Consider the following 42,261-nt stretch of genomic DNA (forward strand, 5'->3'; position numbering starts at 1 on the left):
AAAGACATAATTAATTAAAATTATAATTTGCTATTAGTATCTTTTTAAAAATATTTACAATTATTTTAATAGGTTATGCAAGAAGTCTAATATAAGATTTAATGTTTATCGTGATTCTCCATCACAACTTATTCATCGTTATTTTCTAAAGTTTGGTATTAAATTTCCTGTTTGTGTTAAAACATTGTATAAATGAATTCGTTTGGGTTTTTATGGTTTTTTAAAACAGAATTTACGTCATCGTGGTAAAAAATATAAAACAAAAGGAAAATTTGATAATCGTGGTAAATTAATTAATTTTAAATCAATATGAGATATTGAGAATAAAGAGAGTGATGTTGGTTGATTTGAAATGGATACCGTAGTTGGAAAAGAGCATCAATCTAGTAATTTGGTTTTAGTTGAACAAAATAGTAAAAGTTATTTTGTTATGAAATTAAAAAATCATACTGCTAATGAAGTTGTGGAAAAGTTTAAAGATATTGTTATAAATAATAATTTATTTGGGAAAATTAAAGGAATAATAACTGATAGAGGAAAAGAATTTAGTAAATGAAGAGAATTAGAAATATTTGCTGAAACACAAGTTTATTTTTGTGANCCCGGTAAACCACAACAAAAACCATTAATTGAATATATGAATTCTGAACTTAGAGAATGATATCCTAAGGGAACTGATTTTAATAATGTTAGTCAACAAAAAATAAATTGAGTAGTTAATGTTATAAATGAAAAATTAAGGCCTGTTTTTAATTGAAGAACAGCAAAAGAGGTATTTTTAGAGAATTTTAGATAAGTTTATTTGAAGTAATTTAATAAATTATTTTTTAGTGTGCTTAATTTTCCTTAAAATAAAATAAAAACTATAAATATTTTGATTTTTAAAAATTTATAATTGATTTTTTATGATTTTTATTGTATTATTTGACTAATAAGATTTGTTGCACTTCATTTTACATAATTCCTTTCTAATAATTTTTCTTTTGATAAAACTATAGGTAAATTTCAAATTGATTTATTATAATCATAAATTTTTTCAACAAAACTTGTTGATTACTTAACGTTTTCATAATTTATATTATATTCTCTATTATTTTTCTTTTCTATTATTTCTAAATGTTCAAAACTATTAACTGCTATAACTGTTATCATAGAACTACCTGTAATTGTTACAATAGGCAATAAACTTAATAGTTTTTTCATAACTTAATAACTCCTCTCTTTAAAATATTTTTTTATTTTATTTAGAATAATAAGAGTTAATAGTCAATATATTTTTTAATTAGGATAATTATACCATATTTTTATTTATTATTAGCAATTTTTTCGATAATACTTACATTAATTGTAAAACTTTATCACTTTCCACAATAAAAAACAATTTACACCATAAAATGTTAATAATGTGGAAAACAATAAAAATAATCAATAAAAACAATGCTTTTAAAGATAATATAAAAAATATTTAATGTGGAAAAATATTAATTTTTATTAATTTTGCTCATTTTTTAATACTTTTCCACATCTTTTATTTATAATTAATAACGATAAAAACTATTGGAGATGAAATTAATGAACACAAAAGAATTATGGATTGAAGTTAAAGAAATATTATCTCGTGATGAATCAGTTTCCCCAGAAATTTACAACTACTATATTAGTGACACAAACTTATATACTGTATCTGATAATAACTGCTTAATTACAACAAAATCAGAAATTGCAATTGGTGTTTTTGAAGCAGGATTAAATGAAAAAATTAAAAATATCTTAAAAAAACTGACTGGAATCCAATATAATATTTCTTTTGAATTAGAAAAAAATATTAATAAACAAGCATCTGTAATTAGTAAAATTGATACATTAACAGAAAACAATAACATTGCTTATTATGAAAATTATACTTTTGAAAATTTTGTTCGTGGAGATTCTAATCATGAAGCAATGCAAGCAGCTTTAGCAGTTGCTCTAGATCTTGGAAAAAAATGAAATCCATTATTCATATATGGAGACTCTGGACTAGGAAAAACACATTTATTACACGCAATTGAAAATAAGGTAAATGAAATTTATAAAACAAATAACCGAGTAAAATATTTAAAAGCTGATGAGTTTGGAAAAATTGCTATGGATATTTTAAATCAAGGACATGAAATTATTGAAGCTTTTAAAACATCTTATGATATTTACGATTGTTTATTAATTGATGACATACAATTATTAGCAAAACGCAATAAAACAAATGAATTATTTTTTCATATTTTTAACTCATATATTGAAAAAAATAAACAAATTGTAATTACTTCTGATAAATATCCTGATGATCTAGGTGGTTTTGAATCTAGAATTATTTCTCGTTTTTCATATGGTTTAAGTATTGGTTTAGATTCACCAGATTTTGAAACAGCTCTTAAAATATTAGAACAAAAACTAAAACATCAAAATAACTTAGGATTATTTTCAGAAGAATCACTAGAATTTATTGCTTTAAATTTTAACAGTGATGTTAGAAAGTTAGAAGGAGCAATTAAGCGATTATTATTTTTAGCTGTTATGAACAAAAAACCAAATGAAATTATTACATTAGCTGATGTTGAAAAAGCATTTAAAAATGCTCCTCTGCAAAACAATGAAAAAATTACCCCTAAAAAAATTAAACAAATTGTTGCTGATAATTATAATATTACTATCAAAGCAATGATGAGTAAATCACGAGTTAGTAATATAATGCAAGCACGACAATTAGCAATGTATTTTTGTCGAACATTATTAGATGAACCATTTACAAGAATTGGAACTGAGTTTGGTGGTAAAGACCACACAACTGTTATGAATAGTGTTAAAAAAGTTGAAGCACATATTAGCACAAACAAAGAATTTAAACATTTAGTAAATGCAATTCGTAGAAAAATTGAAGGAAAATAACACAATGTTTTCCACGCTTGTTTTTTAATAAAAAATAATATTATTTAAAACTTTATCAAGTTTTCCACATTTTCTACATTATAATACTAATAAATAAAAAACAATATTTTAACAATAGTATATAATTATTTATATATTACAGAATATACTAAAGTAAGGAGTAACAAAATGATTGTAAACATTAAAAGAGATAAAATATTAGATGAATTATTGAAAGTAGGTCGAATAATTTCTCAAAAGACTTTAATTCCTTCACTACTAGGAATTTTAATTGAAGTTAAAAAAGACAAAATTACTTTTACTACTTCTGATGGTGATACATCAATTAAATCAGAAATTATGGGCACTGATTTAAGTATTACTCGAATTGGAAGTGTCTTAATTAAAAATAAATTTATTGTTGAAGTTATTCGTAAAATTGAAGATGATTTTATTACCTTGGAAGTAGTTGAGGGTAATTTAATTAAAATCAAAGCAAGTACTTTTGATTCAGTTTTAAATACATTAAACTCAGCAGATTATCCACATTTATCATTTGAAACAGAGGGTAAAGAAATAAATTTTACAAGTATAGTATTAAAAGAAATTATTTCACAAACAAGTTTTGCAATTGGAGAAAAAGAAAAAAGAATAGTTTTTAATGGTTTAAATATTAAAACAGATCAAAATAATAAAGAATTAATAATTACTGCCACTGATTCATTTCGATTATCATGTAAAAAGATTGCTTATAGTAATAATTATAATTTTGATGTTATTATTCCTGGAAAATTTATTAATGAAATTGGCCGTTTAATTTCAGAAAATGACCAAGAAATTAAAATGAAAATTACTGATAAGTCAGTTAGTGTTATTATTAATAATACAATTGTTCAAACAAAAATTATTGAAGGAAAATATCCTGATACAAGTAAAGTTATTCCAACTTCCTTTAATACTTCATTAACAATCAATAATCGTGAACTAATTAAAATTATTGAGCGAGCTAGTGTTTTATCAAATGAGGCGATGACAACAATTGTTACATTAAAAATAAAAGAACAAAAAGTTTTAGTTACTTCATTTACGCAAGAAATTGGTAACACAGAAGAAGAAATTAAAGATTTTAAAGTTGAAGGAGCAGACCAAACAATTGTTTTTAATTCAAAGTATATTTTGGATGCTTTAAAAGCCTTTAAAACAAAAGAAATTACAATTAAAATGATTGATGAAACAAAACCATTAATTATTACTGCTAATGATGATTCAACATTACAACAATTAGTTTTACCAATTCGATCATATTAAAAACTCATTATTGAGTTTTTTATTTTATAACTTTTTTATAGGGTTAAATTAGACACTAAAAATATAAAAATATTTTTTAGAATATTTAAAAATATATTTGATAATTTAGCCCTAAAATTAGTTAATAATGGTAAAATAAAAGAAAGCAGAAATGGAGAGAATTATTTATGGGTGATAATTATAATTCAGAATCAATTCAAATTTTAGAAGGTTTAGAAGCAGTTCGAAAACGACCAGGGATGTATATTGGGGCGACAAATGCTAGAGGCTTACATCATTTAGTTTGAGAAATTGTTGATAACTCAATTGATGAAGTTTTAGCTAATTTTGCTAATAAAATTAAAATTATCATTAATAAAGATGAATCAATTACAGTTGTTGACAATGGCCGTGGAATTCCAATTGAAATTCACCCAAAAACAAAAGTTTCAACATTAGAAACTGTTTTTACTATTTTACATGCAGGAGGAAAATTTGATTCAAATACATATAAAATTTCTGGTGGCTTACATGGAGTAGGAGCTAGTGTTGTTAATGCTTTAAGTAAATATTTAAAAGTTGAAGTTAGAAAAAATAATAAAAAATATGTAATGGAGTTTCATAATGGTGGTCAAATTTTAACACCAATTAAAGAAGTTGGTTCAACTTCAGAAACTGGAACAACAGTAACTTTTTTACCAGATGAAAAGATTTTTAAAGAAACAACAATTTTTAGTTTTTCAACAATTCAAAATCGAATTAAACAATTAGCTTTTTTAAATAAAGGATTAGAAATATCATTAGTTGATTTACGAGAAGATGATGAAGAAAAAATGGTTGTTTATCAATTTAATAATGGAATTAAAGATTATGTTTTAGAATTAAATAAAACAATTGGTACACCACTAAACGATGTTTTTTATGTTGAAGGAATAGAAGATAATATTGTTGTTGAATTTGGGTTACAATATAATGACAATTATTCAGAAAATATTTTTTCTTTTTGTAATAACATTAATACCCATGAGGGTGGAACCCACGAAGAAGGTATTAAATTAGCCATTGTTCGTGAAATAAATAATTATTTTAAAAATATTAATAAAAATAATAAAGGTAACGAAGATAAATTTACTTGAGATGACATTAAAGAAGGAATGACAACAATAATTTCTATTCGTCATCCGGATCCGCAATATGAAGGTCAAACTAAAACAAAGTTAGGAAATAGTGAAGTTAAAAAAATTGTTTCTAATATTGTTGGAAAAGGATTAAGTAGTTATTTGTTAGAAAATCCAGAAGATGCAAAAAAAAATATTGAAAAAATAAGTTTATCATTAAAAGCAAGAATTGCTGCACAACGTGCAAAAGAAACAACACGTCGTAAGACCGTAATGGATAGTTTTTCATTACCAGGTAAATTAGCAGATTGTGAAACAAAAGATGCTAAAATAGCTGAACTTTATATTGTTGAAGGGGATTCTGCTGGTGGAAGTGCTAAATCTGGTCGAAATCGAAAATTTCAAGCAATTTTACCATTACGAGGAAAAATTTTAAATGTTGAAAAAGCAAAACAAATTAAAATATTTGAAAATAATGAAATTAATTCAATTATTACCGCATTAGGAGCAGGTATTAAAGATAATTTTAATGATAAAAAATTACGTTATCAAAAGGTAATTATTATGACTGATGCTGATGTTGATGGTGCACATATTCGAATTTTATTATTGACATTTTTTTATCGTTATATGAAAGATTTGATTGAAAATGGCAATATTTATATTGCTCAACCACCACTATACAAAATTCAAAATGGTAATCAGATTCAATATGCTTATAGTGATAATGAATTAGAACTTTATAAAGAAGAATTATTAAAACAAAATAAAAATTATATAATTCAACGTTATAAAGGATTAGGAGAAATGAATCCAGAACAATTATGAGAAACAACAATGGATCCAGAACGGCGTTTATTATTGAAAGTTTCTGTTAATAATGCATTTGAAGCAAATTTAATTTGTAATGAATTAATGGGTGAAAATGTTGAACCACGAAAAAAATTTATTCGTGAAAATGCAAAATATGTTAAAAATTTAGATGTCTAGAAGGGAGATATAATGATGAAATCAGAAAATGATGGATATGATTATGATGGTAAAATTCGTGATATTGATATTGCTGATGAAATGAAAAATGGCTTTTTAGATTATGCAATGTCAGTTATTGTTTCACGTGCAATTCCTGATGTTCGTGATGGATTAAAACCAGTTCATCGCCGTATTATTTATGCAATGTGAGATTTAAAAATGACTTACGATAAACAACATAAGAAATCAGCTCGAATTGTTGGTGAAGTAATTGGGAAATATCATCCGCATGGTGATACTGCTGTTTATGAAGCAATGGTTCGGATGGCACAAGATTTTTCTTATCGTTATCCTTTAATTGATGGGCATGGAAATTTTGGTTCAATGGATGGTGATGCTCCAGCGGCAATGCGATATACGGAAGCAAAAATGAGTAAAATTGCTGGTGAACTAATCAAAGATATTGAAAAAGAAACAACAATTTTTATTGACAATTATGATGGCAGTGAAGAAGAACCGACTTTTTTACCTGGATATTTTCCAAATTTATTAGTTAATGGTGCTAGTGGAATTGCTGTTGGAATGGCAACTAATATTCCACCTCATAATTTGAATGAAGTAATTAATGGTGTTATTGCGGTAACAAAAAATCCTGAAATAACAACTGTTGAATTAATGAAAATTATTAAAGGACCTGATTTTCCAACGGGAGCATTAATTACGGCTGGAAACGGCTTAATTAAAGCTTATGAAACAGGAAATGGAGCAATTACAATTCGTTCAAAAATTGATATTGAAGAAAATAATAATAAAAGACGAATTATTGTGTCAGAGATTCCATATCAAATTAATAAAGCAAAATTGTTGGAACGAATTGCAGAATTAATTCGCGACAAAATTATTAATGGAATTAGTGATCTTCGTGATGAATCAAACATGGAGGGGGTTCGTATTGTTTTAGAATTAAAACGTGATGCTCAAGAAAATGTTATTTTAAATAAGTTATATAAATTAACACCACTTCAAACTAATTTTTCGTTAAATATTTTAGCATTATACAAAAACCAACCAAGAGTAATGGGTTTAAAACAAATTTTAAAATATTTTATTGAACATCAAATTGATATTATTATTAAACGTAGTCAGTTTGAATTAAAGAAAAATCGTAATCGTTTAATCATTTTAGAAGGATTAAAAATTGCGCTTGATAATATTGATGAAGTAATTACAATTATTAAACAATCACAAACAACACAGATTGCATCAAATGCTTTAATTAATAAATTTAATTTGGTAGTTGAACAAGCACGAGCAATTTTAGAAATGCGCTTACAAAGATTAACTGGATTAGAAATTGAAAAAATTATTAATGAAATTAAAGATATTAAAGTAGCAATAACTGAATTAGAAGAGATTATTAATAATAGTGAAAAACAAATTGACATTATGATTAGGGAATTAACAGAAATCAAGAAAAAATATGGTGATGAGCGGCGTAGTCACATTATTAAGGAAGAGTTAACAGAAATTGATCCAGAAGAATTAATTCGCCGGGAAGACATTTTAATTATGTTAACACAAGATGGTTATGTTAAACGAGTAGCTGATGATACTTTTAAATTACAAAATCGTGGTGGAAAAGGGATTATTGGTTTAGCAAATATTGAAGATAGTTTAAAGAAAATTATTAGTGCTAATAGTATTGACTCATTATTAATTTTTTCAAATTTTGGAAAAGTGTATAAATTACGAGCTTATCAAATTGAAACATATTCACGACATGCACGGGGGTTACCAATTATTAATTTAATAGCAATTGATAAAACAGAAAGCATTCAAACAATTATTGCTATAGATGAGTCAATTTCAACAGAGGATAATTTATTTTTTGTGACAAAAAAAGGTCTTATTAAAAAAACAAAGATAAGTGAATTTAATCAAATTCGTCAAACAGGAAAAGTAGCAATTGAGTTAAAAGATAATGATGAATTAGTAAGCGTGATTATTACAAAAGGACATGATGATGTTATTATTGGAAATAATATTGGAAAAGTAATTCGATTTAATGAAGAAGAAATTAGGCCAATGACACGACAATCAGTAGGGGTTAAAGGAATTGCTAACGATGTTGTTGGAGAAACCATTGGGGTGAGTTCAGGACGGTCTGTGAAATATGTTTTATCAGTAACTGAAAATGGTTATGCGAAAAAAACAGCAATTGAAGATTATCGTTTGACAGGACGAAATACTAAAGGTGTTAAGTCAATGAACTTAACAGATAAAACAGGATATTTAAAATTTGTTCAAGCTGTAAATGGTGATGAAGATATTTTAGTAGGAACAAAAAAAGGAAATATTATTCGTGTTTCGCTAGAACAAATTCCATTATTTGGCCGAACAACATCGGGTGTTAAAATTATGCGATTAGAACAAGATGATAAATTAGAAGTTATTGAAATTTTAAAAAAGAAAATTAGCATTGAAGGAGAAAGATAAAATGTTAGATCAGAAAAAAATTGTTGAAAATTTTAACGAAATAATGAAGAAATTAAACCGCCGGCATGATGATTTTTCATATTTACAAGATATTAAAAAATTATCAGTTCAACGTCGTGAATTAATTGTTAAATCAGAAAAATTAAAAGAAAAACGAAATCTTGAATCAAAAAAAGTTGGAATTTTAATAGCAGAAAAAAAAGACCAAGAAGTACAAACAATTAAAGAATTAATTAGTACTATTAAACAAGAAATGGAAGTAATTGATGAACAACTAAATAAAGTTGAAGAAAAAATTAAAGCAATTTTAGAAGTTACGCCTAACGTTCCAGATGATTCAGTTCCTAGTGGGAAAAATGAAAACGATAATGTGGAAATTCGTAAATGAGGTAAAATTCCAAATCATAAGAAAGTAAAAGAACATTGAGAAGTAGCGACAGCACTAGACTTAATTGATTTTGATCGGGGAACTAAAATATCAGGTTCACGTTTTGTAGTATATAAAGGAATGGGAGCTAAATTAGAACGTGCTTTAATGAACTTTATGTTAGATGAACATGCAAAACGATATTATATTGAAATTGAACCACCAATTTTAGTACAACCACAAATTATGTATGGAACAGGAAACCTGCCAAAATTTAAAGAGGATTTATATTATATTGAAAAAGATAATTTATATTTAATTCCAACTGCAGAAGTACCAGTAACTAATTTATACCGTGAAGAAATTTTGGAGAAAGATCAGTTACCAATTTATCATACTGCTTATACACCATGTTTTCGTCAGGAAGCTGGTTCTGCTGGACGTGATACAAAAGGAATTATTCGTTTACACCAGTTTAAAAAGGTTGAAATGGTTAAGTTTACTACCGAAGAAGCTTCATTTGAAGAATTAGAAAAAATGGTATTAGATGCAGAAAATATTCTTCAATTATTAGAAATTCCATACCGTGTAATCTTGTTGTGTTCAGGTGATATGGGATTTTCTTCAACAAAAACATATGATGTAGAAGTATGAATGCATGGTCAGAATAAATATCGGGAAATTTCGTCTTGTTCAAATTGTCTTGATTTTCAAGCACGTCGGATGAAATTACGTTATCGTGATGATAATAATGAAATAAAATATGTTCATACTTTAAATGGATCAGGTTTAGCAATTGATCGTTTAATTGCTGCCATTTTAGAAAATTATCAAAATGAAGATGGAACTATTACAATTCCAAAAAAATTGCAGCCTTATTTTCAAGATCATACTGTTATTGTTTAAAATGTTTCACGTGAAACATTTTAAACAGGCAAGGAAAAGAAAAACCAAAAAACTGCAATGTTTCACGTGAAACATTGCAGTTTTTAATAAAAAGGATATGCAAAATAAAATTCTATGCTATAATTACTTATGTCATTACAATAGTTACATTTGAAATTGGTCAGGACCGGAAGGTAGCAGCCATAAGACTAAGGACTATGTGTAATGACATTTTTTATGATAAGGGTGAATTTATGACAGATACTACATTAATTTTCAATAAATTATATAAGTTATCACAATGAGCATATAAGAAAAAACATGTTCCAATTTCTGCATTAGTTGTTGACCAAAATGGTAAAATTATTGCCATTGGATATAATAAAACAACAAAAAATTCAGTAACAACACACGCTGAGATTTATGCTTTAAATCAAGCATGTCGAAAAAAACGAACAAATAAAATTAGTGATTGTTCAATATGAGTTACTGTTGAACCATGTATGATGTGCCTAGGAGCAATAATTAATTCAGGAATTAAAGTTATTAATTATTATTTATCAAATGAAAAATATGGTTTTTTAAAGTCTAATCATACTTTTGATATTTCAAAATTAAAAGTTCAACATGTTAGAAAACATGAGGAAAATATGATTTTAAAAGATTTAATGAAGAAATTTTTTGAACAATTAAGATAGAATATTTGTAATTAAAGGAGTAAAATAAAGTTATTATAACAATAATATTGGACGGGAGCATAAAAAATGGATTATATTTCTTTATATCGTAAATATCGACCAAATAATTTTGATAAAATTGTTGGACAAATTGAAATTAGAAAAGCTTTAAAAAATGCAATTATAAATAATACATTTTCGCATGCATATTTATTTTCAGGACCACATGGGACAGGGAAAACTTCGATTGCAAAAATATTTGCAAAAGCAATTAATTGTATTAATTTAGATAAAGGAAATCCGTGTAATGAATGTGCTAGTTGTCAGGAAATAAACCGCGCCGGAGCAGTTGATGTATTTGAAATTGATGCTGCTTCAAATAATGGTGTTGATGAAATTCGAGAAATTAGAAATAACGTTCAGTTACTTCCTACGATGACAAAATATAAAGTTTATATTATTGATGAAATTCATATGTTAACTAATTCAGCTTTTAATGCATTATTAAAAACATTAGAAGAGCCACCACAACATGTTGTTTTTATTTTAGCAACAACTGAAAGTCATAAGATTCCTGCAACAATTATTTCACGTTGTCAACAATATAATTTTCGTAAGATCTCAAAAGTTGAATTAGAAAATAATATTATTAATATTTTACAAAAAGAGGAAATTAAATATGATTTGGCTGCGATTAAAGAAATTGCTCTTTTGGCTGATGGTAGTGCTCGCGATTCATTAAGTATTTTAGAACAAGTAATTATGTTTTCTGATCGAAATGTTACCTTAGAAAATGTAAATATTATTTTTGCAACAGTTTCAAAAACCATTAAATTAAAATTATTAAAAGATATTTTAGAATATAAAACAACAGAAGTTTTAATGGCTAGTAAAAAAATTTATCAAGCAGGTTCTGATTTTGAAATTTTAACATTAAATTTATTAGATATTTTAAAAGAAATCTTTGAGTTTAAACAAACGAATAATTCAATTTTTTTAAATTTATTATCAGAAGAACAAGCAAAAGAATTTGCTGAACAATTAAGTTCAAAAGAATTAATTATGTTACTTGATTTGTTTACTGAAGCAGCAAGCAAAATGCGAAATAGTAAAACACAAGAAATGTATTTTGAATTAATTTTATTAAAAGCTTTAGCAATTTTTGAAAATAATACTAAGAATTTACAGAATTTAAAATTAAGTGATTTAGTGATTTTAGAGCATACAGAGGAAAGAGAAATTAATCATGATAAAATAGAACAAATTTCTAAAAATATAGAAATAATAGAAAATAATTATGAAAAAGATCAAGTGATACCATTAAAAAACAATGATGAAATAATTCATTTAAAAGAACCAAAATTACCTAATAACCAACCATTATTTCATAATTTTTCATTATTTAATGATGAAGAACATAATGATAGTTCTTTTAGTAACATAGAACCACAACAAGATAAAATAATATTAGATAAAAATGATCTTCAAACTAATTTTGAACAAACAAAGGAAAAAGAAAGTTTTCAGTCAGTTGGATCAGAGCAAATTTCTTATGGAAAAGAATTAGAAGGCATAACTGACTTACAAAAATATCATGACGATATGAAAAATAAAGTTAATATCTATGAATTTTCTAATATTAATTATTCTAATAATCAAATTTTTAATATTTTAATTAAAGCTAGTAAAGAAAAGCGAGAAAAATTTAAAAATAAATTTATGGAATTAATTAACGAAAAAGGTAAAGTAGTTCAATTAGATAAATTAATTAGTTTCTATGATGTTAAATATGCGGCTGCATCAGAACAAGGACTGATTATTGTAACTAATACAAAACCAGAAGCAAATTGAATTAGTTTTGAAATGTGTAATTGAGAATTTCGCAATAAGATTTTCCAAGTATTTGATTTTGATTTTATTATTATTGCCTTAAGTGAAACTGAGTGAACTAGTGTTCGCAATGATTATGTTAAAATTAGACAAGCAAATAAATTACCAAAACCAACATTAATTGATGTTGAAGAGTTTTACCAAAATTTATTAGTTAAACAAATTGATAACTATGAAGAACATAAAGATGTTCTTGAAACTGGTAAACAAATTTTTGATAACATTAAGATAGTAGAATAATTGATTGGAGATTTGAAATGAACTATGAAAAATTAATTATGGAATTAAAAACTATTTTAGGTGTTGGTAAAAAGACTGCGGAAAGGATTTTTAATAAATTAATTATTAAACCATCATTATTGGAATCATTAGAGCATGTTTTTAATGAAATCAAAAATAATTATCATCAATGTTCAATTTGTTCAACATTAATGCAAAATAATGTTTGTTTGTTTTGCCATAATAATTTACGTGAACAAACAAAGTTTTGTGTTGTTAGCAATTTTTTTGATATTATAAAAATTGAAGCAACAAAAGTTTTTAATGGAGTTTATCATGTTTTAAATGGTGAAATTAATGTAAAAAATGGCATTACACCAGATAAATTAACTTTTTCTGCGTTAGAATCCCGAATGAATGATAAAATTATAAAAGAAGTGATTATTGCTGTTGGTGCTACTTTTGAAGGAGAAGTAACAGCTCAATACTTAAAAACATTTTTGCAACCTTTTAATATAAAAATATCACGTTTAGCCCAAGGGATACCAATTGGTGGTTCCTTAGATTATATTGATGAGGTAACATTAAGACAAGCTTTAGAGGGACGTAAAGATGTTTAAGAACAGGGAGTGTAATGATGCTATTTATAACATTAGAAGGAATTGATGGTTCTGGGAAAACAACGATTTCAAAATTATTAAAAGAAAAATTACGGTCAGAAGGATATCAAGTTGTTTTAACACGAGAACCAGGGGGCAATGAAATTGCTGAGCAAATTAGAAATGTTATTTTAAGTAAACATAATTTAGGAATGGACCCATGAACAGAAGTTTTATTATATATTGCTGCTCGTAGGCAACATGTTGTTGAAGATATTTTGCCGGCGTTAAAACGAGGAGAAATTGTAATTTGTGATCGTTTTATGGATTCTACTTCAGCATATCAAGGATATGCTCGTGGATTAGGAATTCGAACATTAGATGAAGTACAATCCATTGTTTTGGGCACAACAAAGCCAGATTTAACTCTTTTTTTTGATATTGAACCAACAATGGCAAGTGAAAGAATGAAAGTTAGAAATGAGGTTGAAATGAACCGTCTTGATTTAGAAAAAAATTCGTTTCACAAGAAGGTATATGAAGGGTATCAAGTTTTAATTAGTGAAAATGCAGATCGCATTAAAGTTATTGATGCTAGTAAACCAGTGAATGAAGTATTAGAACAAGTATATTATTATGTTGATGAAATTATTCAAAAAATAAAGGACAAAGAAAATGGATAATTTATTTACAAAAAATGATGTTGAGAAAATGACACTATTTAAAAATTTAATTTTAAAAAATAATTTATCAAATCAACTTTTGATTTCTTGCAATAATAAAGTTAAATTAGAAAAATTTACAACAGAAGTTATTAGATTTTTATTGTGTTTAAAAAAACAGGGAGCAGATTGTGAATGTGATATTTGTCACCGCATTAATAATAAAACTTATTATGATTTAAAAATTAAAGGTGATTTTGAAACAACAATCAAAAAAGAAGCAATTCAAGAAATTATTCAAACCTTTAATTATTCTGCGTTAGAACAAACAGGAATAAAAGTATATGTTATTAATGGTATTGATTTATTAACATTAGAAGCGGCTAATTCATTATTAAAATTTTTAGAAGAGCCTAGTAAAAATACATACGCTTTTTTGTTAACAACTAATAAAACAAATGTTATTGATACTATTAAATCACGTTGTTTAAATATTATTTTAGAAAATACAACTGATTTATTAGAAGTTGATGATTTTAAAAATGAATTTATTTCTACCTTTTTTAACAATTTTGCAAGTAACTCGACAAATAACTTTATTCCTATTCGTCAGTTAAATAATTATGATAGTGTTGAATGCCGCCAATTTTTTTTAGCAATTGCTAATGTTTTAAAAAAGAAAGAATGAAAAAAATATCAAATTACAAATCAAGATTTAATTCAAAAACTAAATCATAAAAATAGCAAGTTAATTGAAGTTTGTTATACTATTGCCAATTTATTATTGGAAAATTTAAATAAAGAATTAATTTTAGAAAAGGGATTGATTGATTGATATAACGAGGTATAAAGTGAAAGTTTTAAATGATTTATTAGATTATGAGGGAATTAAAATTAACCAACGAACTGATATGTTTAATTTTTCATTGGATACAGTCCTACTGGCTCGTTTTGCAACATTAAATACAAAAATAAAAAATATTTTAGATATTGGTACTAATAATACGGCAATTCCGTTAATTTTATCAACTTTAACTTCAGCACCAATTACTGGCATTGAATTGCAAAAAGAAGCTGTACAATTAGCGGAGGAAAATGTTGCATTAAATCATAAAATTGAACAGATTAAAATTATTCATAATGATATTAATTAATATGTTAAAACTAATGCTAATGTTAAATATGATTTAATTGTCTGCAATCCGCCGTTTTTTAAAATTGATGGAGCAAAATTAAATGAAAAAAATAAATTATTAATTCCAGCACGCCATGAAACAGATGTCACATTAGAAGAGATTATTTTTGCTGCTAAGAAATTAGTTGCAAATCGAGGGTATTTTACGATTATTCATCGTACAACAAGATTATTAGAAATTATTGCATTATTAATTAAGTATGGTTTTAATATTAAGCGAATACAATTTATTCATCCTTTTGTAGAAAGTGAAGCAAATAATGTTTTAATTGAAGCTTGTTTTCAAAGTGGGGCAGGCCTTATTGTTGAAAAACCAATCATTGTTCATAATAAGAATTATCATTATACAGAACAAGTTTTAAAATTATTTCGAAAATAGGTGATAGAAATGGAAACTAAACTTTTAAAACAGAATGAAAAATATGTTATCGGGGTGTCTGGTGGTCCGGATAGTATGTTTTTACTTGACAATATTTATAATAATTCAGAGTTAGATATTAATAATTTCATTGTATGTTTGGTAAATTACCAGAAGCGAAAAGATAGTGACTATGACGAACAAATTGTTGTTGAATATTGCCAAAAACGAAATATTAAGGTCTATGTAAAAAAAGTGACAGCGAAAGACTATGAACAGTATCAGACTAATTCTCATAATTTTCAAGCAGTTGCTCGTAGCATACGATATGATTTTTTTTTACAAATTAGTGAAAAATATTGTTGCCAGGGTGTTTTAATTGCCCATAATTTGACTGATCATATTGAAACATATATTTTGCAAAAACAACGAAATGGGATTGTTGAATATTATGGTCTAAATAAAACTAGTTATTATTATTCTCAATTGTTTAACAAAAAACTAAAAATATTGCGGATTATGTTAGAAATATCAAGAGAAGAAATTATTGAATATTTATTTCATCAGCAAATTAATTATGCAATTGATTCAACTAATATCTTAGCGATTTATAATCGAAATATTATTCGTAATGAAATTCAGGATATTAATTTACAAGATATGTTATTAGAAATTGAGGAAAAAAATAAGGAAAATGAACAATTAAAGTTAGTTGCAAAAAATTATTTGATTGAAAATTTTGGGCAAATTAATGTTACTAGTTTTAATGCTCTTAATAATATTCAGTTGCAAAAAATTATTATTTTTAATTATTTTAAAATTAATAAGGTTGTTTATTTAATTAGGAATAAAAAAAGAAAGTTTTTAGATGAAATAATTAAGGAATTAAAAAGTTTAAAACCAAATATTATTCTTAAAATTAATTCAAGATATTCTTTAATTAAATCATATGATAATGTTGAAATTGTTAATAATGAACTTTTAGAATTAACAACAATTCAAATAACATCAACAACTGGATTACCAATAAAATGAAAAGAAAATATTATTAATTGGGGAACTAAAAATAAGTATGATTTTATGATAGCAGCAGCACAATGACCAATCACAATTACCAACGATTTATCTTTGCTAAGAAATGCAATGATTAATAAGATGCGTTTAAATCGTTGATTTATCAAAAATAAAGTACCGCTTTTAGCACGAAAAAGTTATTTTGTATTAGATAAGGATAATAACCTTATTTATGCGAATAATTTAGTTGATTTAAAAATTAATAAATTTATTAATAATACTTTAGCGGAAAAATACAATTTATTTTTTTTTATGATAGAATAGTCTAGAATTGGTTCATTGTTTCAAGTGACCGAAAAAGATTAATTTTAAAAGTCTTAATAGAAAGGAAACAGTTATGAATAAAAAAAGAATGTGATTTGCAATTATAAGTTCGTTAATTTTTATTGGTTTGATTATTTTAACAATTGTATTATGAATAAAATCAGATATTACAAAAATTAGCGAAGGAGATATGCAAAAAATTGGTAATACTCAAAATTATAACAATCAAAATATTGATGAAATTACTATTAAGGCTAATGTTGGTAAAAATACTGTAGTTATAGAAGGAGTAATTCGATATTCTGAGGGTGGTGTTATCAAAACTGTTCGCTATAGTTCGGAATGAAACCGTGAAGGTTTTAGAGCTTATACTTACAAGGACAAAATACCAACAAATACATGAGATGAAAATTTTAAAAATAAATTAAAAGGTGGTCTTGTTTCAGTTGACCGTGAGTTTGTTCCAGTGTGACAAGCGATGTTAATACAATTAGTACCATGATTATTAATAATGGGAATCGCCGTCTTTATGATTGCTCGTTTATCAAAAATGTCTGGTGGGATGTCAGGTGCTAATCCCTTTTCAATGGGGAAAAATAAAGCACGTCAAATTCAATCCACTGTTAAATTTTCTGATGTTGCAGGAATTAATGAAGAAAAAACAGAGTTAGTTGAGGTAGTTGATTATTTAAAAAATCCACAGAAATATTCAAGTATGGGTGCTCGTGCTCCAAAAGGAGTTCTAATGGAAGGACCACCAGGTACAGGAAAAACTTTATTAGCAAAAGCTGTTGCTGGAGAAGCCGGTGTTCCATTCTTTTCAATTTCAGGTTCTGAATTTGAAGAAATGTTTGTTGGAGTTGGTGCTTCAAGAATTCGTGAAATGTTTATTGCAGCTAAAAAAGCTGCACCATGTATCATTTTTATTGATGAAATTGATGCTGTTGGTCGAAAAAGAACTGTTTCAATTGGGAGTGGTGCTAATGAACAAACATTGAACCAATTATTAGTTGAAATGGATGGTTTTGGAACTAATACGGGAGTTATTGTTATGGCAGCAACAAACCGAGTTGATGTATTAGACTCTGCCTTATTAAGACCGGGGCGTTTTGACCGCCAGATTCAAATTTCATTACCAGATATTAATGAACGAGAAGCAATTTTAAAATTACATGCTCGAAATAAAGCAGTTTCAACAGAGGTTGATTTTAGACGAATCGCGGAAAGAACACCAGGATTTTCTGGAGCTCAATTAGAGAATGTTTTAAATGAAGCAGCAATTTTATGTGTTCGTAAGAATTTAAAAATTATTACTGTTAATATTATTGATGAAGCGATTGATCGTGTTGTTGGGGGACCAGCAAAAGAATCACGTAAATATTCAGTAATGGATAAAGATATTGTTTCTTATCATGAAGCTGGTCATGCTCTAATTGGTTTACGTTTAGAAGCAGCTAGCAAAGTTCAAAAAGTTACTATTATTCCACGTGGACAAGCAGGTGGTTATACAATTATGACACCAAAAGAAGAAACAATGTTTCATAGTAAAGAGAACTTATATGCGACAATTACTGGTTATTTAGGTGGGCGTGCATCAGAAGAGATTATTTTTGGAAAAACAAAAATAACAACAGGAGCACATGATGATTTAGAAAAAGCAACTAATATTGCACGTCATATGGTTACTGAATATGGAATGAGTTCTTTAGGATTAGTTCAATTTGAATCACCAAAAGATGAATATACTGCAACAAGAAAACGTTATTCAGAAGATATTGCGGCTAAAATTGATACTGAAGTTCGTAAAATTTTAGATGATTGTTATGTAACAGCAAAAGCATTAATTTCTGAAAATCGTAGTTTATTAAATTTAATTGCTGAAAGTTTAAAAATATTAGAAACAATTACGGCAGAACAAATTGAATATATTGATAAATATCATAAATTACCTGATGAAGTAATTCATGAAAAAGAACGTGCAGCAAAGCATAAAGAAAAAGAAGCAAAAGGTGAAATTTTAGAAGTTAAACCAAAAGAACGAAAAAAAGATCACCCAGAAGATGATAAAAATAATGATCCAAATAAGAAGTAGGCTAATTAAGCCTACTTTTTGTTTTACTTTTAACGATGATTATACTATAATTGCAAAGAAAAGAAATTTATAAAGGAGTTTAAAGGAATGGACAAAGTAACGAAAGCAATTAGTAATGTTCATAATGTTAAAATGACAGTTGTTGATGCAACTAAATCATTAAACGATATTATTAAATTACATGCAACTAATCCGCTTGCAACAATTGTGTTGTCAAGAGTTGTTCTAGCCACTATTTTAATTGGTAGTGATATGAAAAATGCAACTGATAAAATGACAAGTATTATTAATGGAAATGGTCCAATTGGAACGATTATGGCAGAATATACTGGTCATAAAGTACGAGGATTTTGTGCTAATCCACAATTTGATGTTGATGAAATTGATCGTGAACATAATGTTATTTCCCAAGTAGTTGGTACAAATGGTTATTTACGCGTAATGAAAGATTTAGGAATGAAAAAAAGTTTCTCAGGTCAAATTCAATTAATTTCTGGTGAAATTAATTTAGATTTTACTTATTATTTAGCACAAAGTGAACAAATTAAATCAGTTATTGCATGTTCAATTAAAATGAATGAAGATAATACAATTGCAAAAGCAGTTGGTTTTTTCGCACAGTTGTTACCAGAACATAAAGAAGAAGATATTGACTATTTAGAAGAAAAAATTGAAAATTTAGAAAACATTAGTCATAAATTAATTGCTGAAGATAATTTAATTAATATTTTTAAACTCATTGATCAAAATACCAAAGTGTTAGAAGTTGATGAAATTAAATTTGAATGTAGTTGCTCATACGAAAAAGCTTTAGAATCAGCAAAGTTATTAGGTGATGAACAACTTAATGAAATTTTAATAAATAATGGTGAAATTGAAATTGCATGTGATTTTTGCCGCAAAAAATATCATATTAGAGCAAGTGATTTAAAAAGTTTACTTAAAGAATAAGGGCAAGATATCTTAAATAAATTGATAAAATTATAATAATTTTGTTATGATATTATTATGATAAAAAATAATTGTAAAATGTATTTTAGTATAAAGGGGAGGCACAACACAAGATGGCTGAAATTAAAGATGTACCTAGTACAGACCAAACAAAATCACATGGAAAAGAAGCTAAAGCAAAAAAACCAAATGACAAGGAACCAAAAGAAAAAGTTGATTATACTGCCGTTAAAGAATTTAAACAAAAGTTAAAAGAGCAAAAGAAACAAACAAAGTTATATTCAAAACGAATTCTAAAAGGGGAAATTATTTCAACAACAAATAGTAAACCAGATACAAGTAAATATGTAATTGAACTAGTTAATGTGAAAAAATCATATATTACTGGGGAAGTTGAAACACCGGTTTTAAAAGGAATTAATTTAAAATTAGAAAAAGGAGACTTTATTGTTATTCTAGGTCCTTCTGGATCAGGAAAAACAACATTACTAAACATTATTTCAGGTTTAGATAAAGTTTCAAGTGGTGATGTTTTTGTTATTGGCTATAACTTATCGTTATTAAAAGATGTTGATTTAACAAAATTTAGACGAGATAATGTTGGTTTTATTTTCCAACAATATAATTTATTAACTAATTTAACTGCCAAAGAAAATGCTGAAGTTGGGGAAAATTTAAGTAAAAACAAAAATAAGAATATGACAATTAAAGATATTTTTGAGACAATTGGAATGGAAGAACAAATGAACAAATATCCTCACCAAATGTCAGGGGGACAACAACAACGGGTTTCAATTGCTAGAGCATTAGCAAAAAATCCAGATATCTTATTTGGCGATGAACCAACAGGAGCTTTAGATGAAGAAATGGGTCGAAAAGTACTTGAAATTTTAGTTGATGTTAATAAAAAATATAAAACAACGGTTATTATTGTTACTCATAACCCAAATATTGCTGATATTGCTAATACAATTATTCATGTTCGTAATGGATTAATTGACCAAATTAAGAAAAATACACATCTAAAGAAACCAAGTGAAATTGATTGATCTTAATTTGTAAAACGCTATTATGTGTTTTACATTTTTTTATTAATATTATTAGAAATATTTTTTAAAATAATAAAATAATTTTAGAATATCTTTACTGAATTATTGAAATTTGTTACAATTAGAAAGAAAATATCGTTTAACTATTTACAAGTAGGTCGCATGGAAAAAAGAAGGGTTTTAAAAAATACATAGAAATTGAATAAGAATAATAAATTAAACCATTTACTAAAATGGTTTTTTTATTTGTAAAACCAAAATTATTAATTGATTCAGAGAAAGGACAGCATCTTAAGTTCTTAAAATAGAAACTTTTTATCACAACTTTTTGATACCTTCTTTAAGTTATGTTACACATTTATTAAATATCTTAGAAATCTTTACAAAATGTCTTCTGTTTTTTCTCCTAATTTAAGGTGTTGTCCTTCCTCTGTTTCAGTTAACTAATTTGCTAATAAATAAAAAAACTTAATATCAAGGAAAGGAGTAGGTAATGAAAATTAATAAACAAAAACAAATTTGCGATATTGATAACTGCTATAAAACAATATCATTCATTACTGAAGAATTTTTATCAAATAAAGTTTTATGAACTTGTGAAAAACATAAAAATTTATTAAATCATACAAAAGATAAAAACCAAAAGTGGTTTTATAAACGCTTAGAAAATTCAAAAATTATCTTTGATTATAAAACTGGTTTTTTAAAACTTTGATTTTATAAAACAACTTAATGCAGAGTGGGACGGTTATTTTAATAACTAAGTGTTTTTATTCCACAGGAGGAGGTCTAGCCCATCGGTAATCAGTCCGGAAATAATAGACGCTTTAACAAGCGATAGTCGTGATAAGTGCGAGGTCAACATCAAACGACAATAAATATTGAGATGGCCACTTTATAAATAAATTTGCGATAGATATTACTTCTTAGAAGTGACGGCGGTTTAAAAACCACAAAGTCAGCATTAGGCTCTTCAAGGTGCGAGTGAATTTATTTTAAAAACTGAACGTTTTGACCTGAAATGGTGCGGATGAAGAGAGAGAATTCTCTGGTATTATCTTATAAAAACAACTGTCGATTATTAAATAATATACCGTCACTGCTCACCCCGGTGAAGCAAGTGTCGTAGTAAATAAATATATAAATACTTATATAACTAACTCTCGCTTTGACACTTTCACTTGGGAGTGAGTGCCAGCGAGTTAAAAATAGGAGGAATTAAATTATGAATAAAAAATATTTATTAGTAATAAAAAGTAAATACGGTGATTTAAAAACAGAATTCTTTTATACATTAGAAGAAGCAAAAATTACTGCTAATGTTGAAAATAAAAATGGTTTATTAACAACTATTATTGATTTAGAAGATAACAATATTACATGACAAGGAGATAAATAATTATGTGAAAAGATGAAAATGGTTATGTTTATACTGAAGAAGACTTATTCAATATTGCATTAGAGGAATGTCATTCAGAAGATAGTGCTTATGAATATATTGATAATTTAATTGAAGAAATGGAATTAGAGGAAATTTAATTATGGCAGATTTAAAGTTAAATAATGAAGTTAAAAATATTACTTATCCGTTTTATTTAAAAGGAAATGATTTTAAAGAATTAAGTTTAAAAGCATTAACAATTAAAAAATGAATTGATGAAAATGGACAAGAATTAGCAGAATTTATCTATCGACAACAAGCTTGATTAATAAATGGAGAATATAAATCACAATCACTAAAAGATTTAAAATTAGTAGTTTCAAAAATTGATTATGTTTTTAGAGAACCGTTAGAATTAATAAAAAATTTTAAAGATGAATTAAATTTTATTAGAAAAGATATTTTAAATTTAGAAAATAATATTAGGAATAATCATGATTCTTTAAAAAATAGTGTCATTAATATTCAATTTCAAAAACAAAATGAAATTGTTGAAACTCATAAAAAAGAGCAATTTTTAGAAATTAAAAGTATAGCAAAACAAGAACAAGAATTAAAAATTATTACTAGTAATTTTCGGAAAGAAAAATTATTAATTAAAGATATTGAGGTTATTGGTATTAATGATGATTTTTTACAAAAAGCTGATAAATTAGAACTTATTAATCTTATTAAAAACTATTTAATTGTTGATGAACAAATTATTAAAAATGAAATTAAAGAACAATGAGATAGTAATAAAGATATTAATTTAATTGGAGTTAAAGGTATTAATTTTAAAATAAATAAAGGAGTGAAATAATTATGAGTAATTTAGGAATAAAAGAATTAATAGCAACAGCAGTTGAAACATATGAATTAAATGTTAATGCTAAATATTTACAAGAAAATTTAATTGCTTTGCAAGAACTAAAATTAAAAAATAATCAAAATTATATTAATTTAGTTGGTAATGCTGATAATGGAAAAATTACAGCTTTAGGAATTATTAATTTAAGTAATAAAGGTTTAATTTTTGGAAAAGATTTTAATATTATTCCATTTAAAAATAAATTAACAACTATTATTGATAGTAGTGTTTTTCAAAAAAGAATGGAAAAAGAACAGTGAATGTTAAAACGCGGAATTATTTATAAAAGTGAAAAATTTGTATGAGATACTGATTTACAAAAGCCAAAACTACACGAAATAGATTTTATGACAAATACAAGTCAATATGAAAATATTATTGGTGCTTATGCTTTTGGTATTAATCGTTTAACTGGTGAAACAAAAGGAATTTTATTAAGAAAATCCGATATTGACCGTTTAAAAAATAGTAGTTCAAGTGGAAATAGTGAATATTCACCTTGAAATAAATGACCAAAAGAAATGGTTGAAGCAAAATTATATCGTAAATTAGCCCAAGAATTAGGAATAGATATTACTGATATTGATTTAGATGAAAAAGAAATAAAAGAAGATGGTAATTTTGATTATATACCTTTTAATGATATTACTGTCGCCAAAAATCAGGGGCAGATGAGCGATGAACCCTTATCAAACAATATAAATACCCCATCTTATACAGAAATAGCGGACACAAACAATAATGTCGTTAAAGAAGAAGACATCTCAAATGTAGTACCAGCAGTTAATAATAACAACGATGAGGAATGAGCCACTTGATAAAAATTGGTATTGACCCATCAGGAACAGGTACTACTGCTATTGTTGTTTATAAAAATAATAAATTAATAGATAAACAAGAATTTATAAATAAAAATTGAAAAGAACAGTATGAATTTATTAATGATAAATTGTTTGATTATGAAGAAAAAATTAATATTGAAGATTGTTTATATACATCTGCTAATGCAAGTAAAGATAGAGATGATTTATTAAGATTATTAGGAGCATTATCTGTTTACAAATATTTTATTAATTGAGTATCACCAAAAAATACTAAATCAGTTGTTAAAAATATGGAAAATTTAAGTAAATATAATGATAGTTGCTTATGGAAATTTGATAAAGATATTAATTTAACTTATCAATATGGTAAAGGTTGAAAATATAATAACAAAAAAATAAGTAATCATTTACGAGATGCAATTATTATTGCTAATTATGAGAGTTAATTTATGAAAGAATCATATAATCAAAAAACAGGAAAATATTATTCTTGCAAAATTCGGAATGTTAATCTTTATTTAGATAAAAAACAAGAAAAAATATGAAATGAATTATCTTATTTTGAGACTTATTCTCAACGAATAGAATATCTTATCAACTTTTATATAACACACAATAAAGAAAAATAAAAAATAACCAATTAAGGTTATTTTTTTAAATACTATTTGTTAGTTTTTGAATAGCATCTTTTTGTGCTTGTTTTTTGTCGTTTACTTTAACTTGTTTTTTAACATTTTTAATTTGACCTGTTTTTAATGCTAATTCTGTTGCATAATCAGGTCCGCGTAAATGTTTTTCGTGGGCAATAACAGCAGTTCTTAATTCTCTAATTTCTGCTTTATATTTTTTAATTTTTTTAGCAGATAATCCAAGAATACCAAGACTACCCATTCCTCCTGCACCAGCTAACACAAGTAAAGCAATCATTAATGTTTCATTCATTTTCTTTAATTCCTTTCTTATTCTTACTCAGACAGTGGCCATCTATCCTTTCAGAACAAAATAATTTATAAATTAAACTATATAACCACCCAAAAAATATCAGCCACCCCTATATATAGTTTATTTTAAATTTAATTCTTTGTTATTTTCTTCTGTTATACCATCTAAATTATTTCATTGTTTTGCTATTCTTGGCTGAATAACTCGCGGATTAATCCGACAATCTAAGCAATGTCTTAAATGGTCTTTTTTTCATTTTGATTTATCAATTCAAATTATAATTAAAGAAATTATTAAAGTAATTAAAGGTAAAATTGTAAATACTAATCCCATTTTAGATATTTTTAATCGTGGAATATCAATTTTCATATCTACTTTTGGTTTACTACTAGCAACAAATATGCCTTGAATTCCATGCGTAAATAAAGGTGTTAATAAAATAGCAATGCCATTACCTCAATATTGACCATAATTATATCAATTAATATTATCTTTTATTGCATTAATCATTCCATATTCTAATCAACAATTTAATAATAAAAATATTAATGTATAAAAACTAACTACCCAACTCCTAATTTTATATTTTCTTTCTCATTCTCTAATATCTTTATGAGTTCAATTATAAGTTGGAATAGGGTCTTTTTTAAATCAATTTCAAGGTAATGCACCCTTTAATCAAGTTGTTTTATCTTGTTTCATTAATTAAAACTCCTTTCTAACTTATTCTTTTTCTTTCAATACTTAATGTTTGCATTTCATGTTTAACGCCATTTTGATTTAATAAACTAATAACAGCATTTTGATAACCTTTTCTTAAACTAATAGATATTGTAAAAATAGGTAACCCTGAAAATTGAAAGGTATTTCCAACTACTACATCATAATTTTTATCAAATCCTTTTTCACTAAAAATTAATGAACTTTTATAAATAGTTTTGTTTTCTTTTAAATATCCTAATTCAACTTTATATTTATATATTCCATTAGGAGTAACTGGCAAAATATATTGAGTATCATTAGGTTTAAAATCACTAGTATTAACTAATTCTCAATCATTTGGTATTTTAGGTAAATCTTTTTTCTGTAAATAAAATTTATCTAAATATTTAGTAGTACCAAATGTATCATCAGTACTTTCAATTCCCACAACTGTACTATCAACAATCATATAATCAGCAGTATTTTTACCACCTTCAAAACTAGGGTCTCAAATTCTTAATTCCCCGTTTTCAGCATTAAAATCAGCATTAGCACGACCACTACTATTAGGTAATAAAGTTATTTTATTTTGTTTTAAATCTGAAACCATTAATTCATCAGCAGTATTTTTAATAATTGTTTTATTATCAATTTTAATAACAGTACTTTGTTTTGCTTTTCAGACACCATTTTCTTCATAAATAGTATCATTATCAAACGGAACATTTATTTCATTATTGTTATTTTTAATAATACTTTTATTGTCAATCTTAGTTTTTTCTTTTTCTATTAAAGCATCAACTTCTAATTGTGTATAATATGCTTCTAAATCTATCGTAGTTAAATCAATACCTTCTTCTTGAAAAGTACGAAACATTTTCTTTAAAGTTGTTAAATTAGCCAATGATTTTGCATAGGTAGGCAATAGACCTTGTCATGTTGTCATAGGGTCATTTTGAGATGAATAGTTAATATCACCAAGATTCATACTTGCTGAAGTAAAAAATTCAATTGGAATGCGGTTAAATGTTCAATGCTCAACAGTAATAAATACCATATTAATACAAATTTTCTTTAATAATGCGTCTTTAAATGTTTCAAATTTTAATTTTGAAAATGGATAGTTTAAATATGAATTAATCATATTTTGAGCTCTTAAAGCAAATGTTTTAAATCATAATTCTACATCACCTTTAAAGAACTTATTATATCGAGTTGGAACTTGTGTAATTTTACCTGTCATTGGAATAAAATTATTATAATTTTCCAAAGTAACATTTTGTCATAATTCATTTAACACTTAATCATCTCCTTATCATTTAATTTTTTTAGAATATATTTTCTTTAATATAAATTTTTTACTATTTAGTAATGTTTTTGTTTTAATTGTTTTGTTTAAATCTTGTTTTGTTCTTAGTTGTTTGTATGTTTGAAATACTAGTCCATTACCCAATAAACTAGTAACCGCACTATCTTCTAGCATATTTAACAATTTATCTTTATTAAAGTTATTTTTAAGTTGTTCTTGCATTTTTAATATCTTAGCAATTGTCCGATATATTTTAAAGCTATCTTTTACTACTTGTTGATAAGCAAGTGGAATAAAAGAAACTAAATTAAATAAACTTGTTTTTTTAAATCCTCAGCCAATAAACCACTCACTGTTCATATAAAATTTAAAAGGTTCAGGAGCCAAAATAAACTTTTCTGCTTTGATTAAAGTTGTCATAACAACAATAGGGGCATATTGCAGATTTTTATAATATATTGTTAAAGCAACTTCACCCGCAACTGATAAAGGAACAATTTTTACTGCTAAAAAAACATCAGAACCATAGGCAAAAGGTAATAATTGGCCTTTTTTAATAGCCTTAGTTTCAAATTTAGATAATATTTTTTTAGTTTTATCAGTAATTTTATTAATTACTTTTTGTTTAATAGCAATTATTTGTTTTTCAATTGGGACTAATAATTTTTTAGTTACTTTTTGAATATAAAAATTTGGGTTTAAATGATTTAAAATTTTATTTAATTTAATTGGTGTTTGGTACAAGATATTTAATAATTTATTATTGTATACTTTGCTACCACGCATTAAATTAGCATTTAATAGTAGGTTTTTACCAACACCTTTTTTATGAAGATTAGTCATAATGTTATATCACTCATTAGTATTAATTTTGCTTATTTTATCAATATTTAATCCATATTCAGACAATCATTTATTAGCATTTTTTTCATTTACGCGTGGTATTTTTTGAACTAATGTAGGACTTATTTTTTGAATATTTTTTTCAATTTTTAATAAATTATTAATTGTTTCTAAATTAGAAACTTTAAAACCCTTATAAAAATCATTTCGGGCTAATTTTCCAATTGTATATAATAAAGTTTCATTATTAGCCTGCTTTGTAAAATCAAATATTAATTTATCAGATAAAACCTTTTTACCCGTAACTTGTTTTACAACATCTTCTAAATTATTAGCAGTTATTACACCTAATTTTTCAAGTAATTTAGTTTCTTTTGCTAATTTTAAAATTCTAGTTGTGCGAGCAGCACGCGTTAATTTTCCAATACCACCAATTGCTGGTAACAAATTTAAGGCAGTACTTTTTGCTGTTACTTCTGATGTTAATTTATCGTATATTTGATTTACAGCAAAATTGGTTGCTGTTTCTACTCCAAACGAGATAAATGCTGCGGCAAAATTAGATAATCCCGCACCAAGACCAACTGCAGATGCTACACCACCAGTTAAAACTGATAAACCAAGGGCTAAAACTTGAATTCCTAAAAATTCTAATAACTGTAAACCAAAACTTTTTTCTTGTTGTTGGATTGACAATCTAGTTGGATTTTTTTTAACAGCATAAATAAGGACTGTTTTAGATGTTCCAATTGGCATATCTATCAAACGAAAAAGTACTATTTTTTAGTACTATTAAGAATTTTTAATTTTAACATCAATCGGATTTGTTTGACCAGTAGCGTTGTTTTTACCTTCAATTTGAACTTCAACAGTTTTATCATTTGTAATATTAATTGGTCAATCTTCACCTTTACTTTCAATAAAGTAATCAAAATCATTTTCAGTTAAAGAACTATCTACGGTTTTAACTGCTTTTAAAACAACATCTTTAAATTGTGGTTTTAACTGCTCTGATGTTGCTTTTGTTGGGTCTGCAACATGAATAGTTGGTTTATCTAATTTATTAATTTTACTAATATCAGTTTTTGTAACAATATGTTTAATAATTCCCTTAGGTTCAACTACTGCTCCACCTAAATATAAAACTCTTTCCATAATCAAAGTATTACCCATTCCAGTACCTAACGCAGCAGCGCCAACCCTTAATGGGGTATGGTCTTTTTTGCGTAAAATAAGAGGGTCATATTTTTTGCTAAATTTAAAAGCAATTGCATTAACTCCATTTGGTAATAATTCAATTGTTCCTTCTGAACCATCTTTATTAATAATTGGTAATTTTTTAGGAACCATATAGTATGTTGTTCCTTCAACAGTTTTCATTGCTCCACTTGTTGCAATTACGCTATTTATTTGGTCGTTTGCTCCAAGTTGTAACTGTAATTTATTACGAATTCCACGAATAAAATCAGCCGAACCCAATACAACTGTTTCTGATGGAGTAAAACCATTTTCATATATTTTATCCATAATTTCATCGTGAATTTGTAAAGCATTAGTATCATCTGCTTTTTGCCCTTGAATAGTTGTAACTGTTCCTTTATTAATAATTTCTAAAATTTTATTGCGTTTATAAGCAACCTCAGTATCCATTGCTTGCTCAATATCAGCAGCCCAAAGATTAGGATTAAAATCACTTTCTACGGGGTCTAATTTACGAGCAAAAGTTAAAATTGTATCTAATTCAACAATGCCATCTTCAAATTCCACTGTTGAATATTTTAGTAGGGTATCATCAGTATTAAATACTTGACCGTTTGCTCCCAAACCCTCATTATATTTAATATTTTTCTTTCTTTTATATGTTAAACCAAACTTATTGGCTTCTTTTCACGCAAATAATGCTTCTCAACTAAATTTTTGTTGGTAAGTTTGTAAATATCATTGTTCAAATGTTTCTCGGTCTTGTTTTGTTGCTTGATTAGCAATATCTCCGAAAATTCTTTGTGGGTTTTGTGCCATAATTTACTTCCTTCTTTCTATTTATTAAATACATTGTCTGTATCTAAAATATTGTTTTCTTTGTTTTCTACTTTTGGTACGCCACCAGTATTAACTGTTTGTACCTTAATTAATTCATCATAAACACTTTGCAATTGTGTTTTAATGATTTCAATATCATCAGTAATATCATAAGACTTTAATAAAACATTTTTAAATTCTTCATTATCAGTTAAAGAATTAATAAAGTAAATTACTTCAATTTGTTTTAATTGAATTGTTTGTTGTTCAATTTGTGAAGTTAATTCAATATTTTTTGTTTGTAGTTCGTTGATTTGCTGATTATTATTTTCTAAATTACTTGCATTAAATTCTTCAACTTCAGCATTATTTTCTAAAATAATTTCAGCAGTTTTAATATCTAAACTACCATATTCATTTTTAATAGGTTCATTATTTTCATTAATAAGAACATATTTTACATTTTTTAATGCCATTGTTTTTCCTCCTATTTTTTAATATTTGTATTTGTTCTTTTTTTAATTGCTTTTTGTATAATTTCAAAACTATCTACTCTAAAAGATAAAAAATAGCGTTTAGTTTTTATATTTAACTGATTAAATACTGAGCCTTTAATTTTTATCTCATCATCTTTTTTTAATTTTAAAAACTCAGTTAAAATAGATGGGTTATATATTGATAATGTTGAGTAATTTAATCCGTCTCATTGACATTTAGCCGAACAAGCATCAACTTCAACACCACCAGCAACTAGTGCTTTAATTTTGGTTTTAATCGGATTTTCATGTAATCTAACAGTTAATTCCAATTTATTAATCCTTTTATTTTTTATTTTAGTTTTATTAGTTACTGATTTTTTAGGTAAATTACTTTTTGTTTGTGACATTTTTATCAACTCCTTTTGTTAGAAAATACTGTAAATGTTTTCAAGCATCGTGTTCGTGCTCTGACATTTTAATATTTCCTTTATAAATATAATTTTTCTTAACAACTGGCGATTGTAAAACATAATTTAAATTAAATAGATATTTGCATAAAACTTTTAAACCACCAATGAATTTAGGAGTAGATAATGGATTTTTTATTTTTAAACCTTTATGAAGTTGATAATCTTCAATTATTACAATAACTTTATTTAAATAAGAACAAATTTTATTTTTAAATTGATTTAATATTAAATAAATATTATTTATTGCTTCTTCTTCATTTTTAGAATTAAAAGTAATATTATTAATTATTTTCTTTTGCAAAACATTATAAATAATAATACCAGTTTGACCAATTCCAGCAGGGTCAATTGCAATAATATATTTAGTCATTTTTATCCAAAATAGGTTATATTTCTTTTGTTTTATATTTTTCAACAAAATAAAATCAATTATCGATAATTTTTAAATTGCATTTTAATCGTGTTATTTTTAGGTCTGTTTTTCTATTATTTAATACTTTTTCAATTATAAAATTATTGTTTTCATCTTTTATTGGTTTCCAACAATCAGCAATTTTATAACACATTACAAAACGCATATATTTTCCTCCTATTTTAAAAAAATTTAAATAAATAATCATTTATAATTAAAAAATAATTAATTTATAAAAAATTAAAAGAAATTGCATAAATACAATTCAAATATCTGTAAATTAATTATTTTTTAAATTTATCTCTTTTAAAATTATTATTTATTTAACAAAAATTAAGTAAGGTAAATAAGACCCCAACAACTATACTTTTAAAAATTAATTAAAATAAAAAGATTAAACTATAATTAATTTTAATATTTACTCCAAATTCAATTGTATTTATAACAATTTAAATATTAACAATTAACTTATAGTATAACCGTTAATGATATTATTTTAACATAAAAATTAAAAATAACAATAAAATTTTTAAATTTTATTGTTAAAAACAAAAAAACAGCCAATTGAATTTGGAGTAAAATCAGCTGTTTTTTGTAAGTATTAGTTGCAATACCTACATGAATTATAACATTAAATAAAATATATACAATAAAAAACGCCTTAAAAGATTAAGGCGTTTTTTTTAACAAGTAGACAAAAAAATATTTTACTTGCAACTAATAATTTTTTATCATAAAAAAATAAAGGTACAAATTTTAAAATAATATATTTTTAGTAAGTAAGTGTATTTATATAATTTTTAAGATATTAATTTAAATTCCCTAAATAATTGTATGATGCAACTCTTGTCTACAAATTAATTATAATAAAAATTAAATTAGTTTTACTAAAAAATATTTTTTTGTTATAATTAATTTGTGTTAAGAATTAAATTATAATTCTTAGTATTTAAATTGTTATAAATACAATTGAATTTGGAGTAAATATTAAAATTAATTATAGTTTAATCTTTTTATTTAAAAAGAAAACTTTTTATAAGTAATTTATATAATATTTTTTTCAGATAGTTAATTGTATTTAATGCAACAATTAACTATTTTTAATTTGTTGTTGTGAATAAATTAAAAAAATTTAATAATTTTTGCTTATTTAGAACCCAAAAAACTAAATAAAGATTTTCTTAAAAATTATTGGAGTAAGCTGCTACCATTGGACTAAAAGATGCTACACAACTGTAAACTTGTTTTTTGCGATTTATAAATTAAAGACTTTGATTAAGTTAAACGCGTAGTGGCGTATTCATGACATTTAATAACAAGAATAAAAATAAAATCGTGTGGGTAGCAGTGGCTGACTGTTTAAGAACTGGATTTGGATTTCTTAATTAACTACAGGGGACACATCTCAGGGGGTATTTGTGTTAAAAAATAAAATAGAAATAAATAACAACTAATAAAAAAATAAATTAAAAATAAAGGTGCTAAGGATGGCTAAATTTAACTGACATAAAATAAACCAACAAAATATCATTTGTAAAAGGGGTTGAAAAAATATTTCTGATGAAATCTTTACTAACAAACAATGTACCGAAAAACAGTATCAATTAATCTCTAAATTAATAAAACAATCAGAAAAAAATTTACAACTTGCCAATCAATATTTGTTTCTAAACTTTAAAACAAAAAAATTATTACCCCGAGAAAAATTAGATAAAAAATTTGCCTCAATGTTAATTAATAAAATTATAAATAACAAATAAAAAAAATTATCTGAGTAAGATAATTCTTAATATTTAAATTTTTTACAATTTATCTTAATTTATTAATTATTTCTTTTGTTAGTTTTAATTTCTAACAATTTCATTATATCATAAAAAATTAAAAAAAGAGGTTATTTCAAAATGCAAGACTTTAAAAAAATTAATAATAAACCACGAATTACTAGTTATGAACATTTAAATAAAAAATATGATTTGAATTTTAGTGACTATAATTTTGGTTTTGATTGAGAAGTATTTAAAGATTTTGTTGGTGATAGTTATGCCCGATATTTTACGACGAATTGTTTTTTTAAATTTGTTTCAGCGGGACGTGGTACTAATAAAACATGAAATCATTTAGCAGAAAAATTATTTTTTGCTTGTAATTTTACCGATGCTTCATCTAATATTTTACGAAGATACGCCAACACCCACGAAGATACTACATTTGGCGATACAATTAATGTTTGTAATTATCTATATGATAAATATGGGATTGATATAGGACCTGACAATGAAAATGGTATTGTTTGACCTAAAAATGTTAAAGAAGGTGGCGAGATTGTTTTTCCCAGTGGTGTTCGTATTGCTTTTGCGGGTTATGCTAATGGTAATAAAATTATGGGAAAAGTTGGTAAAGGAAGCGGTATTATATCGGCATGAACTGATGAAATGATACATGCCGAAGAAAAAGAAATCTTAACTGATAAAGAATTAGATAAAAGATATAATAATTTAAGAGTTTCAATGTTTCGTTCTAAAAGTTTAAAGGTGTCTTACGAAAAATATACCGATGATGATGGTAATAAACAATATAATTTAGACAATTATATCGCAGTTAAAGAATTATCTTGAACATTTAAAGAATGAGATAACACAACAAAGCAATACATAAATGTAACAACATATTTTCATAAAACATATTCTAATCAATTTACTTTTAATCCTTTTGATAAATATCATGTTTTTTATGAAAAATTTGTAACGCCATTTTTACCTTTAAATGAAAGAATTAAAACTATTTTAAAAGAAAAAAACCAAGTATATTCAGAAAACAAACAAACATTTAATGGTTTGGGTATTTTTAATTTACGATTAACAATGGGCGCTGTTTGAAATAAAATACCTGATATTACCAAAAAACTTGTTTTAACAAATAAAGAAGAACGACCCGACTTATTTGAACTTGAATATTACGGATTTGAATATAATGACAATGACCCCAGTATTTATGTTTTACGAAATTATCGTAAATATATTAAAGAGTATAATTTACAAGATTTTTATAATCCAAATACAAAACAGTATCAATTTGATAGTTATTCAATTGGGGTTGATTATGCTAATGGTAGTGAAGACCATACGGTGTTTTTATTTAGTGGCTATAAAATTAATGAAAATAATGAATATGATAAATATTTAATTGAAGAAAATGTTGTTACCCCAAAAAATGCAATGAATTTAAATAAAATAGTTGAACATTACGGACAATGAATAATTAATACATTTGATAAATTTGATGGTTTTGAATATGCTACATTTCATTATGATATTAATGCCCACGATTTTATACAAAAATTGCAAGAAGATATTTATCCTTATTTGGGTTATAAAATTAAAATGTTTAAAGCTAAAAAACATCAGACAGCCCTTAATAAAGAAGCAGGCATAATAAATCGTGTAACATGAATAAGAAAAATGTTTGTCCAAGGCAAAATATATGGCATATTAGATAACTTTCCATTTTTAGATAAGTGTATTAGTGAATTAAGATTTAGCGATTCCAAAACAAACACACCAGATAGTAAAATGTATCATGACCCATATGATGCTTTGTTTTATGGTTCTTATCCGTATCGTTTTAAAATGGGAATATAAAAAAACTGCTTTTAAGCAATTTTATTTACCACATTTTCTATTGCCTTCATTGATAGTAAATCATTTATCATCTATTTTTTGAATAACAAAACTACAATTTTCACATTTACTTAAATCTTCATCTAAACTTATTAACTTATACATATTTATTTTATTTCCTTTATTATTTCTTCATAAATTTTAGCAACCTCTCTTCTTACTAACTGGGATAAATTAATTTTATAATTTATTTTTTTTAATTTATTAAGCATAATTTGTGTTTTTTCATCTATTGAAATAGTTTTTATTATTTTTTTATTATTTGTTATTATATTATTTATTTTATCATTAATGTTTTTATCGATGTAATTAAAGTTAGTTTCTATTTTGTCTTGTTTCGGAAAAGATTTATCAACAGAATTTATACTATTTTTTATATTTTCAAATAGGGAGCTTTTCTTTTCTGCCATAATTATATAATTCCCCGTTGTATTAATTCATTTGTTAAAATTCCAATAGGATTTTTATCTGTAATAGAATTAAATTTCATTAACATGGTCTCCTTTTGTCTAACTGTTGATAGCGGTAATTTTGTATCTAATATTTTTTTACCTATTTCACTTTTTTTTAAAGTTTCTAATACCGCTTGATGTGTTTTATTGTTTAGAAATTTATTAATAATAAAATAGTTCATATTATTTTTACATTTAATTCCTAATTCATTTAACATTATTATAGTTTTATTATATGGTTCATTAATAGTTTTAAAACCTTCATAACTAAATTTATGAGGTTCAATGGGAATTATTATTTCATCACAACACAATAATACATTTAATAAAATTTTATTAAATGATGGAAATATATCAAAAAATACATAATCAATTTTATTACTTAATATTTTTTCAATCTTGGAAAAGTTATTTTTTAAAATTAATTCTCCCATTCCCATAGATGTAACTGCAACGTTTGTTTCTAACACCAAATTTTTATATGCAGGAACAATTAAAACATTTTTTATTTTTGATTCCATTATTGAATTGATTAAATCATCAGTTGTTGAATCTTTAAATCATAATTCTATATTTTTAATACTTGTATATTCATTTAATAATGCTCTGCTTAAATTTGCTTGCGGGTCAATATCAAAAACTAATATTTTTTTATTTAACTGCGATAATATATTAATCATATTTAATGTAATGGTAGTTTTGCCAACACCACCCTTGCTATTAGCAAATGTTATTTTTTTCAAAATCATTACTCCTTTACTTTTATTTAATATTATATATAAAATTATATAAAAATAAATACTTTTATTTAATATTATATATAAAATTATATAAAAATAAATACTTTTATTTAATATTATATATAAAATTATATAAAAATAATTGTCAATTCAGTAATTTATTTGAACAAAAAAATAAGTAATATAATTGTTTTTTGGGCGAGCGGTTGATTTTCTGAAATTTTGTGATAAAATGACTTACAAGTTAAAAAAAATTTTGAGGTTCTTTCAAACAAATTTGGGAACCTTTATAAAATTCTTCGCTTAACGCTTAGAATTTTTCCCAAAGATTTTGAAAAGCGCGGCAAAAGTTTTTTTAAACTTTAAGCTATTTTTTACAAACTTATGAAAATCACCGCGAGCCCAAATTAGTAAATAATAATCACAATAAATAATCATTTTAAACAATCTATTTTCTAAAATAGATTTAAAAATTATTGACTTAAGTATAAATATATATATATAATGTTCAATGGATCTTGATAAAAAATTTCAAGATAAAAGAAAGGAAGTAATAAAATGAAAAAACTTTTAAGTTTATTAAGTGTATTAACTATTAGTGGAACTGCTATACCAACAACAATTGCCGCTAGTCCTTATCAAAAAGAAGAAAAATCAAATAGTGAAATTAATTATTTACAAACAAATAATTTAGAAACTTTAAACAGAAATAAAAGACAATTATGAGGTGATCAATTTGATGATTCTACTTTATATAATTCTACACAAAATAATAGAAGCAAATTTAATTTATCTTCGTTAACAAATTTAAATACTTCTTTAGGTAATTTGTTAAATATTAATGATAGTAGTATTTTACAATCATTTTGATTTAATAATCAACATTTATATAATTTACAACATCGTGGACAAGGATTAGTTTCATATTTAAGAGTTGGGCGTATATATGAAAGACAAGGCAGAGCAATTTTATATACAGAACCTAATAATTATTTTGAAGGAACAATAACTGTTTTTTGAAATAAACACACTTCTGGTAATGGTTATCCTAAATCTCCACAACATCAAAGCCCTTTTTCTCCTGGGCATATAGAAATATAATTAAATTTATTTTATTATATTTATAAAATATTTTTAACACAAATACCCCCAATTTTTATTTTCCTTTAGTTAATTTAGAAATTAATATCCAGTACAAGTTAATTTTAGTTTACCTAAAAGAAGAAAATACGAATCTAATATACAACAAATACTAATTAGACTAACTACGGAAGAAAAAATAAACCCTTTAAAATTTAATAAAATAAATTGAAATAAATTAATTTATTTCAATTTTTAATTAAATTAAAAACTAATAGAAAAGAATTAAAAATATGAAAAAAATAATAAGTATTTTAGGAACAATCACTTTAATTGGAACAAGCACAACTAGTTTAGTTGCTTGTAATACACCGCAATATAGTGAAGAACAATTAAAAGAGCAAAAAGAAAAGCATAATTTAAATATAAATGGAAATATTTTAGAATGAATATCTCCACAAGAAAAACCATTTAATAAAGTTGATAATAAGTATTATTTTGCTGTATGACGGGGTAATAAAACTGATGATTGAAAAATTATTAAATTTTTAAATGATACAAATAATGAGAAAAAAATAGATGATTATAATAAATATAGTCTTGTTTTTAAACCACCACGATTTCGTTATTATACATTGTTAATTAAAGAGGGAATTATTTCTACAAATCATACTTGACATGCTGATGATGGTTCATATTTTAAATCAGTTTATCGTTGAAATAAAGATATAGATGTTCCTAATTTAGTTATTGATGAAAATGGTAATATAAAAGTTAATACATAATAAAAAGTCATTTATTAAAATGACTTTTTATATTTCTAATTTAATTAATGATAGTTTTTCATTATCTTTATTAAATAATTGTAAATTATCAATATTAATTTGTTCTTTTTCTGTAAAAATTGTAATGTCATAATTTCCATAACCTCAAATACCGGATATTTCAATTTGATTTAAAATAAATAATTTTTGATGATTATAAAAAGTTATTTTAATATTATCTTCAACTAAATATTTAGTCATACTTGCCCAAACCGCCTTAGAATAAAGTAATCTATATCATTGTGAAAAATAGTTTAAATATTTTTCTATTTTATCATTAGAAACAATTAAATTAGTTAAGTACTTACCATATTCGCCATCAGATAATTTAATTTCAGCAGGAATAAGTGAAGGAATGTTGTTTATTTCTAATTCATTTGTTATTGATAACCAGTTAAAATAATTTGCTTCTAATTGATAAATGGGGTTTTCTGAAATATCTTTGTTTTTAATAGTTACTTTAATTTCATTATCATTATTTATGTTGGTTTGTTGCTTTAAATTTCAATCTGTAATTTGTCCTGTTTTAGGTGAAATAAATGGTGTATTAGGCTCACTATTATCATTTCAACGATAAACTGATTTAAAATATGAACCATCATCAGCATGTCAAGTATGATTTGTAGAAATAATTCCCTCTTTAATTAACAATGTATAATAACGAAATCGTGGTGGTTTAAAAACAAGACTATATTTATTATAATCATCTATTTTTTTCTCATTATTTGTATCATTTAAAAATTTAATAATTTTTCAATCATCAGTTTTATTACCCCGTCATACAGCAAAATAATATTTATTATCTACTTGATTAAATGGCTGGTCATCATGATAAACCTCTTTTCAATAATTTGTTGGTGTTGGTGGAGTGGGACCACCAGTAAAATTAAAATATGATGAATTTAATTTAACTTTACAGTTTTCAAATTCTCAATATCCAGTTTCTACCTCTCTTGGATTAGATATTAATTCAAAATAATAAGGTGAAAATAACTTAACATCGTCATTATAACCTTTATTAATTGCATACTTACTATATGTATAATTTGATAACATATAGATAATTTGTTTAAATCTTTTTACAGCAGTATCATTTAAAGATTTATAATTATCTAATTTTCAGTTTTCAAATAAACCATCAATAACATTCTCGGGCTTTTGTCCTTCAAATTGTTGGCGTAATTCGGCCGCTTTATTTGTAGGGTTACCTTTTTCATCGTATTTTGCACCTTGAAATTTTCTGTCATAATTGTAGCGATATGTTAAATAATTTAATAAAACTTTATCTAAACCATTTTTATTTATTAATTCTAATACATCTTTACCTTGAATGTAATTTTTAGCAATACTTCATGGTAAAAAACTTTTTGTAAATCAATATTGAAATACTCTTAAATTAGGTTCTGTTTCAATTGGCATTGATAGTAAAGGTAATAAACTAGCGTTTTCAATATTTGATGGAGGATAAGAATAAACACCATTGATATTGCCTCAGCATTTAATATTACCAAATAACATAGATTTAGGATATTTAATTTCAATCCCAGTAAATACTGTATCTTCGGGCAATGATTTTTGTAATACTAAATGAATACTATTTTGATTTTTTCATTTAAAGTCAGTTATTTTTACTAAATGTGTAGATTTAATAATGTCAACACCATCGGGTGTATAGGGGCGCTTATATTCTTCAATGATATAACATTCATTTTTATTGTCTTCACTAATTTGCTCATTAATAGATATTATTTTTAAGTCTAATGTTTCTAAAAATTCTTTATCTTGTTTTGAAATATCATTAATTAAAATATCTTTTTCATCAATCATTACATAACTTGTGCTATTATTTTGAACTGTGGTATTTTGCTGAATTTGTAATTTAAAATTAAAATCACTAATTTCATAACCCGTTATTTTAATATATTCATCTTTGTCAATAAAACCGATTTTAACGCTATTTTGAGAGTAGTTTAAGGTAGGTTTTTGCTTTGTCTTAACAAGATTATTAATTTTATAAATATATAAGGTTCTTGCACGGTCTTCAGTAAATAATTGTTCTAAGTCGGGATCGCTGTACTGTGAATGATTAGCAAAATCTAACGGAATACTATCAATTGAATAATCAATTGGTTCATCATTTTCTGCTAATTGTGCTAACATTTTTTCAGATGGTTTTAACATTATTCTTGTTCTCCTTCTTCGTTAGGAATATTGATAATATTTTCGTTGTTTTTTAATTGTCTGTTTAAAGTAGCATTTACTGGTAAGCGAACATCAACAATTAACTCATCAATATTTTTAATATTGAATGTTCTACTGTTTAAAATAGCATTATCATATTTAATTAACTTAATAATAAATTCAGTTAATTTAATTTCTCTAATATATATCATTTGCTCGTATGATGCGTTTGTTTGAATATTTACACCAGCAACTTCTGCTTGGGTTTGTTGAGCCCCCTTAGCAATAGCAGGCACATGATGGCGATTTATTTTATAGTAATTAGTTAATAATCAATCATATATTTTGGTTAATTGTTCACCTTTAAAATTACCAGCGATATAGTCTACTGGTTGAAAATTACTATCAGGGTCTCCTTCAACTAATAACAAATCATTTTCAATAAATGAAGCTAACATTTTACTAATTTCTTGGTCAACAACACCAGTTACTCCATTAGTATTAATTGTAAATTTACCACTATTTAATAATGGGTCTAACATAATCTTTTCAGCAATAATATCTAAAATACTAGCAAATTGTTTACCATAACGAGCAGAAGGTTCAAAATTAGGATTATTAGGAATAATTTCAATCGGGATAAAATTAAGTGGTAATATTTCTTCTCTTTGTAAAGTTGTATAGTTATTTCATTTTTTATCATCAATATATAAGTCGGTAATAGTACTGTATAATCGTGTTTTTAACTTTCTAATAACTTTTACTTGTTTAGTTACATAATCAATCTCTAATTTTTCAGTAATAAAAACACTCTGGTCATTTTTAATATAAGGTTCATAATCAAAAGTACAAGATACTAAATTACCTAATTCATCATACTGGTCATTGAAAAAATCAATAGTAATAAAATTAAGTTTAGAATTATTAGCAAAAATAAAATATGCACCCTTACCATTCCTATTAATTTTATATTCGTTATATCAATTCTTATTAGTAAAGTCCTGCATTTTTAAAAAATTATTAATTAATTTAGTATCTATTTTTTGATTAGTAATTGGATTATAAATGATAATTTCTAACTCACGCGGATTTAAAAAATTAGCATTATCTTCGCATATTCTTTTTTCTAAGATCTCATTATGCTTTTGAACAGTAACCTTTTTACGATTAGTAATAGTTGATGCTAAATTAAGATAATAACTATCAATATCATAACTCTTTTTTAATTTCTTTTTTGCTGGTAACAATCCCATTTATAACACCTCTTTATTTTGTATTTTCTTTTTTAATAACATCTTCAATATTATCTTGTTTTTGGTTTTTGTTATGTGTTTTGATAAATCTAATTGTTTCAATAATTAAAATGATAATTCCAGCTCCGATAAGCATTGCTGAAACAATAACATATGCTGGTCAAGAAATACCTAATGTTTTTTCTCCTATAAAACAAATAATAATTCCTGCGATAAAAAACAATGATGAAACTCCAAATATTTTCAAAAACATAATTACATCTTTAACTTCTACTTTTGGCATAAAAACATCTCCTTTCTAATTTATTTTTTTCTTTGAATATATAATTTTTTAATTTTAACATTATTTGATGTTGATGATAATTTAAACTCACCGTTGGAAAATAATTGAATGGTAATTCAACCACTTGGATTATTTCCATATGATATTCCACTTGCTAATTGACCTTTAAAATTTATATGCGTAATTATATATAGTTCTATCTCAAGCGTTGTATAACACCATAAACGATAATAATATTCTGACTTATTAAAATTTTTAATTTTATATCCTTTAGAATCTTGAACAAAATCACTAGTATCAACAACTTCTCAATTATTTGGTATTTTAGGTAAATCTTTTTTCTGTAAATAAAATTTATCTAAATATTTAGTAGTACCAAATGTATCATCAGTACTTTCAATTCCCACAACTGTACTATCAA

At 25.0% G+C, this 42,261-nt stretch carries 44 protein-coding genes, 1 other RNA gene and 1 pseudogene; 28 read left to right on the plus strand and 18 right to left on the minus strand.

What is annotated here, in order from left to right:
* Positions 1-88: 88 nt before the first annotated feature.
* Positions 89-796: pseudogene (locus EHU54_RS00005) on the plus strand (IS30 family transposase); the annotation flags it as partial.
* A gap of 257 nt (positions 797-1,053) precedes the next feature.
* On the opposite strand, the gene EHU54_RS00010 reads toward EHU54_RS00005, so the two are convergent.
* Complete coding sequence (locus tag EHU54_RS00010) at positions 1,054-1,203, minus strand: hypothetical protein (protein ID WP_400248246.1); 150 nt, start codon at positions 1,201-1,203, stop codon at positions 1,054-1,056.
* Between the two features lie 369 nt (positions 1,204-1,572).
* Between EHU54_RS00010 and dnaA the strand changes: the two genes are divergently transcribed.
* The 12 genes from dnaA (at position 1,573) to EHU54_RS00070 (ending at position 15,230) form a co-directional block, all read left to right on the plus strand.
* The gene (gene dnaA / locus EHU54_RS00015; RefSeq protein WP_400248248.1) at positions 1,573-2,925 is read left to right on the plus strand and encodes a chromosomal replication initiator protein DnaA; all 1,353 of its coding nucleotides are present in this window, start codon (positions 1,573-1,575) and stop codon (positions 2,923-2,925) included.
* 168 nt (positions 2,926-3,093) lie between these two features.
* Complete coding sequence (gene dnaN / locus EHU54_RS00020) at positions 3,094-4,212, plus strand: DNA polymerase III subunit beta (RefSeq protein WP_400248249.1); 1,119 nt, start codon at positions 3,094-3,096, stop codon at positions 4,210-4,212.
* Between the two features lie 167 nt (positions 4,213-4,379).
* Positions 4,380-6,299 (plus strand): DNA topoisomerase (ATP-hydrolyzing) subunit B, encoded by a 1,920-nt coding sequence (gyrB, locus tag EHU54_RS00025; protein WP_400248250.1) that lies wholly within the window; start codon positions 4,380-4,382, stop codon positions 6,297-6,299.
* A gap of 15 nt (positions 6,300-6,314) precedes the next feature.
* The gene (gyrA, locus tag EHU54_RS00030) at positions 6,315-8,777 is read left to right on the plus strand and encodes a DNA gyrase subunit A (RefSeq protein ID WP_400248292.1); all 2,463 of its coding nucleotides are present in this window, start codon (positions 6,315-6,317) and stop codon (positions 8,775-8,777) included.
* A 1-nt stretch (position 8,778) separates the two neighbouring features.
* Positions 8,779-10,050: a serine--tRNA ligase gene (gene serS / locus EHU54_RS00035; protein ID WP_400248251.1), complete on the plus strand. Its 1,272-nt coding sequence runs from the start codon at positions 8,779-8,781 to the stop codon at positions 10,048-10,050.
* 127 nt (positions 10,051-10,177) lie between these two features.
* Positions 10,178-10,266: signal recognition particle sRNA small type (ffs, locus tag EHU54_RS00040), an RNA gene on the plus strand.
* A gap of 17 nt (positions 10,267-10,283) precedes the next feature.
* Complete coding sequence (locus EHU54_RS00045; protein WP_400248252.1) at positions 10,284-10,727, plus strand: deaminase; 444 nt, start codon at positions 10,284-10,286, stop codon at positions 10,725-10,727.
* A gap of 66 nt (positions 10,728-10,793) precedes the next feature.
* A complete protein-coding gene (gene dnaX / locus EHU54_RS00050) occupies positions 10,794-12,836 on the plus strand; it encodes a DNA polymerase III subunit gamma/tau (protein WP_400248253.1) in 2,043 nt (680 codons plus the stop codon).
* Between the two features lie 17 nt (positions 12,837-12,853).
* Entirely contained in the window at positions 12,854-13,435 is a 582-nt protein-coding gene (gene recR / locus EHU54_RS00055; protein WP_400248255.1) for a recombination mediator RecR, read from the plus strand.
* 17 nt (positions 13,436-13,452) lie between these two features.
* On the plus strand, positions 13,453-14,097 hold the full coding sequence (gene tmk, locus EHU54_RS00060) for a dTMP kinase (RefSeq protein WP_400248293.1): 645 nt from the start codon (positions 13,453-13,455) through the stop codon (positions 14,095-14,097).
* Entirely contained in the window at positions 14,090-14,926 is an 837-nt protein-coding gene (locus EHU54_RS00065; protein ID WP_400248256.1) for a DNA polymerase III subunit delta', read from the plus strand. The genes tmk and EHU54_RS00065 overlap by 8 nt, the downstream gene beginning before the upstream one ends.
* Position 14,927: 1 nt before the next feature.
* Entirely contained in the window at positions 14,928-15,230 is a 303-nt protein-coding gene (locus EHU54_RS00070; protein WP_400248257.1) for a 50S ribosomal protein L11 methyltransferase, read from the plus strand.
* Here EHU54_RS00070 and EHU54_RS00075 read toward each other — a convergent pair.
* Positions 15,227-15,592, minus strand: coding sequence for a hypothetical protein (locus EHU54_RS00075; RefSeq protein ID WP_400248258.1), 366 nt, complete (start codon positions 15,590-15,592; stop codon positions 15,227-15,229). The genes EHU54_RS00070 and EHU54_RS00075 overlap by 4 nt on opposite strands.
* A gap of 67 nt (positions 15,593-15,659) precedes the next feature.
* Between EHU54_RS00075 and tilS the strand changes: the two genes are divergently transcribed.
* From tilS to EHU54_RS00130, 11 genes are all read left to right on the plus strand, one after another.
* Complete coding sequence (gene tilS / locus EHU54_RS00080; protein WP_400248259.1) at positions 15,660-16,967, plus strand: tRNA lysidine(34) synthetase TilS; 1,308 nt, start codon at positions 15,660-15,662, stop codon at positions 16,965-16,967.
* Between the two features lie 73 nt (positions 16,968-17,040).
* Positions 17,041-19,059, plus strand: coding sequence for an ATP-dependent zinc metalloprotease FtsH (ftsH, locus tag EHU54_RS00085; protein ID WP_400248260.1), 2,019 nt, complete (start codon positions 17,041-17,043; stop codon positions 19,057-19,059).
* A gap of 87 nt (positions 19,060-19,146) precedes the next feature.
* On the plus strand, positions 19,147-20,010 hold the full coding sequence (locus EHU54_RS00090) for an Hsp33 family molecular chaperone HslO (RefSeq protein WP_400248261.1): 864 nt from the start codon (positions 19,147-19,149) through the stop codon (positions 20,008-20,010).
* 113 nt (positions 20,011-20,123) lie between these two features.
* Positions 20,124-21,065 carry an ABC transporter ATP-binding protein gene (locus EHU54_RS00095; protein WP_400248262.1) on the plus strand — a complete coding sequence of 314 codons (942 nt, stop codon included), beginning with the start codon at positions 20,124-20,126 and terminating at the stop codon, positions 21,063-21,065.
* A gap of 487 nt (positions 21,066-21,552) precedes the next feature.
* Positions 21,553-21,792: a hypothetical protein gene (locus tag EHU54_RS00100; RefSeq protein ID WP_400248263.1), complete on the plus strand. Its 240-nt coding sequence runs from the start codon at positions 21,553-21,555 to the stop codon at positions 21,790-21,792.
* A gap of 492 nt (positions 21,793-22,284) precedes the next feature.
* Complete coding sequence (locus tag EHU54_RS00105; RefSeq protein WP_400248264.1) at positions 22,285-22,458, plus strand: hypothetical protein; 174 nt, start codon at positions 22,285-22,287, stop codon at positions 22,456-22,458.
* A gap of 2 nt (positions 22,459-22,460) precedes the next feature.
* Complete coding sequence (locus EHU54_RS00110) at positions 22,461-22,598, plus strand: hypothetical protein (protein WP_400248265.1); 138 nt, start codon at positions 22,461-22,463, stop codon at positions 22,596-22,598.
* Positions 22,599-22,600: 2 nt separating this feature from the next.
* Entirely contained in the window at positions 22,601-23,302 is a 702-nt protein-coding gene (locus tag EHU54_RS00115) for a hypothetical protein (RefSeq protein WP_400248267.1), read from the plus strand.
* A 2-nt stretch (positions 23,303-23,304) separates the two neighbouring features.
* On the plus strand, positions 23,305-24,171 hold the full coding sequence (locus EHU54_RS00120) for a recombinase RecT (RefSeq protein WP_400248268.1): 867 nt from the start codon (positions 23,305-23,307) through the stop codon (positions 24,169-24,171).
* Positions 24,165-24,620 (plus strand): hypothetical protein, encoded by a 456-nt coding sequence (locus tag EHU54_RS00125; RefSeq protein WP_400248269.1) that lies wholly within the window; start codon positions 24,165-24,167, stop codon positions 24,618-24,620. The genes EHU54_RS00120 and EHU54_RS00125 overlap by 7 nt, the downstream gene beginning before the upstream one ends.
* Before the next feature lie 3 nt (positions 24,621-24,623).
* The gene (locus tag EHU54_RS00130; protein WP_400248270.1) at positions 24,624-24,803 is read left to right on the plus strand and encodes a hypothetical protein; all 180 of its coding nucleotides are present in this window, start codon (positions 24,624-24,626) and stop codon (positions 24,801-24,803) included.
* A gap of 25 nt (positions 24,804-24,828) precedes the next feature.
* On the opposite strand, the gene EHU54_RS00135 is transcribed toward EHU54_RS00130, so the two are convergent.
* The 9 genes from EHU54_RS00135 to EHU54_RS00175 all read right to left on the minus strand — a co-directional run bounded on the left by EHU54_RS00135 (position 24,829) and on the right by EHU54_RS00175 (position 31,516).
* The gene (locus EHU54_RS00135; RefSeq protein WP_400248271.1) at positions 24,829-25,158 is read right to left on the minus strand and encodes a hypothetical protein; all 330 of its coding nucleotides are present in this window, start codon (positions 25,156-25,158) and stop codon (positions 24,829-24,831) included.
* 78 nt (positions 25,159-25,236) lie between these two features.
* On the minus strand, positions 25,237-25,818 hold the full coding sequence (locus EHU54_RS00140; protein WP_400248272.1) for a hypothetical protein: 582 nt from the start codon (positions 25,816-25,818) through the stop codon (positions 25,237-25,239).
* A gap of 16 nt (positions 25,819-25,834) precedes the next feature.
* On the minus strand, positions 25,835-27,118 hold the full coding sequence (locus EHU54_RS00145) for a hypothetical protein (protein WP_400248273.1): 1,284 nt from the start codon (positions 27,116-27,118) through the stop codon (positions 25,835-25,837).
* Between the two features lie 12 nt (positions 27,119-27,130).
* Positions 27,131-28,726 (minus strand): hypothetical protein, encoded by a 1,596-nt coding sequence (locus tag EHU54_RS00150; protein WP_400248274.1) that lies wholly within the window; start codon positions 28,724-28,726, stop codon positions 27,131-27,133.
* A 36-nt stretch (positions 28,727-28,762) separates the two neighbouring features.
* On the minus strand, positions 28,763-29,989 hold the full coding sequence (locus EHU54_RS00155) for a hypothetical protein (protein ID WP_400248275.1): 1,227 nt from the start codon (positions 29,987-29,989) through the stop codon (positions 28,763-28,765).
* A 17-nt stretch (positions 29,990-30,006) separates the two neighbouring features.
* Positions 30,007-30,465 (minus strand): hypothetical protein, encoded by a 459-nt coding sequence (locus EHU54_RS00160; RefSeq protein ID WP_400248276.1) that lies wholly within the window; start codon positions 30,463-30,465, stop codon positions 30,007-30,009.
* Between the two features lie 11 nt (positions 30,466-30,476).
* Complete coding sequence (locus tag EHU54_RS00165; protein ID WP_400248277.1) at positions 30,477-30,875, minus strand: hypothetical protein; 399 nt, start codon at positions 30,873-30,875, stop codon at positions 30,477-30,479.
* Positions 30,856-31,308 (minus strand): hypothetical protein, encoded by a 453-nt coding sequence (locus EHU54_RS00170; protein WP_400248279.1) that lies wholly within the window; start codon positions 31,306-31,308, stop codon positions 30,856-30,858. Before EHU54_RS00170 ends, EHU54_RS00165 begins: the two co-directional genes overlap by 20 nt.
* Before the next feature lie 16 nt (positions 31,309-31,324).
* The gene (locus EHU54_RS00175; protein ID WP_400248280.1) at positions 31,325-31,516 is read right to left on the minus strand and encodes a hypothetical protein; all 192 of its coding nucleotides are present in this window, start codon (positions 31,514-31,516) and stop codon (positions 31,325-31,327) included.
* A gap of 1,321 nt (positions 31,517-32,837) precedes the next feature.
* On the opposite strand from EHU54_RS00175, the gene EHU54_RS00180 reads away from it, so the two are divergent.
* Together EHU54_RS00180 and EHU54_RS00185 are read left to right on the plus strand one after the other, a co-directional pair.
* Positions 32,838-33,110, plus strand: a complete 273-nt coding sequence (locus tag EHU54_RS00180; protein ID WP_400248281.1) for a hypothetical protein — start codon at positions 32,838-32,840, stop codon at positions 33,108-33,110.
* 141 nt (positions 33,111-33,251) lie between these two features.
* Positions 33,252-34,988 (plus strand): hypothetical protein, encoded by a 1,737-nt coding sequence (locus tag EHU54_RS00185; RefSeq protein WP_400248282.1) that lies wholly within the window; start codon positions 33,252-33,254, stop codon positions 34,986-34,988.
* A gap of 21 nt (positions 34,989-35,009) precedes the next feature.
* On the opposite strand, the gene EHU54_RS00190 is transcribed toward EHU54_RS00185, so the two are convergent.
* The 3 genes from EHU54_RS00190 to EHU54_RS00200 are packed head-to-tail and all read right to left on the minus strand — an operon-like array spanning position 35,010 to position 36,222.
* Positions 35,010-35,132, minus strand: coding sequence for a hypothetical protein (locus EHU54_RS00190; RefSeq protein ID WP_400248283.1), 123 nt, complete (start codon positions 35,130-35,132; stop codon positions 35,010-35,012).
* Between the two features lie 2 nt (positions 35,133-35,134).
* Positions 35,135-35,437, minus strand: coding sequence for a hypothetical protein (locus EHU54_RS00195; RefSeq protein ID WP_400248284.1), 303 nt, complete (start codon positions 35,435-35,437; stop codon positions 35,135-35,137).
* A 2-nt stretch (positions 35,438-35,439) separates the two neighbouring features.
* Positions 35,440-36,222 carry a ParA family protein gene (locus tag EHU54_RS00200; protein ID WP_400248285.1) on the minus strand — a complete coding sequence of 261 codons (783 nt, stop codon included), beginning with the start codon at positions 36,220-36,222 and terminating at the stop codon, positions 35,440-35,442.
* 555 nt (positions 36,223-36,777) lie between these two features.
* Here EHU54_RS00200 and EHU54_RS00205 point away from each other — a divergent pair.
* Positions 36,778-37,320, plus strand: a complete 543-nt coding sequence (locus EHU54_RS00205) for a hypothetical protein (protein ID WP_400248286.1) — start codon at positions 36,778-36,780, stop codon at positions 37,318-37,320.
* A 272-nt stretch (positions 37,321-37,592) separates the two neighbouring features.
* Positions 37,593-38,084, plus strand: coding sequence for a lipoprotein (locus EHU54_RS00210; protein WP_400248287.1), 492 nt, complete (start codon positions 37,593-37,595; stop codon positions 38,082-38,084).
* 27 nt (positions 38,085-38,111) lie between these two features.
* Here the strand turns inward: EHU54_RS00210 and EHU54_RS00215 are convergent, their stop codons facing one another.
* The 4 genes from EHU54_RS00215 to EHU54_RS00230 all read right to left on the minus strand — a co-directional run.
* On the minus strand, positions 38,112-40,304 hold the full coding sequence (locus tag EHU54_RS00215; protein WP_400248288.1) for a hypothetical protein: 2,193 nt from the start codon (positions 40,302-40,304) through the stop codon (positions 38,112-38,114).
* The gene (locus EHU54_RS00220; RefSeq protein WP_400248289.1) at positions 40,304-41,557 is read right to left on the minus strand and encodes a hypothetical protein; all 1,254 of its coding nucleotides are present in this window, start codon (positions 41,555-41,557) and stop codon (positions 40,304-40,306) included. Before EHU54_RS00220 ends, EHU54_RS00215 begins: the two co-directional genes overlap by 1 nt.
* 13 nt (positions 41,558-41,570) lie before the next feature.
* Positions 41,571-41,840: a hypothetical protein gene (locus EHU54_RS00225; RefSeq protein WP_400248290.1), complete on the minus strand. Its 270-nt coding sequence runs from the start codon at positions 41,838-41,840 to the stop codon at positions 41,571-41,573.
* Between the two features lie 20 nt (positions 41,841-41,860).
* Positions 41,861-42,261 (minus strand): hypothetical protein (locus EHU54_RS00230; protein ID WP_400248291.1); only part of this gene is annotated, 401 nt, incomplete at its 5' end.

Origin of the sequence: Spiroplasma sp. ald (genome assembly GCF_044714355.1) — a bacterium.
In the GTDB taxonomy this organism is placed as follows: Bacteria; Bacillota_I; Bacilli_A; order Mycoplasmatales; family Mycoplasmataceae; genus Spiroplasma; species Spiroplasma phoeniceum.